This window comes from Paractinoplanes maris (assembly GCF_023544465.1).
Taxonomy (GTDB): domain Bacteria; phylum Actinomycetota; class Actinomycetes; order Mycobacteriales; family Micromonosporaceae; genus Actinoplanes; species Actinoplanes maris.
In genome coordinates, this window is the sequence record NZ_JALPVL010000002.1 from 740,621 (window position 1) to 796,643 (window position 56,023).

56 protein-coding genes and 1 riboswitch (2 of these 57 cut by a window edge) are annotated in these 56,023 nt (G+C 70.8%); of the genes, 21 read left to right on the forward strand and 35 right to left on the reverse strand.

Going from position 1 to position 56,023, the window contains the following annotated elements; genetic code table 11:
- The 3 genes in view from NAG42_RS08355 to NAG42_RS08365 are tightly spaced (at most 45 nt apart) and all read right to left on the reverse strand, a layout consistent with a single transcriptional unit that may run on beyond the window.
- Positions 1-70, reverse strand: the start of a protein-coding gene (locus NAG42_RS08355; RefSeq protein ID WP_250029228.1) for a menaquinone biosynthetic enzyme MqnA/MqnD family protein. It extends 782 nt beyond the left edge of the window; 70 of the gene's 852 nt are visible here — the first part of the coding sequence; it begins with the start codon at positions 68-70; its stop codon lies beyond the left edge, outside the window.
- Positions 67-1,287 carry an MFS transporter gene (locus NAG42_RS08360; RefSeq protein WP_250029229.1) on the reverse strand — a complete coding sequence of 407 codons (1,221 nt, stop codon included), beginning with the start codon at positions 1,285-1,287 and terminating at the stop codon, positions 67-69. The genes NAG42_RS08355 and NAG42_RS08360 overlap by 4 nt, the downstream gene beginning before the upstream one ends.
- Positions 1,288-1,332: 45 nt before the next feature.
- Positions 1,333-1,920: an ArsR/SmtB family transcription factor gene (locus NAG42_RS08365; protein ID WP_250029230.1), complete on the reverse strand. Its 588-nt coding sequence runs from the start codon at positions 1,918-1,920 to the stop codon at positions 1,333-1,335.
- A gap of 182 nt (positions 1,921-2,102) precedes the next feature.
- On the opposite strand from NAG42_RS08365, the gene NAG42_RS08370 reads away from it, so the two are divergent.
- The 6 genes from NAG42_RS08370 to NAG42_RS08395 all read left to right on the forward strand — a co-directional run bounded on the left by NAG42_RS08370 (position 2,103) and on the right by NAG42_RS08395 (position 7,562).
- A complete protein-coding gene (locus NAG42_RS08370; protein WP_250029231.1) occupies positions 2,103-4,097 on the forward strand; it encodes a HelD family protein in 1,995 nt (664 codons plus the stop codon).
- A 77-nt stretch (positions 4,098-4,174) separates the two neighbouring features.
- Positions 4,175-4,807 carry a transporter gene (locus NAG42_RS08375; RefSeq protein WP_250029232.1) on the forward strand — a complete coding sequence of 211 codons (633 nt, stop codon included), beginning with the start codon at positions 4,175-4,177 and terminating at the stop codon, positions 4,805-4,807.
- A complete protein-coding gene (locus tag NAG42_RS08380; RefSeq protein ID WP_250029233.1) occupies positions 4,804-5,130 on the forward strand; it encodes a winged helix-turn-helix domain-containing protein in 327 nt (108 codons plus the stop codon). The genes NAG42_RS08375 and NAG42_RS08380 overlap by 4 nt, the downstream gene beginning before the upstream one ends.
- The gene (locus tag NAG42_RS08385; protein WP_250029234.1) at positions 5,127-6,005 is read left to right on the forward strand and encodes an ABC transporter ATP-binding protein; all 879 of its coding nucleotides are present in this window, start codon (positions 5,127-5,129) and stop codon (positions 6,003-6,005) included. Before NAG42_RS08380 ends, NAG42_RS08385 begins: the two co-directional genes overlap by 4 nt.
- 16 nt (positions 6,006-6,021) lie before the next feature.
- The gene (locus NAG42_RS08390; RefSeq protein ID WP_250029235.1) at positions 6,022-6,762 is read left to right on the forward strand and encodes an ABC transporter permease; all 741 of its coding nucleotides are present in this window, start codon (positions 6,022-6,024) and stop codon (positions 6,760-6,762) included.
- A 50-nt stretch (positions 6,763-6,812) separates the two neighbouring features.
- Entirely contained in the window at positions 6,813-7,562 is a 750-nt protein-coding gene (locus NAG42_RS08395) for a VOC family protein (RefSeq protein WP_250029236.1), read from the forward strand.
- A gap of 7 nt (positions 7,563-7,569) precedes the next feature.
- On the opposite strand, the gene NAG42_RS08400 is transcribed toward NAG42_RS08395, so the two are convergent.
- The 6 genes from NAG42_RS08400 to NAG42_RS08425 form a co-directional block, all read right to left on the reverse strand.
- A complete protein-coding gene (locus NAG42_RS08400) occupies positions 7,570-8,346 on the reverse strand; it encodes an ABC transporter ATP-binding protein (protein ID WP_250029237.1) in 777 nt (258 codons plus the stop codon).
- Positions 8,343-9,407, reverse strand: a complete 1,065-nt coding sequence (locus NAG42_RS08405) for a FecCD family ABC transporter permease (RefSeq protein ID WP_250029238.1) — start codon at positions 9,405-9,407, stop codon at positions 8,343-8,345. Before NAG42_RS08405 ends, NAG42_RS08400 begins: the two co-directional genes overlap by 4 nt.
- The gene (locus NAG42_RS08410) at positions 9,404-10,339 is read right to left on the reverse strand and encodes an ABC transporter substrate-binding protein (protein WP_250029239.1); all 936 of its coding nucleotides are present in this window, start codon (positions 10,337-10,339) and stop codon (positions 9,404-9,406) included. Before NAG42_RS08410 ends, NAG42_RS08405 begins: the two co-directional genes overlap by 4 nt.
- 132 nt (positions 10,340-10,471) lie before the next feature.
- A riboswitch (cobalamin riboswitch) is annotated at positions 10,472-10,540 on the reverse strand.
- Positions 10,541-10,585: 45 nt separating this feature from the next.
- Complete coding sequence (locus NAG42_RS08415) at positions 10,586-10,885, reverse strand: DUF4229 domain-containing protein (RefSeq protein WP_250029240.1); 300 nt, start codon at positions 10,883-10,885, stop codon at positions 10,586-10,588.
- 12 nt (positions 10,886-10,897) lie between these two features.
- Positions 10,898-11,326 carry a hypothetical protein gene (locus NAG42_RS08420; protein WP_250029241.1) on the reverse strand — a complete coding sequence of 143 codons (429 nt, stop codon included), beginning with the start codon at positions 11,324-11,326 and terminating at the stop codon, positions 10,898-10,900.
- Between the two features lie 24 nt (positions 11,327-11,350).
- Entirely contained in the window at positions 11,351-12,001 is a 651-nt protein-coding gene (locus tag NAG42_RS08425; RefSeq protein WP_250029242.1) for a hypothetical protein, read from the reverse strand.
- A gap of 274 nt (positions 12,002-12,275) precedes the next feature.
- On the opposite strand from NAG42_RS08425, the gene NAG42_RS08430 reads away from it, so the two are divergent.
- From NAG42_RS08430 to NAG42_RS08445, 4 genes are all read left to right on the forward strand, one after another.
- Positions 12,276-14,033: a C40 family peptidase gene (locus NAG42_RS08430; RefSeq protein ID WP_250029243.1), complete on the forward strand. Its 1,758-nt coding sequence runs from the start codon at positions 12,276-12,278 to the stop codon at positions 14,031-14,033.
- A 208-nt stretch (positions 14,034-14,241) separates the two neighbouring features.
- Positions 14,242-15,969, forward strand: coding sequence for a hypothetical protein (locus NAG42_RS08435; protein ID WP_250029350.1), 1,728 nt, complete (start codon positions 14,242-14,244; stop codon positions 15,967-15,969).
- 322 nt (positions 15,970-16,291) lie between these two features.
- Positions 16,292-18,433 (forward strand): DEAD/DEAH box helicase, encoded by a 2,142-nt coding sequence (locus tag NAG42_RS08440; protein WP_250029244.1) that lies wholly within the window; start codon positions 16,292-16,294, stop codon positions 18,431-18,433.
- Positions 18,434-18,529: 96 nt separating this feature from the next.
- Positions 18,530-19,186, forward strand: coding sequence for a putative glycolipid-binding domain-containing protein (locus NAG42_RS08445; protein WP_250029245.1), 657 nt, complete (start codon positions 18,530-18,532; stop codon positions 19,184-19,186).
- Between the two features lie 37 nt (positions 19,187-19,223).
- Here the strand turns inward: NAG42_RS08445 and NAG42_RS08450 are convergent, their stop codons facing one another.
- Positions 19,224-19,673 carry an Lrp/AsnC family transcriptional regulator gene (locus tag NAG42_RS08450; protein WP_250029246.1) on the reverse strand — a complete coding sequence of 150 codons (450 nt, stop codon included), beginning with the start codon at positions 19,671-19,673 and terminating at the stop codon, positions 19,224-19,226.
- Between the two features lie 213 nt (positions 19,674-19,886).
- On the opposite strand from NAG42_RS08450, the gene NAG42_RS08455 reads away from it, so the two are divergent.
- Positions 19,887-20,162, forward strand: a complete 276-nt coding sequence (locus NAG42_RS08455; RefSeq protein ID WP_026206443.1) for a BldC family transcriptional regulator — start codon at positions 19,887-19,889, stop codon at positions 20,160-20,162.
- On the opposite strand, the gene NAG42_RS08460 is transcribed toward NAG42_RS08455, so the two are convergent.
- The 5 genes from NAG42_RS08460 to NAG42_RS08480 are packed head-to-tail and all read right to left on the reverse strand — an operon-like array spanning position 20,135 to position 24,864.
- Positions 20,135-20,773 (reverse strand): UbiX family flavin prenyltransferase, encoded by a 639-nt coding sequence (locus NAG42_RS08460; protein WP_250029247.1) that lies wholly within the window; start codon positions 20,771-20,773, stop codon positions 20,135-20,137. The two genes, NAG42_RS08455 and NAG42_RS08460, sit on opposite strands and share 28 nt — an antisense overlap.
- 16 nt (positions 20,774-20,789) lie before the next feature.
- Positions 20,790-21,968: a hypothetical protein gene (locus tag NAG42_RS08465; protein WP_250029248.1), complete on the reverse strand. Its 1,179-nt coding sequence runs from the start codon at positions 21,966-21,968 to the stop codon at positions 20,790-20,792.
- Positions 21,955-22,479, reverse strand: coding sequence for a SigE family RNA polymerase sigma factor (locus NAG42_RS08470; protein WP_250029249.1), 525 nt, complete (start codon positions 22,477-22,479; stop codon positions 21,955-21,957). The genes NAG42_RS08465 and NAG42_RS08470 overlap by 14 nt, the downstream gene beginning before the upstream one ends.
- A 31-nt stretch (positions 22,480-22,510) precedes the next feature.
- Positions 22,511-23,407: a menaquinone biosynthesis prenyltransferase MqnP gene (gene mqnP / locus NAG42_RS08475; protein ID WP_250029250.1), complete on the reverse strand. Its 897-nt coding sequence runs from the start codon at positions 23,405-23,407 to the stop codon at positions 22,511-22,513.
- On the reverse strand, positions 23,404-24,864 hold the full coding sequence (locus NAG42_RS08480) for a menaquinone biosynthesis decarboxylase (protein WP_250029251.1): 1,461 nt from the start codon (positions 24,862-24,864) through the stop codon (positions 23,404-23,406). Before NAG42_RS08480 ends, mqnP begins: the two co-directional genes overlap by 4 nt.
- 87 nt (positions 24,865-24,951) lie before the next feature.
- On the opposite strand from NAG42_RS08480, the gene NAG42_RS08485 reads away from it, so the two are divergent.
- Positions 24,952-25,884: a hypothetical protein gene (locus NAG42_RS08485; protein ID WP_250029252.1), complete on the forward strand. Its 933-nt coding sequence runs from the start codon at positions 24,952-24,954 to the stop codon at positions 25,882-25,884.
- Here the strand turns inward: NAG42_RS08485 and ccsB are convergent.
- The 6 genes from ccsB to hemL are packed head-to-tail and all read right to left on the reverse strand — an operon-like array spanning position 25,881 to position 31,851.
- Entirely contained in the window at positions 25,881-26,861 is a 981-nt protein-coding gene (gene ccsB, locus NAG42_RS08490; protein WP_250029253.1) for a c-type cytochrome biogenesis protein CcsB, read from the reverse strand. The genes NAG42_RS08485 and ccsB overlap by 4 nt on opposite strands.
- Positions 26,861-28,480 carry a cytochrome c biogenesis protein ResB gene (resB, locus tag NAG42_RS08495; protein ID WP_250029254.1) on the reverse strand — a complete coding sequence of 540 codons (1,620 nt, stop codon included), beginning with the start codon at positions 28,478-28,480 and terminating at the stop codon, positions 26,861-26,863. The genes ccsB and resB overlap by 1 nt, the downstream gene beginning before the upstream one ends.
- Complete coding sequence (locus NAG42_RS08500; protein WP_250029255.1) at positions 28,477-29,292, reverse strand: cytochrome c biogenesis CcdA family protein; 816 nt, start codon at positions 29,290-29,292, stop codon at positions 28,477-28,479. Before NAG42_RS08500 ends, resB begins: the two co-directional genes overlap by 4 nt.
- Positions 29,292-29,855 (reverse strand): TlpA disulfide reductase family protein, encoded by a 564-nt coding sequence (locus NAG42_RS08505; protein WP_438872382.1) that lies wholly within the window; start codon positions 29,853-29,855, stop codon positions 29,292-29,294. Before NAG42_RS08505 ends, NAG42_RS08500 begins: the two co-directional genes overlap by 1 nt.
- Positions 29,852-30,475, reverse strand: a complete 624-nt coding sequence (locus tag NAG42_RS08510) for a histidine phosphatase family protein (protein ID WP_250029347.1) — start codon at positions 30,473-30,475, stop codon at positions 29,852-29,854. Before NAG42_RS08510 ends, NAG42_RS08505 begins: the two co-directional genes overlap by 4 nt.
- A gap of 29 nt (positions 30,476-30,504) precedes the next feature.
- Positions 30,505-31,851 carry a glutamate-1-semialdehyde 2,1-aminomutase gene (gene hemL, locus NAG42_RS08515; RefSeq protein ID WP_250029257.1) on the reverse strand — a complete coding sequence of 449 codons (1,347 nt, stop codon included), beginning with the start codon at positions 31,849-31,851 and terminating at the stop codon, positions 30,505-30,507.
- Between the two features lie 146 nt (positions 31,852-31,997).
- Here hemL and NAG42_RS08520 point away from each other — a divergent pair, with 146 nt between their 5' ends.
- The 3 genes from NAG42_RS08520 (at position 31,998) to NAG42_RS08530 (ending at position 33,118) form a co-directional block, all read left to right on the forward strand.
- Positions 31,998-32,324, forward strand: a complete 327-nt coding sequence (locus tag NAG42_RS08520) for an STAS domain-containing protein (RefSeq protein WP_250029258.1) — start codon at positions 31,998-32,000, stop codon at positions 32,322-32,324.
- Positions 32,325-32,408: 84 nt separating this feature from the next.
- Positions 32,409-32,798, forward strand: coding sequence for a MerR family transcriptional regulator (locus NAG42_RS08525; RefSeq protein WP_250029259.1), 390 nt, complete (start codon positions 32,409-32,411; stop codon positions 32,796-32,798).
- On the forward strand, positions 32,771-33,118 hold the full coding sequence (locus NAG42_RS08530) for a thioredoxin family protein (protein WP_250029260.1): 348 nt from the start codon (positions 32,771-32,773) through the stop codon (positions 33,116-33,118). Before NAG42_RS08525 ends, NAG42_RS08530 begins: the two co-directional genes overlap by 28 nt.
- Here the strand turns inward: NAG42_RS08530 and NAG42_RS08535 are convergent.
- Entirely contained in the window at positions 33,115-33,663 is a 549-nt protein-coding gene (locus NAG42_RS08535) for a response regulator (protein WP_250029261.1), read from the reverse strand. The genes NAG42_RS08530 and NAG42_RS08535 overlap by 4 nt on opposite strands.
- Before the next feature lie 24 nt (positions 33,664-33,687).
- Positions 33,688-38,094, reverse strand: a complete 4,407-nt coding sequence (locus NAG42_RS08540; protein ID WP_250029262.1) for a HAMP domain-containing protein — start codon at positions 38,092-38,094, stop codon at positions 33,688-33,690.
- Positions 38,095-38,156: 62 nt separating this feature from the next.
- Between NAG42_RS08540 and NAG42_RS08545 the strand changes: the two genes are divergently transcribed.
- Positions 38,157-40,247, forward strand: coding sequence for a SpoIIE family protein phosphatase (locus NAG42_RS08545; protein WP_250029263.1), 2,091 nt, complete (start codon positions 38,157-38,159; stop codon positions 40,245-40,247).
- A gap of 49 nt (positions 40,248-40,296) precedes the next feature.
- Positions 40,297-40,902 (forward strand): dihydrofolate reductase family protein, encoded by a 606-nt coding sequence (locus NAG42_RS08550; protein ID WP_250029264.1) that lies wholly within the window; start codon positions 40,297-40,299, stop codon positions 40,900-40,902.
- A 172-nt stretch (positions 40,903-41,074) separates the two neighbouring features.
- Here NAG42_RS08550 and NAG42_RS08555 read toward each other — a convergent pair whose 3' ends face one another.
- Complete coding sequence (locus NAG42_RS08555) at positions 41,075-42,217, reverse strand: FAD-binding oxidoreductase (protein WP_250029265.1); 1,143 nt, start codon at positions 42,215-42,217, stop codon at positions 41,075-41,077.
- 128 nt (positions 42,218-42,345) lie between these two features.
- Between NAG42_RS08555 and NAG42_RS08560 the strand changes: the two genes are divergently transcribed.
- A complete protein-coding gene (locus NAG42_RS08560; RefSeq protein ID WP_250029266.1) occupies positions 42,346-44,442 on the forward strand; it encodes a S9 family peptidase in 2,097 nt (698 codons plus the stop codon).
- Between the two features lie 9 nt (positions 44,443-44,451).
- Here NAG42_RS08560 and NAG42_RS08565 read toward each other — a convergent pair whose 3' ends face one another.
- From NAG42_RS08565 to NAG42_RS08590, 6 genes are read right to left on the reverse strand one after another with little or no spacing between them, the layout of a single operon-like run.
- A complete protein-coding gene (locus NAG42_RS08565) occupies positions 44,452-45,981 on the reverse strand; it encodes a SpoIIE family protein phosphatase (protein ID WP_250029267.1) in 1,530 nt (509 codons plus the stop codon).
- Positions 45,978-47,327, reverse strand: a complete 1,350-nt coding sequence (locus NAG42_RS08570) for an ATP-binding protein (RefSeq protein WP_250029268.1) — start codon at positions 47,325-47,327, stop codon at positions 45,978-45,980. Before NAG42_RS08570 ends, NAG42_RS08565 begins: the two co-directional genes overlap by 4 nt.
- Positions 47,324-48,355, reverse strand: coding sequence for an ATP-binding protein (locus NAG42_RS08575; RefSeq protein ID WP_250029269.1), 1,032 nt, complete (start codon positions 48,353-48,355; stop codon positions 47,324-47,326). The genes NAG42_RS08570 and NAG42_RS08575 overlap by 4 nt, the downstream gene beginning before the upstream one ends.
- Complete coding sequence (locus NAG42_RS08580; protein ID WP_250029270.1) at positions 48,352-48,756, reverse strand: anti-sigma regulatory factor; 405 nt, start codon at positions 48,754-48,756, stop codon at positions 48,352-48,354. Before NAG42_RS08580 ends, NAG42_RS08575 begins: the two co-directional genes overlap by 4 nt.
- Positions 48,753-49,175 (reverse strand): STAS domain-containing protein, encoded by a 423-nt coding sequence (locus NAG42_RS08585; RefSeq protein WP_250029271.1) that lies wholly within the window; start codon positions 49,173-49,175, stop codon positions 48,753-48,755. Before NAG42_RS08585 ends, NAG42_RS08580 begins: the two co-directional genes overlap by 4 nt.
- Before the next feature lies 1 nt (position 49,176).
- Entirely contained in the window at positions 49,177-50,034 is an 858-nt protein-coding gene (locus NAG42_RS08590) for an STAS domain-containing protein (protein WP_250029272.1), read from the reverse strand.
- Positions 50,035-50,190: 156 nt separating this feature from the next.
- On the opposite strand from NAG42_RS08590, the gene NAG42_RS08595 reads away from it, so the two are divergent.
- The 3 genes from NAG42_RS08595 (at position 50,191) to NAG42_RS08605 (ending at position 51,390) form a co-directional block, all read left to right on the forward strand.
- Positions 50,191-50,544, forward strand: coding sequence for an STAS domain-containing protein (locus tag NAG42_RS08595; protein ID WP_203814771.1), 354 nt, complete (start codon positions 50,191-50,193; stop codon positions 50,542-50,544).
- A gap of 112 nt (positions 50,545-50,656) precedes the next feature.
- Positions 50,657-51,094, forward strand: a complete 438-nt coding sequence (gene mscL / locus NAG42_RS08600) for a large conductance mechanosensitive channel protein MscL (protein ID WP_250029348.1) — start codon at positions 50,657-50,659, stop codon at positions 51,092-51,094.
- A 62-nt stretch (positions 51,095-51,156) separates the two neighbouring features.
- Positions 51,157-51,390 (forward strand): hypothetical protein, encoded by a 234-nt coding sequence (locus NAG42_RS08605; protein WP_250029273.1) that lies wholly within the window; start codon positions 51,157-51,159, stop codon positions 51,388-51,390.
- Between the two features lie 578 nt (positions 51,391-51,968).
- On the opposite strand, the gene NAG42_RS08610 is transcribed toward NAG42_RS08605, so the two are convergent.
- The 5 genes from NAG42_RS08610 to NAG42_RS08630 form a co-directional block, all read right to left on the reverse strand.
- Positions 51,969-52,796 (reverse strand): zf-HC2 domain-containing protein, encoded by an 828-nt coding sequence (locus tag NAG42_RS08610; RefSeq protein WP_250029274.1) that lies wholly within the window; start codon positions 52,794-52,796, stop codon positions 51,969-51,971.
- A gap of 316 nt (positions 52,797-53,112) precedes the next feature.
- Complete coding sequence (locus NAG42_RS08615) at positions 53,113-53,751, reverse strand: CGNR zinc finger domain-containing protein (protein ID WP_250029275.1); 639 nt, start codon at positions 53,749-53,751, stop codon at positions 53,113-53,115.
- A gap of 176 nt (positions 53,752-53,927) precedes the next feature.
- A complete protein-coding gene (gene sthA, locus NAG42_RS08620; RefSeq protein WP_250029276.1) occupies positions 53,928-55,331 on the reverse strand; it encodes a Si-specific NAD(P)(+) transhydrogenase in 1,404 nt (467 codons plus the stop codon).
- 159 nt (positions 55,332-55,490) lie between these two features.
- Positions 55,491-55,730 carry a hypothetical protein gene (locus NAG42_RS08625; protein ID WP_250029277.1) on the reverse strand — a complete coding sequence of 80 codons (240 nt, stop codon included), beginning with the start codon at positions 55,728-55,730 and terminating at the stop codon, positions 55,491-55,493.
- Between the two features lie 63 nt (positions 55,731-55,793).
- A protein-coding gene (locus NAG42_RS08630) for a universal stress protein (protein ID WP_250029278.1) crosses the window boundary here: on the reverse strand, positions 55,794-56,023 show its 3' end. Its footprint extends 592 nt past the window's final position; only the last 230 of its 822 coding nucleotides appear in the window; its start codon lies off the right edge, out of view — the gene reads right to left on this strand; its stop codon occupies positions 55,794-55,796.

Below are 56,023 nucleotides of genomic sequence, written 5' to 3' on the forward strand. Positions count from 1 at the left end.
CCCAGTAGATCGGCAGACAGTTGAGGAACTGGATGTGCCCGACCCGGGGCCGACCGGCGCTGTCGCTCATGCACCGACGCTATCCCGCGCTGCCGCGGTAGTGCTCATGACCGGATCCGAAGGTGGCTCACGTCGCACCACGACCAGCGCTGCCAAGGTTGTGACCAGGCCAAATGTGCCCACCGCGGCGACCAGGAGCCGCGCGTCGAAGTGGTCGACGAGAGGACCGGCCACCAGCAGGCCGGCCATCCCGGCGCCCTGGACAGCGGCGTTCAGGGAGGCGAACGCACGACCGCGAGCGGCCCGCGGCGTCCGCCCGGCCACGATCACCATGATGAAGACGTTGATCCCCCCGTTGAACACGCCGCCGGCGATCCAGAGCGGGATCATCCAGAAGGGCCCGGGGACCGTCGCCGCCACCGGGACCGGCAGGCACGAGCCGGCCACCACCAGCAGCAGGGTGAGCACGGTGATCCGGTGCGCGGGCACCCGGCTGAAGACCACGTTGCCGAGCAGCATGCCGGCCGTCCACGACGCCGCCACCAGGCCGAAGACCGTGGTCGAGGCACCGAGCGTGTCCCGGATGAAGAACACCTCGACCACGCTGATCGCGCTGACGCCGGCCACCACCGTGGCCAGCACCCCGACCATCACGGTGAGCGTGCGGTCGTCGCGCAGCCGCCACGGGACGAGTCCCGCCTTCGCGCCCACCGACCCCCGGCGACGCGTACGCAGGACGAGTGCCGCCCCGACCAGGGCCAGATAGCTGGCCGCGTCGATCAGCAGCGGCAGCCGGGCCCCGCTCTGCCCCACCAGCACGCCGGCCAGGGCGGGCGCGACGAGCATGCCGATGTTCCCGGCGGTCTGGCTCAGGCCGCTCGCCCGGGGCAGATCCCGCGGGTGCACCATCTCGGGCAGCAGCGCGCCCAGCACCGGCTGGGTGAAGGCGAGCCCGCAGGCCAGCAGCGCGACCAGCCCGATGATCGCCACCGGATGCCCGGTGAAGGCGAGGGCCAGGCACACGATCGCCTGGAGCAGCGGCACGACGGTCAGGACGGCCCGGCTGTCGACCCGGTCGGCGACGCGGCCGGTGATCGGCGCCAGCAGGGCCAGCGGCAGGCTCGCGGCGAGCATCAGCCCCGAGACGGCGAGCCCGCCGTGCCCGCTCCGGGCCAGGACCAGCGCGAGCGTGGTTGCCGCGAGGAAGTCACCGCAGACCGAGACAGCACGCGACCCGGCCACGAGGTAGACGTCGGCCCAGCGCGACTCGCCAGATGTGAAGGACATACTTCGAAAGTAATCCTTCACATCTGGTCCGCGCCAGACCCCGGCTCAGCCTTTCTCGTCGTCCGGGAAAGCCATGAAGCCGACGTGGACCGGCCGGGCGCCCTCGGGTGCGCCGTCCTGCCGCTCCCGGAAGCGGTACGGCGCTGTGAGCTCGGTGATCTTGTCGCTCAGGACCCGGAGCTCCTCGGCCGTCATCAACAGCTTGTGGCTGGTCATCGTGCCGACGTCGCGCCACTGCTCGGGCTCGGCGGGCTGCCGCCGGATCCATCGCCGGGCGCGGTCCACGTCCCGCTCGAGAAAGATGTCGACCAGTGCCTCGGTGGCCGCGGCGGCTCCCGGCTGGTCCCGGTCGGCGTCGATGCGCAGGCCCGTGCTGGTGCTCTGCCAGACGCGCTCGCGCCCGTCACCCCGGCTGGCCGCCTGCTCCACCAGTCCATACTTGGCCAGCTCGCGCAGGTGGTAGCTGGTCGCGCTGGGCGACAGCCCCACCAGCTCGGCGGTCTCGGTCGCCGTCACCACGGCCCCGGTGTTGTTCAGATATTCGACGATGGCGATCCGGGCCGGATGAGCCAGTGCCCGCATGACCTGGGGATCGGTGATCCGCACCCCGCCGCGCCCAGCGTCGTCACTCATGCCGCCATTGTCCAACGGCGGTAATTCGGTGGAACAGGCAGAGCACGGGGCGTAACGTGGACCGCCGCTTGACGGCCGTGGTGAGCATGCACCGCAGCGGACGTCCCACCGCGCCGAGTGGCGACGGATACGCCCCTTCGGATACGCGAGCAGCCAGGAAACACCCGGCCTGAGGATGCACCGTGCCCGCCTTCGACCTGGACACCGAACTCACCTCCGAACGCACCCACCTCGCCGAGTCCCGGGCCGCCCTGGCCCGCATGCGGGGCCGCGCCGAGGCCCTCTTCTCCACCGGCGACAAGGTCGCCGGTGACGCCTACACGGCCGAGCAGCTGGGCCGGCACATGGCCCGCCGGGTCAAGGAGCTCGCCGACGACCCGGCCACTCCGCTGTTCTTCGGGCGGCTCGACATCGACGAGGCGGCCTACCACGTGGGCCGCCGGCACGTCACCGACGACGCCGGCGAGCCGATGGTGCTCGACTGGCGGGCCCCGCTCTCCCGCTCGTTCTATCGGGCCAGCGTGCGCGACCCGCAGGGCGTCGCGACCCGTCGCCGGTTCGGCTTCGTCAAGGGCGAGCTGACCAGTTTCGAGGACGAGCACCTGGATCGCGGCGAGGAGCTGGGCACCAGCAGCCGCATCCTGACCGCCGAGATCGAGCGCCCGCGCGTCGGCCCGATGCGCGACATCGTGGCGACCATCCAGCCCGAGCAGGACGAGCTGGTCCGGGCCGAGATCACCGACTCGATCTGCGTGCAGGGCGCCCCGGGCACCGGCAAGACCGCCGTCGGCCTGCACCGGGCGGCCTATCTGCTCTATCTGCACCGGGAGCGGTTGCGGCGCTCGGGGGTGCTCATCGTCGGGCCCAACACCGCCTTCCTGTCCTACATCTCGGCCGTTCTGCCCACGCTGGGCGAGGTCGAGGTGCAACAGGCCACAGTGGATGAGCTGGTCGGCCGGACGACCGTGCGGGCCACCGACACTCCGGAAGCGGCCCTGGTCAAGCACGACGTGCGGATGGCCGAGGTGCTGCGCCGGGCGCTCTGGGCCAAGCTGGGCAAGCCGACCGAGCCGATCATGGTGTCGGACGGCTCGTACCGCTGGCGCATCGACGCCGAACCACTGCGCCGGATCGTCGACGAGGCACGGCGCGACGGGCTGCCGTACGCGGTGGGCCGGGAGCGGGTGCGGGCGCGCGTGGTCGGCTTGTTGCAGCGCCAGTCGGAATACCGCACCGGCAACTCACCGACCGACGGCTGGCTGCGCCGGATGAGCAAGGTGGCCCCGGTGACCGGGTTCCTCGATGCGGCCTGGCCCGCGGTGACTCCCGAGGCGCTGGTGACCGAGGTGCTGACCGACCCGCCGGCCGGGGTGCTCGACGACCAGGAACGCGACGCGATCCGCTGGGCCAAGCCACCCCGTACGGTGAAGTCCGCGAAGTTCAGTGCGGCCGACCTGCTGCTGATCGACGAAGCGGCGGGGCTGCTGGAGCGGGCGGCGAGCTTCGGGCACGTGGTCGTCGACGAGGCGCAGGACCTCTCCCCCATGCAGGCCCGCGCGATCGCCCGGCGCAGCGAGCACGGCTCGATCACCGTGCTCGGCGACCTGGCCCAGGGCACGGCGCCGTGGGCCGCCGCCGAGTGGCGCGAGACGCTGGGCCATCTGGGCAAGCCCGAGGCCGCCGTCGTGCCGCTGACAATCGGCTTCCGGGTGCCCGCCTCAGTGCTGACCCTGGCCAACCGCCTGCTGCCGGCGCTCGGGGTGGACGTGCCCGAGGCGGTCTCGTTGCGCAGTGACGGCGACCTGGTGCTGGTGCCGGTGGCCGATCCGTCGGCCTTGGACGCCGAGACGCTGGCCGAGGTGACCGCGGCGCTGGTCCACGAGGGCTCGGTCGCGCTGATCGCGGCCGACGAGGCGGTGGACCGGCTGCGCGGGCATCTCGCCGCTGCGGGCATCCCGAACGCGACGCCCGACGACGTCGACGCCGAGGAGCGGGTCACCGTGGTGCCCGCCACGCTGGTCAAGGGCCTCGAGTACGACCATGTCGTCGTTCACGAGCCGGCCGACATCGTCGCCGCCGAACCCAAGGGCCTCAACCGCCTCTATGTCGTGCTGACCCGAGCGGTGTCGCGGCTGTCGGTGGTGCACGCCAAGCCGCTGCCCGGCCCGCTGGCCTGACCGCCGGCCTGACCGCTCTGTTCGGTGTCAACTTTGTGGCACAAAGTTCTTTGACTTTGTGCGGTAAAGTTCTTTGCATGACCCCGATCGATGACGACGCCCCTCCGCTCGACCCGGCCGAGTCGCTCGCCCTGATCGAGCGGGAGCGGGCCAAGCTCGGCCGCGACCTCTCGCCCGACCCCCGGCTGATGTTCTGGCCGTGGGGCATCGCCTGGCTCGTCGGCTTCGCCCTGTTCTTCCTGCGATTCGGCCCGGACGGGCGGGTCTTCGTCGACCTGCCGGCCTGGCTGCCGCTGGCCGCCCTGGCCCTGCTGATGATCGGGGCCGGCATCACCACCGGGGTGGTCGGCAGCCGGGTCAGCCGCCGGGTCACCGGCCCCAGCAACCGTCAGGGCGCGATGTATGGGATCAGCTGGTCGGTCGCCTTCACCGCCTTCTCCATCCTCTTCGCGCAGTTCAGCGATGTGCTGCCGGAGAGCCAGGCGGGTCTGTTGTGGGCCGGCGGCATGGTCGCCCTGACCGGTGCGCTCTACATGGCCGGCGCCGCCATCTGGAACGACCGCAACATGTTCCTCCTCGGCTCGTGGACCAGCCTGATCAACATCGTGGGCATCCTGGCCGGCCCCGGGTGGCACTCGCTGATCGTCGCGGTCGCCGGGGGCGGCGGCATGGTCGCCGCCGGCCTGATCGGCTGGCTCAGGCTGCGATGAGCGACCACAGCGAACCCCTGGTCACCGAGCTCGACCCGGTGATCCACGCTCAGGCCCGGCTGCGCGTCGTCTCGGCCCTCTCGGTGCTGCGCGACGACGACCGCATCGCCTTCCCCCAGCTCCAGCAGTCGCTCAACATGACCGCCGGCAACCTCTCGGTGCACCTGCGCAAGCTCGAGGACGCGAGCTATGTCGAGGTCACCAAGACCCACCACGGGCGTACGCCGGCCACGCTGGTCCGCCTCACCCGGCGGGGCCGGCTCGCCTTCGACGACTACACCGCGGCGCTGCGGGCGCTGCTCAACCCCAAGGAGGAGCCGTGACCCTGGCCCGAGCCATCGAGGTGACCCGTCGCTACGGCGACAAGCCGGCCCTCGACCGCGTCTCGCTCGGCGTCGAGGCGGGCGAGCTGGTCGGTCTGCTCGGCCCCAACGGCGCGGGCAAGAGCACCCTGGTCAACCTGCTCACCGGCATCCGGCGGCCCACGTCGGGCCGGGTCGAGCTCTTCGGCGGCGACCCCCGTTCGGCCGCCAGCCGGCGCGAGCTCGGCGTAACTCCACAGGAGACCGGGTTGCCGGCCTCGCTCCGCGTCGGTGAGGTCGTCGACTTCGTCTCCGCCCACTACGACAATCCGCTGCCCCGGGGCGAGCTGCTCGACCGCTTCGGACTGACCGATCTCGTACGGCGTCAGACCGGTGGCCTGTCCGGCGGTGAGAAGCGGCGGGTCGCCGTCGCGCTCGCGTTCGTCGGCCGCCCCCGCATGGTGTTCCTGGACGAGCCGACCACCGGCCTCGACGTGCAGGCCCGCCGGTTGCTCTGGGACGGCATCCGCTCCTACTCGGCCGACGGCGGCACGGTCGTGCTGACCAGCCACTACCTCGAGGAGATCGAGGCCCTGGCCCGGCGGGTGGTGGTGATCGGGGGTGGCCGGGTGCTGGCCGACGACACGGTCGACGCCGTCCGCGGCCTGGTCGCCGTCCGCCGGGTCAGCCTGACCGTCCGCGAGCCCCTGCCCGAGCTGGCCGGCGTCTCGGACGTCGAGCGCGACGGCGACCGGTTGCATCTGCTGACCGGCGACGCCGACCGGCTGGTGCGCGACCTGGTCGCGTACGGAATCGACTTCTCCGATCTGGAGGTGCGCCCGACCTCACTGGAGGAGGCGTTCCTCGCCCTCACCCGCGAACCCGCGGCCGCCTGACTCCCCGGGAGGATCCATGTCGTCCCTCGCCCTCACCCACGCCCGCTTCCAGCTCCTCGAGACCATCCGCATCCCGATCGCCGTCTTCGGCAGTGCGTTCTTCCCGTCGGCGGCCATGCTCGCCTTCGTCGTGCCGTTCGTCGGCGACAACGCGGAGTACGCCACGTACGCCACCGTTTCGATGATCACGTTCTCGGTGATGACGACCAATCTCTTCCAGCACGGCGTGGGTGTCTCCGAGGACCGCGCGCAACCCTGGGATCCGTACGTCCGCACCCTGCCCGCCGGCGCGGCACCTCGCTTCGCCGGGCGCATCCTGTCCGGCCTGTGCCTGATGGCGGTCTCGCTGCTGCCGGTCGTCCTGATCGCCGCCTTCCTCACCGAGGCCACCGTGACCGGGGCCGGCTTCCTGATCGCCGCCGGGACGACGTTCCTGATCGCGATCCCGTTCATCCTGATGGGACTGGCGATCGGCTATTCGATGCCGCAGAAGGCGGCGATCGTGGTGGCCCAGGTCTTGTTCTTCCCGCTGGCGTTCCTGGGCGGCCTGATGACCGGGCCCGGCCTGGCCCCCGGCATCGTGGAGGATCTGGCGCCCTATCTGCCCACTGGCGGCGCGGCTCGTCTGATGTGGTCGGCGGTGGGCGATTTCCGGTACGATTTCGGATCTATCGCCGCGCTCGTGGGCTGGACGGTCGTGCTCGGTGGGGGAGCCGTATGGGCCTATCGACGCGATGAGGGTCGGCGTTTCAGCTAGAACAACGACACTTAAGCCCGACCACAGGTACGCGATGCGACGATGCGGCCATGACCCCATCGACGCCCGGAGCTCCGGCCTGGGTCGATCTCGGCACCGCCGATCTGGCCGACGCACAGAGGTTCTACTGCGAGCTGTTCGGCTGGTCGGCCGAGATGTCCGGTGATTACGTCACCTTCTCGCTCAACGGCCTGCCGGTGGCCGGCGCCGGTCCGCTCTACGGCGCCGGGCAGCCGACCGCCTGGAGCACCTACATCGGCACCAGCGACGCCGACGGTGTCGCGGCCCGGGTGGCGTCGAACGGCGGCAAGGTGCTGGTGCCGCCGTTCGACGTGCAGGACCAGGGACGGATGGCAGCCTTCCTCGACCCCGGCGGCGCGCCGTTCAGCGTGTGGGAGCCGGGCACGATGCACGGCGCCGAGCTCTTCGACGTGCCCGGCGCGCTCACCTGGAACGAGCTGAACGCCCGCGACCTGGACGGGTCGATGGCGTTCTACCAGGCGGTGTTCGGCTGGCAGTTCCGCAACAGCTCGATGTCCGGCATCCCCTACATCGTGGCCAAGGTGCACGAGACACCGGTCTGCGGCCTCCTGCCGATGCTGCCGGAGGTCTGGCCGGACGACGTCAGTCCGCACTGGACGGTGTATTTCGCGGTGCACGACTGCGACCGCTCGACCGAGCACACGCTGGCGATCGGCGGTCGCGTCGTCCAGCCCCCGACCACCCTGCCGATCGGTCGCTACGCCGTCCTGGCCGACCCCCAGGGTGGCATCTTCGCCGTGCTGGCCGGCGCCCGCTGAGCCGGCGTCAGCCCCGCACCGGCACGACCAGGGGGCCGTGGTCGCCTTCGATCACCCGGACCCGTACGCGGTAGTGCTTGGCCAGATTCTCCTCGGTGAGCACCTCGCGCGCCGTTCCCGCCGCGACCACCACCCCCTCGGCCAGCAGCACCATGCGATCGGCGTACTCCCCCGCGGTGGTCAGGTCGTGCATCGTCGTCAGCACGGTCAGCGACCGCTCGGCCCGCAACCGGTCGATCAGCTCGAGCACCTCCTGCTGGTGTCCGATGTCGAGCGCGCTGGTCGGCTCGTCGAGCAGCAGGATGCCGGCGCCCTGGGCGAGCGCGCGAGCCAGGAAGACCCGCTGCCGCTCGCCGCCGGAGAGCGTCTCGAGCCGGCGGCCGGCGAAGCGCGCGACATCGAGCGACTCCAGGACCTCGTCGACGGCGGCCAGGTCGGCGGCCGACTCGCGGCCCAGGGGCGGGATGTACGGCGTACGCCCGAGCAACGCGTAGTCGAGCACCCGCATGCCCGGCGGAACGGTCGGTGACTGGCTCACCGTGGCGATCGTCTTGGCGCGTTCGCGGCGGGGCAACCGGTCGACCGGGGTGCCGTCGAGCTCCACCGTGCCGGTGAAGGGCAGCAGACCGCCGATCGCGCGCAGTGCCGTGGACTTGCCCGCGCCGTTGGGCCCGATGACCGTGACCCACTCGCCCCGGGCCACCTCCAGGGCCACGCCGCCGACGATCAGGTTCCCGTCCAGGCGTACGCGAAGGTCCCGCACCCGGATCGCCCGGTCGCTCACGACGCGCCCCGGCTGCGGCGCAGCACCACGATGAAGAACGGCGCGCCGAAGAACGCGGTGACCACGCCGATCGGGATCTCGGCCTGGCCCCCGGCCGTGCGGGCGAGCAGGTCGGCCAGGGCCAGGAAGGCGCCCCCGAAGAGCACCGAGAGCGGCAGGATCGACCGGTAGCTCGGCCCGGCCAGCAACCGCATGGTGTGCGGCACGATGATGCCGACGAAGCCGATCAGCCCCGACACCGAGACCGCCGCCGCCGTGCCCAGCGAGGCGGCCACGATCAGCAGGTAGCGGCTGCGCTGGGGGTGCAGCCCGAGACCGGTCGCCTCCTCGTCGCCGACGGTCAGCACGTCGAACTCGCGACGCTGGGCCAGCACGATGACGGCGGTGACGACGGCGTACGGGAGCACGATGAGCACGTCGTGCCAGCCCGCCGTGGCCAACCGGCCCAGCAGCCACGAATAGACCTCGCGCAGCGTCTCGACGTGCTGCTGCATGAGATAGGTCTGCCCGGCCGCCAGGAACGACGAGACCGCCACCCCGGCCAGGATCAGCGTCGCCGGGGACCGGTCCCGGCCGCCGGCCGCGCCGAGCAGCCAGGTCAGCGCGACCGCTCCGAGCGCACCGGCGAACGCGGCCACCGGCACACCGATCGGCAGGTTGGCGGTGGCGTCGCCGATGGCCCCGGTCCGCAGCGAGATCACCGCGGTCACGCCGAGGCCCGCTCCGGCCGCCACCCCGAGCAGGTGCGGGTCGGCCAGCGGGTTGCGGAAGACTCCCTGATAGGCCGCCCCGGCCAGCGCGAGGAGGCCGCCGACCAGCAGCCCGAGCACCACCCGGGGCAGCCGCAGCTCGGTGAGGATCGCCACCTCACGGTCGGTCAGGCCGCTGTGCAGGTGCACCCCGGGCAGCAGGTTGAGCAGTTCGGCGGCGACGCCGGCCGGCGGCAGTGAGACCGATCCGAAGGCCAGCCCCGCGATCAGCGCCACCAGCACCGCCACCACGCCACCGGCCAGCCAGCCGGCCCGCAGCCCGGCCGGCCGGGCCACGTCCGCTTTGGTCACGCCGGGATTTTGGCCACGGCGTCGGCCACCGCCCGCACCAGGTCGACGGTGCGCGGACCCCAGCGGGACGCGATGTCGTCGTCCAGCGCGTAGATCTGATTGCTCTTGACCGCGGTGACCGTGCTCCAGCCCTTGCGGGCGGCGACCGTCTGCGGCGACTGCTTGCAGCACTTGGTGTCGGCCAGGAAGACCGTGTCGGGATCGGCCTTGACCAGCGCCTCCGGGGAGAGCTGGGGATAGCCGCCCTTGGCCCCGTCGGGGTCCGCGGCGTCGGCCACGTTGGTCATGCCGAAGAGCGAGAAGATCGAGCCCACGAACGTCTTCGAGGTGACCGTGTAGAGGGTCGGGTCGAGCTCGTAGTAGTAGCTGAGCGGCGTGCTGCGAGCCGGCACGTCCTTGACGATCTTGTCGATGTCGGCCTTCATCCGGGTGGTCACCGCGTCGGCCTCCGCCCGGTGGCCGGTCAGGGTGCCGAGCTCGCCGATCTCCTCGTAGGTGCGGTCGAGGTCGGTCGCGGCTTCGACGAGGAGCACCGGGATCTTCAGCCGGTCGAGCTGCGCGACGATCTTGTCGATGTCGTTGGACAGGATGACCAGGTCGGGGTCCTTGGCCGCGATCGCCTCGGCGTTCGGCTTGAACCCGGAGAGGTCGGTCCTGGGGGCGTCGGCCGGGAAGCTCGACTGGTCGTCGACCGCGGTCACCTGCGGACCGGCCCCGATCGCGAACAGCATCTCGGTGGCCGTCGCGTTCAGCGAGACGATCTTTTCCGGGCGTTGGTCGAGGGTGAGATCGCCGACGGTCACCGGGTACGACGCGGTGCCGGCGCTCGACGCCGCGGTGCCCGAGGGCTCGGTGCTGTCGTCGTTGCCGCCGCAGGCTCCGGCGAGCAGCAACGTGGTGACCGCCAGCGCGGCGGTGAGAACGCGTTTCATGAGATCCTCCGGTCGGCCGGGTGCTTCGCCGACGGGCGTCGGCCGGGTGCTTCGCCGACAGGGCCTCGGGGGTGGTCTGTCCGCGAGGCGCCCCTCCCCGGGAGCGCTTCTTCGCGACCGGCGTCCAGGCGACCTGGCTCGGCCCCCTCGACTTCTCCAGGAGGTCACACAGTTGCGGGACAGCGCCGGATTCCCACCGGCTTCGCTGAACGCGGTCCCTCTGACGCTATCCCACCCACACCGTGATCAACGGGGCGGTTCGGAGGTCTTCCCGGTGGCCCGGTCACCCTCTCGGGCCGCCTCCTCGTCGCCGGCCAGCGCGGCCCGCAGCCGCTGCTTCTCGGCCGTGCGACGACTCGCGACGCCGACGAGCTGCTCGTTCATCTGGTTGCGCCACTTGGCGAGCAGGAAATACGAGGCGACGGCGGACACCACGATCGCGATCATCCCGGCGACCAGGAAGTTGAGCGGGAGGGGCGTGAGCAGCGCGAGAACCACCACGAACAGGCCGATGCGGCCGAGCGTGTACTTGATGGCGGGGCTCATGTCTCCCTCTCCTCAGCCCACGCGGTGGCTCAGCCACCGCAGGCCGTAGAACCAGATCAGGCAATAGACCACAGTGAAGCCCGCAGCCCCGGCCAGGCCACTGACCAGCGTCGGGAACTGGCTCGCGGCGAAACCGGCGATCGTCATCCCGACGGCCACGGCGAACCCGGTGCCCAGCAGTGCGACGACCACCCGCGAGGCACCGTAACCCTCGGCGCGGAACTCCTCGACGAACAGCCAGACCGGCAGGATGATCGCGAGCCAGCCGCTGGTGGCGCCGAACTCGGAGACCCGGGTCAGCGACAGGATCGCCTCGAGGATCAGGAGCAGCACGGCCCCGGTCACCAGCCCGGCCAGCGCGGTGCCGAGAAGGTCACCGATGGTCGCCAGGCGTCCACTGGGGTCACGGCGCGGCCGGCGCGCGCTTTTCGTGTCGGTCATGACAACCTGAGGGTACGCGCCCGCTCAGGCCCACACCTTCTGCGGCTGGCTGCGGCGCTCGGCCAGCGACGGCGCCCGATCGTAGGCACGGACGACGGCGTAATCCTCGTCACGCTCGACCGGCTGGAAGCCCGCGTCCCCGATGAGCTCGACCAGATCGTCCCGCTCGGGCCGGTCGCCCGAGCCGTCCAGGTCGTCGGCTCCGAAATTCATCGTGAGCTGGGCGATCGACAGGGTGTGGGTGTCCCACGAACACGTCACGTGGGCGATGTTGTCGAGCAGCAGGCGGGACACGGCGAACATCTTGAGCGACTCGACCGGCGCGACCTCGGTGGCGCGGTCGCCCGAGCCGGTCTCCCGGCGCAGCGGGCGGAACGCCAGGACATCGCCGGTCTCGTCCTGCCGCTCCCGCAGCCGCAGCAACTCGTCGACGCGGTCGCCGTAATCCTCGAGATGCCCGTAGACCATCGTGGCCACCCGGTCGCCGCCGGCGCCGGCCGGAGCCGCGCCGGTGAACGTGACCCGGTCGCCGTTGAGCTCGGTGCGCCGGTGGTGGGCCAGCCGGCCCAGCCAGGCGAGATCGTCGCAGCCGAACAGCGCCACACCGTCCGCACGGCTCAGCCGCTCACCGGCGTGGACCTTGGCCTCCAGCTCGCGCTTCAATCCGGCCTCCATGTGCTGCGCCTCCCTCTCCGAACTGCGTCGAGAGTACGTCTGTCCCCCGGCGACCCGGCGGCCGCCGGTGTCCGCTCGGCTCCCGAGAACTGCCGTTCGTCGGATTCCCAGCCTTCTTTCATCTCGGATCAATCGACAGGCATGCGAGCTGTGGGGTAAGTCTTTAGGGGGACGGCACGCGGCGCCGGGCGCCGCGACGAACGGGGAGCAGATGGCGACAGCACGAGTTGGGGTCCGGCGATCACGCAGAGCGCGCCCATGGTGGCGCCCTGTCGTGTTCTCGGCTGTGGCCGCCACCATCGCCGCCCTGTTCCAGCCCGTGCCCGCCCTGGCCGATCCGGCCGCCGCCCCGCAGGACACGTTCAACCTGGCCGTGCCCGACATCGGCTCCCGGCCGATGGCGCTCGGCACCCTGACCCTCCCCGGTCAAAAGGCCACCATCTCCCCGGTCGCCTCGCTGCCCGGCGCCGCCACCAACCCGGTGCTGCAGCAGATCGAAAAGGGTCGCAACGACATCTCGGCCCTGGGCGACAAGTTGATCCAGACCGAGCAGGATCGTGACCTGGCCCAGGCCCAGGCCGAGGCGGCCCGGCTGAAATACGAGGCGGCCTCGGCCGCTCTCCAGCAGGCCCAGGCGGCCGCGGCCGACGCCGCCGCCCAGGCCGTGATCGACGCCGCCGCCCTGCCGCCGGGCAGCCTGGCCGGTGTCAACAACCTCGACGACCTGGCCCGCCTGCAGCGCGGCCAGGGCACCGCACAGGCCATCGCCCGTCAGATCGAGCTGGCCCAGGTGACGACGCAGCTCGCACTGGACGACCAGTCGCTGAGCACCGAGCGCCACACGGAGTACGCCGCGACCTACCGGACCCTGCAGACCCAGCTGACCCGCAAGCAGGCCGCGCAGCAGACCCTCGAGCTGGCCCACCAGCCCGAGTTGGCCGCGGCCGAGGCCAGCCAGGCCGGCGTCGACAGCGCGCTCGCGCCCACCTATCTGGCCGGCCCCGAGGCCGGTCGCGGCGCCGACGCCAAGGCCATGGGGGCGCTCCGGTTCGCCCTGGCCCAGCGGGGCGACCCCTACGTCTGGTCCGAGGAGGGCCCCGACGAGTACGACTGCTCCGGTCTGATGTGGGCGGCCTACAAGTCGGTCGGCTTCCAGCTCAACCGGGTCTCGCGCGACCAGTACTGGCAGACCCGCAACAAGGTCGTGTCGCGATACTCGCTGCTCCCCGGCGACCTGCTCTTCTTCAGCCATTCGAACAGCTGGCGGGGCATCCACCACGTCGCGATGTACGCGGGCAACGGCATGATGGTCGAGGCCCCGCGCACCGGTCTCAACGTGCGCCTGACCCCGGTCCGGTGGTCGCGGCTGTTCCAGGCCACCCGCGTGTTCGGCTCGATCGAGGGCGTCGTGCCCGGCCCTGTGCTCGGCGAGCCCGATCCCGAGCCGCCGACCACGCCGGACAACCCGACGCCGACCACGCGCCCGACCTCGCCGCCCACGAGCACGAGGCCGCCGACGAGCCCGTCGACGCCGCCGAAGAGTCCGTCGACCCCGCCGACCACCCCGTCGACGCCGCCCACCACTCCGTCAACCCCGCCGACCACCCCGTCGACGCCGCCCACCACCCCGTCGACGCCGCCGACCACTCCGTCAACCCCGCCGACCACCCCGTCGACGCCGCCCACGACAACCAACCCGCCGGCGACGACGAATCCGCCGGCCACCACCAACCCGCCGGCGACGACCACGGCGCCGGCCAGCGGTGGCGGGTCCAGCTCCGGGGGTGGCTCCAGCTCGGGTGGCGGGTCCAGCTCGGGTGGCGGGTCCAGCTCGGGTGGCGGGTCCAGCTCCGGGGGCGGCTCCAGCTCCGGGGGCTCCAGCACTCCGTCGGGTGGTGGGTCGAACTCGGCCGGCGCCGGGTCCAGCTCGAGTTCGGCCTCGGCTGACTCGACGCCCAGCGGTGGCAGCAGTTCGGCCAAGGCCACCGAGTCGACCACCAAGCCGTCCTCGAAGTCCTCTTCGGGATCCTGAGGGCGGCCCGGCGCGTCGTGTCCGCTTCGGTCTACGGGTGCCGGGCGGGCTCCGCCACGAGGTGCTCGAATTTGGTCTTTCCGGTGGTCGATGCCCGGCCGGGGGCATGGTCCAGTTGATGCCGGGTGTGCTGACGCGCACGGATATGGCACGGTTATGTGAGCGCCCGACGACCGAATCCGTCGGCACGCGGCGGTCGGGAGGTTCCATGGACGAGCGGCAGGCGAAACCGGACAGCGACGGCAGGAAGCCGCCCGCTGCGGGGACGCCGGTGGTCGGCGATCAGGATGCGTATGCGCCTCCGCCACCGCCCGCACCAGGAGCTTTGTGGGGAGCCATGCAGCCGGGCGAGAGCTCCGGCAGCGGCTCGGTGAGGGCGACCGCGCAGGTCTCGGCCGCTCCGGCCACGGACGACTCCGGTGCTTCCTCGGCTTCCGGCATCCCTTCGGCTGCTCCGGCTTCCGACAACGGTGCCGCGCCTTCCGACCGCACGCCCGAGCGGGTCGACGGCTCCAGCCGGCGACTGCCGACGACCCTCGGGTCGGGCGCCGCCCGCGCCACCGTGCCCGGCTCGATCAGCCCCGCGCCGGCCGGCGCGACCGGCTGGGGCACGGGCGAGGCCAAGGTCTACGGCAGCACCAACTCGGCCGAGGCAGCCGGAGCCAAGGTCGTCACCCCGACCGTGTCCGCTTCCGCCCCGGTCTCGGCAGCTCCTTCGGCGCCCATCGTGGCTTCCGCTCCCCCCGCCTCCGGCCAGGTGAGCCGGTCAGCGACGGCTTCCGCTCCGCCCGCTCCCGGCCAGGAAAGCCGGTCGGTGGTGGCGCGCGCCAAGGTCGGCGCGCCCAAGGCGCCCGACCGCGCGCCGGTCCAGTCCGACCCGCAGCCCGGGCCGAGCGACCCGGAACCCGCGCGTCCCGCCCCGGTGCCCACGCCGCCCCCATCGCGCCCGCAACCCGAGCCGAGCGACCCGGAACCCGCGCGTCCCGCCCCGGTGCCCACGCCGCCCCCGTCGCGGCCGCAGCCCGGAGAGCCTTCGCCCGGCCGCCCCGAGCCGATCGAGCCCCAGCCGTTCCCGGCCCCCACGCCGCCCGGCCCCTTCCCGGCGCCGACGCCTTCGCCCAGCCCGACTCCTCCTGGGCCGGTTCCGCCCGGCCCCGGCCCGTCGCCGGTGCCGCCCGGTCCGGGTCCTTCGCCCATGCCGCCCGGTCCCGGGCCGAACCCCGTGCCGCCAGGTCCCGGGCCGAACCCCGTGCCGCCCGGTCCCGGGCCGAACCCCGTGCCGCCAGGTCCCGGGCCGAACCCGGTTCCGCCGGGTCCGGGGCCGAGTCCTGTGCCGCCGTCGCCCGGCCCGAGCCCCGTGCCCGGCCCGCCACAGCCGATCGTCCCGCCCCCGCCGCTGATCTCCTCGGTCAACAGCGGTCTGCCGGCCTACACGGTGCCGCCGGCCACCTCGGGACGGCCCGCCACCCCGTTCGGGGTCGGTGAGCCGCACGGAAACCGGCCACCGTTCGGAGCGAATCCGCCTCGGCCGTTCGGCGCCCCCGGCGCTCAGGCGGAGCCGACCCAGGTCGTGCCGACCGAAACAAGGTCGCGGGCGGGCGACGTCCCGGCCTATCCGCCGGGCTTCGACCCCGAGCCGACGATGGCCGTCCCGCAGCAGCGCCCTGATCCCGGCACCCTCTATGGCACCGGCGGATACGAGACGATCGACACAACGATGCCCGTTTCGACCAACCCGGTGGAGAATTCCGGGTCGTTGACCGGGCACATCCTGGCCCAGGGCTGGCGCGACGAGGTCATCGACCGGCGGCGCGGCAACATGAAGGTCGCGGTGGCCATGCTGGTGGTGTTGGGCCTGCTCGTGACGGTGAGCATCGTCTTCCTGCTGACCGCCGGCAGCTCCTTCAGCGACTGGCTCGGGGGCGTCTTCTCCTGACCTCTCACAGCCGGCGGAAGTGCCCGCGGCGGCCGGGCCGACCGGTAGGCGATTTGGCGTAACGCCGGGCGTGACCCTAAGCTTGCTTGGTTTGTGTGCTGGGTCTGCTGCGCGTATTGCGTTCCGGGCCGACGGGTGAGCCTGCCCACTACCAGCGCGGAATGCGGTCGGCGTGCCAAACGTTGAGCCGTACACTTATGACAGTTATTGAGCGGCGTGCCCCCCTGGCGCGCCACGGGCGTTCTTGCGGGCATTTCAGCGGTCGGCTCACAGCAGCCACGGCGGGCCATTCGCGAGCATGCGCCCCCGTAGAGAGGTTCTCTTGACCACTTTCGCTGATCCCAGCACGTTCCCGTCCGTCTTCGAGACCCGTTCCACCGAGTCCGGCGCCACCGAGTCCACCGAGACCGCGTCGGCCGAGACCCCGGCCGCTGCCACCGAGCAGCCCACCCCCGAGACCACCGAGACCGTGGTCGTCGTGGCACCCGCCGACGAGACCCCCGTCGTCGCGTCCACCGACGAGACCACCGTCGTCGCCTCCACCGACGAGACCTCTGCTGTCGCGTCCGCCGACGAGACCCCCGTGGTCGCGTCCGTTGACGAGACTGCGGTCGCGGCTCCGATCGCTGAGACCACCGAGATCGCTGTGACGGCGGAGAGCACCGACGAGCCGGCTGAACCCGCCGAGCCCGCGGTCGTCCTGCCGACCTTCGCCGAGCTGGGCATTCCCGCCGAGCTGGTGCGCGTCCTCAGCCGTGAGGGCATCACCACCCCGTTCGAGATCCAGGCCGCGACGATGCCCGACGCGCTGGCCGGCCGGGACGTGCTCGGCCGCGGCCAGACCGGCTCCGGCAAGACCCTGGCGTTCGGCCTGCCGCTGCTGGCCCGCGTCGCCCAGGGTGGCCGGGCCCGCCCGCACTACCCCAAGGCCCTGATCCTGGTGCCGACGCGCGAGCTGGCGATGCAGGTCGCCGACGCGCTGACGCCGCTGGGCCGCTCGGTCGGCGTCTTCCTCAAGACCGCCGTCGGCGGGGTGCCCTACGACCGTCAGATGGACGCGCTGCGCCGCGGCGTCGAGGTCATCGTGGCCACTCCGGGCCGCCTCGGCGACCTGATCGAGCGGGGCGCCTGCCGCCTGGACGACATCGAGATCACCGTTCTCGACGAGGCCGACCAGATGGCCGACATGGGCTTCCTGCCCGAGGTCACCGAGCTGCTGTCCAAGACCCCTGAGAAGGCGCAGCGGCTGCTGTTCTCGGCCACTCTCGACGGTGACGTCGACGCGCTGGTCAAGCGGTTCATGCACGACCCGGTCACGCACTCCACGGACCCGTCCGAGGCCAGCGTGTCCACCATGGATCACCACCTGCTGCTGATCCCGCCGCACGACAAGTTCCCGATCGCCGCGTCGATCGCCAACCGGGCCGGCAAGACGATCGTCTTCGCCCGCACCCAGATGGGCGTCGACCGGCTCCAGGAGCAGCTGCGGCAGGTCGGCGTCCGGGCCGGCGCGCTGCACGGCGGCAAGACCCAGCGGGTCCGCACCCGTACGCTCGCCGAGTTCAAGGAGGGCCGCACCAACGTCCTCGTGGCGACGGACGTGGCCGCCCGCGGCATCCACGTCGACGGCATCTCGCTGGTCATGCACGTGGACCCGCCCAAGGACCCGAAGGACTACCTGCACCGCGCGGGTCGCACCGCCCGGGCCGGCGAGTCGGGTGCCGTGGTGACGCTGGTGCTGCCCAAGCAGCGCCGCACCACCCAGGCCATGATGTCCAAGGCCGGTGTCGCGCCGACCGAGACGCGGGTGCGTCTGGGCGACGAGAAGCTGGCCGAGATCACCGGGGCCAGCGAGCCCAGCGGTGTGCCGGTCATCGAGGAGCCGGAGCCCCGTCGCGAGCGTGGCGACCGTCCGCGTGGCCGCTTCGGCGACCGCCCGCGCGGCTCGTACGGCGACCGCCCCCGCGGTGACCGTCCGCAGCGTTCGTACGGTGACCGTCCGCAGCGTTCGTTCGACGACCGGCCCGCCGGTGACCGTCCGCAACGGTCTTACGGCGACCGGCCGGCCGGCGAGCGGGGCTCGTTCGGCGACCGTCCCCGCGGTGACCGTCCGCAACGTTCGTACGGCGACCGCCCCGAGCGCGGCGGCTTCGGCGGCGACCGCTCCGGCTCCACCGGCGGCGACCGCGGCAGCTCCACAGGCGACCGCGGCGGCTACGCCGGCGGCGCGGACCGCGGCGGCTACGCCGGTGGCGGCGACCGGGGTGGCTACTCCGGTGGCGGCGACCGGGGCGGCTTCGCCGGCGGTGGCGACCGTCCGCGCGGCGAGCGCGGCTTCGGCCGCCCCACCGAGCGCAACGGTGAGCGCGCCGGCGGTTTCCGCCGCGACACCAACCAGCGCAACGACCGCCGGGAGGGCCCCACGGGCCGTTTCGGCACGCCGCGCCCGGCTCGTAGCTACTGAGCCTGAACCACTCGAACGCTGAATCCGTGACGCCCGGCACCCGACGTGCCGGGCGTCCGGCTTTTCCCGGGCGGCCCGGCCGGGTACACAGAGGGCATGTCGCTGCTGCCCGCTTCCCTGTTCTGGCAACGCAAGGACCTGGCCGGATCCGAGCACACCCTGCTCGACACGTCCGACGGCCTCTATGCCCGCGGCACGGCGCTCGCGGTCGATCCCGTCCCCTACAGCTGTCGTTACGAGCTGCGCACTGATCCGGGCTGGGTCACGGCGCACTTCGATGTCGCCACCGAGGGCGCCGGCTGGGCCCGGACGCTGCGCCTCGAACTGGCCGCCGGCACCTGGCGGGCCACCACCGCCGAGCAGGGCAACCTCGACGCGGTGCTGTCGGCCACCGGGCACGCCGGCGCGGGACTGCCGGGCATCGAGGATCCCGATCTGCTGTACGGCGCGTTCGACGTCGACCTGACCGGCTCGCCGCTCACCAACACGCTGCCCATCCGCCGCCTGGGCCTGCACCGGCCGGCCGCCGACGCCGTCGGTGTCGCGCACCGGCTCAGCGTGGCCTGGGTGCTGCTGCCCAGCCTCGAGGTGGTGCAGGCCGACCAGATCTACACCGCGCTGGGCGAGGGCCGGGTGCGGTTCGCGACCGAGACCTTCAGCGCCGATCTGGCCATCGACGAGGACGGCTTCGCCGTCGACTATCCCGGCCTGGCCGGGCGGGCCGGTGACCCGTACCCCAAGCAGGTCTCCTGACGCCGCAGGCGGCTCCTCAGCGGCCGCGGCGGGGCGATCAGCCGAGGTGAGGCTGCGGCCGGTTCTCCCATTTGGTCGAGAGAGCTATCGCCGTCCGGGTCGAAGCCACCCCGGGCGTGCGGTTGACCCGCACGATGAGCTGTTCGAGCTCGGCGATCGTGCCGACCCGGACGGTCAGCTGATACGACTCCACCCCGGCCATGAAATAGCAACTCTCCACCTCGGGCATCGCGCGCAACGCGGTCAGCACGTCATCCGTGTCGGCGCCGGAGTCCTCGATGATGCCGATCAGGGCGGTCACGCCGAGACCGAGCGCCTCGTAGTCGACCTCGGCCCGGTAACCGCGGATCGTGCCGGCCGCCTCGAGCTTGCCGACCCGCTCGTGCACGGCCGGCGCGGAGAGCCCCACCTGGCGCGCGAGCTCGGCGTACGACGAGCGGGCGTTCTCCCGTAGCAGCTCGATCAGGCGGAGGTCGATGGAGTCCATGGTGAAGACCCTAATCGGGTGGCAGTTGGTCACTCACGCCCGGTAGCAGCGCAAACGTCGGCAGGATAACGATCACTGTCGCAATTAGGGCTTTTTCCGCATTCCAGGGACTCGGTTCCGGGGCAATGCTCTAATGGCTTTACGTCCCGATCGAGCACGCCGACACTCACCGTGATCACGGCCGCTCCAAAAGACCGACGCGAGGAGGGGGCTGTGGACACTGGAGATCGCTTGCTCACACCAGGCGAGGTGGCCGCGCTGTTTCGCGTCGACCCGAAAACGGTGACCCGTTGGGCCGCCGCTGGGCGCATCGGCAGCATTCGTACTCCCGGCGGCCACCGCCGATTCCGTGAATCCGAGGTCCGCGCATTGCTCGAGGGCGATGGCGTGGTCGAGGAAATGCGCGAGGACGATGCCGCCAACCGGCCCCGGAACGCAGGCCCGAGCAATCCGGGCATGGGTTACGGGCCGCCCAACGGGTTGCGCTGAGAGTTCAGTTCACCCTTCCAACGGGTCAGGAGCGTGTGGGGTACGCCCAGAGCGTCCAGCGCTTTGCCCGCAACGAAGTCGACGAGTTGTTGTGCAGTGGCCTGCGCCCCGGCGCCGTAGAAGCCCGGGCTCGCAGGGAGGACGACCGCACCGGCGTCATGAAGCGCGATCAGGTGCTCGAGGTGACTGCGCGTCACCGGCGTCTCGCGAGGGACGATGACTGTGCGTCGTCGTTCCTTGAGGTTCACCTCGGCCGCCCGCTGCAGCAGATCCTTGGACAGGCCGATCGCGATGCCCGCGCACGCGGCCGTGCTGGCCGGCACCACGATCATGCCCTTGGCCGGGTACGACCCACTGCTGGGCCCGGCGGCCAGGTCGCCCGCGGGCCAGTAGGACAGGTCGCCCAGATCCCGCCCCAGCCACGCGCCGACGTCGTCCTTCCAATGCGCGTCGCGCACAGTGGACCCGGTCTCGTCGAGGATCGTCAGCCGCGCGGCCCGCGAGACGACCAGATCGATCGCCTCGCCCGCATCGAGCAGGGCCGAGAGAACAGCCCGGGCGTAGGGCGTCCCGGAAGCCCCGGAGACCCCCACGACCCATGGTTCACGCATACCTCAAGTGTGCCCGCTAGTCCCGCTGCACCCAGGCCGAAGTGGGAAACGACTCCCGGGTGGTCTCCCAGGTGCCGGGTTTGCTGTCGGCGCCGGTGATGCGACCCGACCCGGCCATCCGCTTGAGCTGAGCCAGAGGCAGGGCCGGACTGCCCCGAGCGACCAGGAAGCCGTCGCCCTCGGGAGCGGCCTCGCACTCTGTTCCGTACTTCTCCTGGCCGGGAACGACCAGTTCGCACTTCGGAGTCGGACGGGAACCGGCCATCCGAGCCAGATAGATGCCGACCACGGCGCCACCGGGCGGGATCGGGGTGTAGCCCGGGTTTGCCACGGCCATGGGATAGCCGTAGTCGACCACGTTTCCCGCGGAGTCCCGGAGGGGCACACTCCAGGAACCGGTCGTGACTGTGGCCTGGTCCACGCGAGGATCGATGGTGAAATCAGCGCTTTTCGCCCGAGGAACGAATACCGACGTCGGCATGCCCCTCCGGCCCGCTTCCACGGCAACCAGGCGCAGGCCGGGTGGCACCCAGGAGAGGGCGTAGGCCTGCAAGGCCGGTCGCGGCTTGGTCAACTTGAACGCTGTGGCCAGCCGCACCATCTCGGGCCGGCTGAGGCCGCCGTAAGAGGTCACGACGGCCAGCGCACCCTTGGCGTACTCCCAGACGAGCATGCTGTCGGCCCGGTTGTCCGTCCGGGTGTCGTCCGGGGTCGCCGGCCGGGCGAAGAAGGCCTTGCCGCCGCCGATCTGCTCCGTGGGCGTGATGCCGCCGGTCTGCCAAAGCCGTTTCGGCTTGAAGCCGGGGCGATAAAGGGCGAGCTTGCCGGCCGACCGGTAGGCGGGGGCTCTGACGCCGATCACCTTTCGCCCGATGTACGTGGTCTGGTTGTTGACGCTCACCCAGTCCGGATCACCCACGCGCAGGTCGCCGCTCAGGTAACCGGAGAAGATCAGATCGAAGGGCTTCGTCCCGCGGGGGAAAGCCGGCAGCTCGACGTCGGCCGGGGTCCTGGAGTATCGAGCGACGACTTGCGGCACACCGACCGCGACGAACAATGCCAGCACCGCCATCACGACCCAACCGGACGTTCGTCTCCGCTTCCGCCGGCGCCCCGCGGCGACGATGTCGTCGACCGTGAAGTGCGCCGCCGGTGGCTCGGCGCGAGCCGCTTCGAGCAGCTCAGACAGCTTCATGATGGGCCTCCACGCGCTCCTCGGTGCGGATCTCGACGCCCAGGATGGCGCGGAGCGCCTCCAGACCACGGGAAGTGAATGCCTTCACCGTGCCCTCGGGGCACCGCAGCGCGGCTGCCGTCTGCGGCACGCTCAAGCCTTCGAGAAAGCGCAGCACCAACACCGCTCGATGCTTGACCGGGACCTGTAACAAGGCCCGGCGTAAATGCACCCGATCGTCGACCGAGGTGATCGCGTCAGGTGCCGGGCGGTCCGGTAGGGCGTCGCCGTGGGACTGCTCGCGACGCCACCAGGGTCTTCGTGTCTCGTCGATCGCCGCCCGCACCACGGCGGTCCGGGCGTACGCCTCCGGGTTGTCGACCCGCCCCCACTTTCCGTAGAGGCGGGCCAGAGCCGCGAGGACAGCGTCTTCCGCCACCTGCCAGTCGCCGCACGTCAGGTAGGCGAGCCCCCGCAGCGCCTCCATCTGCGTGCCGACGAACTCGCGGAACTCGGCCTCGGTGTCGCTCACGGGGGTTAGACGGACGTCGACGACCGAACGGTTACAGCAGGAGCAGGTCGAGGAGGGCGAAGACGAACAGGGCGATGCCGACGAATCCGTTGGCCGTGAAGAAGGCCCGGTTGACCTTCGACAGGTCGGTCGGCGTCACGACGATGTGCTGGTAGACGAAGGCGACCGCGGTCAGGGCCAGGCCGATCCACCACAGCCAGCCGAGGCCGGCCACCTGGCCGAACCACACGAACAGCGCGAACGTCACGACGTGGGTCACGGTGGAGATGTGCAGCGCCATGCGGACCCCGAAGCGGGCCGGGGTGGAATGCACACCGATCCGGCGGTCGACCTCGACGTCCTGGCAGGCGTAGATGATGTCGAAGCCGCCGATCCACAGGCCCACCGCCAGGCCCAGCAGCCAGGCCGGACCGGAGCCGTCGAACGTGCCGGTGATCCCCAGCCAGGCGCCGACGGGTGCGACGGCCTGGGCCAGCGCCAGCACGTAGTGCGGGAAGTCGGTGAACCGCTTGGCGTACGGATAGACGACCAGCGGGATGACGGCCAGCGGGAACAGCACCAGGCAGAGCCAGTTGAGCAGCCCGGCGGCGACGGCCATCACGACCAGGGAGACGGCGGCGCCGGTCCAGGCCGTCCGCGGCGAGACCGCGCCGGTGACCAGCTCCCGGTTCCGCGTCCGCGGGTTGAGCGCGTCGATCTTGCGGTCGAGGATGCGGTTGGCCGCCATCGCGAAGGTGCGCCCGGACACCATGGCGATGGTGATCAGCAGCAGATCGACCCAGTGGACACCCGAATCGAGCCGGTCGAGCGCGACCGCGGCGGAAAGATAGGCGAACGGCAGCGCGAAGACCGAGTGCTCGATGGCGACCAGGCGCAGGAACGCCTTGACCTTGCCCGGTTTCTCTCCAACCGCCGCGACCGCCGTCATAAGCCGTACTCCTTCCAGCGCTTCTCCACCAGGCTGATCACCTCGGGGGACATCGCCATCTCCTCGGGCCAGCCTCGTGAGTAGCCCTCGCCAGGCAGCTTACGGGTGGCGTCGATGCCCGCCTTACCGCCCCAGAACTGCTGGTAGGACGCGTGGTCGAGGTGGTCGACGGGGCCCTCGGTGAGCAGCAGGTCGCGGCCGTAGTCGACGTTGCCGAGCGCGCGGAAGGCCACCTCGTTGTAGTCGTGGACGTTGCAGTCCTCGTCGACGATCACGATCAGCTTGGTGAAGGCCATCGAGTGGGCGCCCCAGATCGCGTTCATGACCTTCTGCGCGTGCTTGGGGTACCGCTTGCGGATCGAGACGATCGCGCAGTTGTGGAAGACGCCGGCCGACGGCAGGTCGTAGTCGACGATGTCGGGGATCATCATCTTGAGCAGCGGCCGGAAGATGCGCTCGGTGGCCTTGCCGAGGCCGTGGTCCTCCTGCGGCGGCTGCGACGTGATGATCGAGTGGTAGATCGGCTTCTTACGCATGGTCATGCACTCGATGTGCAGCACCGGGAAGGGCTCGACCGGGGTGTAGAAGCCGGTGTGGTCGCCGAACGGCCCCTCGGGCAGGCGCTCGCCGGGCTCGAGATAACCCTCGAGGATGATCTGGGCCTCGGCCGGCACCTGGAGCGGGACGGTCAGGCAGTCGACCATCTCGACCCGCTCGCCGCGCAGGAAGCCCGCGAACAGGTATTCGTCGATGTCGGACGGCAGCGGGGCGCTCGCGGAATAGCTGACCACCGGGTCGCAGCCGATCGCGATGGCCACCGGCAGGCGCTGACCGAGCCGCTCGGCCACCGCGTGGTGGGCCGTCGAGTCCTTGTGGATCTGCCAGTGCATGCCCAGCGTGTTCTTCGAGTGCTGCTGCAGGCGGTAGAGGCCGAGGTTGCGCTTGCCCGTCTCGGGGTGCTTGGTGTGGGTGAGCCCGAAGTTGTGGTAGATGCCGCCGTCGCCGGGCCAGATCTGCAGACCGGGCAGCAGGCCGAGATCGACCTCGTCACCTTTGAGCACGACCTCCTGGCAGGGTGCGCTCTTGACCTTGCGGGGCGGCAGCGACTTGAGCTGGAGCACCTTGCCGATGCCCTCGCGGATGCCGGACCAGCCGACCGGGAGCTCCGGCTTGATCATCCCCCCGATGCGGTCGCCCACCTCGTCGAGATTTTCGACCCCGAGGGCCATGGCCATCCGCTTCTCGGTGCCGAAGAGGTTGATCGCCAGGGGCATCGAGCCGCGGGTGGGCCGCTCGAACAGCAGGGCCGGGCCGCCGGCCCGCACGGTGCGGGTCACCACCTCGCTGACCTCCAGCGTCGGGTCGACCGGGACGGTCACCCGCCGCAGTTCACCGGCCGTCTCGAGGGCGGCGAGAAAGCTCTGGAGATCTTGATAGGGAAATCCACGAGGCGCCATGCCATCCAGTCTCGCTCACCCCCCTGACAGTTCCGCGCGCGGGCGATCACCGTCACTCGTGCTGTCCGTTTCGCGTTGAGTGGTCGATTGTTCGCAACTTTCGGCGAGGTGCAGGTGAAGGTCCGCAAAGTGGCGCTGTGGTGCGCGATGGCCGGACTGGCTGCCGCCCTCCTCGGCCCGAGTCCGGCCGTTTCCGCAGGTCAAGATCGATATCCGCAGGCGACCGAAGCCGGACGGCTGCCGGTCTGCCCGCCCGCCCGGGCCTCGCAGCGGGCGCCCACCGCCCCCGCCGGCCCGGCCGCTCCGGGCGCATGTCGTGCCGCAGGTCACATTCTCGAGTCGGGGGCCCGTCTGGCCCGCCGCGGCGAGCGCGGTTTCACCCCGAGCGGCTACCACCACCTGGGCGCCAACACGGGCGGTGAGTGGGCCGGGGTGTCCGGCCGCATGTCGGTGGTGGACGGCTCGGTGCGGCCCCGCTCGTACGACTTCGTGGCCGGCCGCTTCATGGTCAAGCGCAACCTGGGCCGCGGCAGCATCGCCTGGCTGGAGGCCGGCTGGGCCGAGACGGGCTGGGCCGGGCCCGGCCGGCAGCAGATCTACACCTTCAACACCAACACCAAGACCTGGCAGTTCTACAGCCAGTACACGCTGCGGCCGGGCGACAAGCTCTGGCTCGACGTGCACTCCGACCCGAGCGGTGTGTGGAGCGCCTGGCTGTGGTGGGGCGACCGGTGGAATCTGCTCACTGCCCAGCTGCTGCCGCTCGGACCGGTCGCGACCGTCGAGCAGTACGTCGAGGTGCACGTCGACGCCGGGAAGCCGGGCCTCATCGACGTGCCCCCGGTGCTGGTCGACAACGTGCGGCTGCGCCCCGGAGACGGCGGGCAGTCGCGTCAGTGGCGCGAGGACGTGCCCACGCTGACCGGCACCGATCCGGCCCAGCGCCGGCTCAACGGCGGGTTCTGCCTGGACTGGCTGACCCGTTACGACACCTGGACGGCCGGCGACTGCAAGGGCTAACCGGCGTTGGCGTACGAGTGCAGGCCCTCGAAGAACAGGTTGACGCCGAACAGGTTCATCAGCATGGTCACGAAGCCGAGCAGCGCGATCCAGGTCGCCACCGTGCGCTTCACGCTGGGCGTGGCCCGGGCGTGCAGATAACCGGCGTAGACGACCCAGGAGATGAACGCCCAGACCTCCTTGGGGTCCCAGCCCCAATAACGGCCCCAGGAGGCCTCGGCCCAGATCGGGCCGGCGATCAGCGCGCCGAAGGTGAACAGCGGGAAGGCGAAGGCGTGCAGGCGGAACGTCAGCCGCTCGAGCGCCACGGCGGCCGGAACGTGCTTGCCCAGCGTGTAGGGGAACGAGCGCTTGCCCTCTTCGTACCCGTTACGGATCAGGTACATCACGGCCGGCACGGCACCGATCAGGAAGATGCCGGAGCCGATGATGATCGTCGACACGTGGATGACGAACCAGTACGAGTTGAGCGCCGGCACCAGTGGGCCGACCGGGGTGTACGCGATCATCGTGGCCGCGCCGAGCATGACGACCAGCGCCAGCGAGGCGAACAGCCCCAGGTGCCGCACGGCCGGGCGGGCCAGCACGACGCCGATCCAGACGGCCGACGCGATGAACGTGGTCGACAGGATGTACTCGTACATGTTGCCCCACGGCATCCGGTCGGCCGCGACCCCGCGCGTGACCAGACCACCGAGGTGCAACAGGACGGCCAGCACGTTGATGCCGACCGCGATCATCCCGACCAGCTCACCGCGGCCCCGCTTGACCGGCTCCTCCACCACGACGTCGTCGGGCACGACGTCATCGGGGACGGGACCGCCGGCGCCCACGAGCTGCTTGGCCTGGGCGGGTCGCAGGGCGGCGCGACCGACTCGGCTGCGCTTGCCGAACGCGTACTCCCCCGCGTAACAGACCATCGCGATCAGGTAGGCCAGGACGGCCGCCGCCATCAACTGGTTCGACAACTCCGCCATCAGGGTGTCCCTTCCTCGGCGGCCTTCACCACGGTTGTGAACTCGTCTGTGAAGCCGGGATAGTCGGTGCGCGGCAGGCCACCGGCCGTCACCAACGTACCGCCGGACGCATCCGGCGAACCGGCCAGGTCGCTGTTTGCCCGCACCCGGAACCACACCCGGCGCCGATGCCCGCTCAGCGACAGCATCAGCCCGATCAGTCCGAGCACCGCGCCCACGAGCAGCAGGCCCTGGGTGGGGTCGTACCGGACGGAGAGGGTGGCGAACGGCCGAGTGCCGACGAACTCGAGCTTGGTGCCGTCGTCCAGCTTCCAGGTGTCGCCGAGCTTCAGCGCGTGCGGCCGGGTGCCGCTGACGTTCTCGAGGTCACCCGATGCGAGCTGCTCCTGGTCGAGCGAGTAGACCGAGCCGGGCGTGCCGACATCGAGGCCCAGGTCGCCGCGGTAGGCCGTCAGATACAGCATCGGGTTGTTCTCGGCCGGGTAGGCCGAGGTGGCGCGGCCGTCGGTGGGCGCGGTGGGCAGGTATCGGCCCTCGAAGCCCATCTGCAGGGCCGGGTCTCGTTTGTCGGTCTTGGGGTCGATGTTGACATCCGGGAACTGGGCGACACCCTCGCTGGTCTGCATGGCGTCGATCGGCAGGAACGGGACGACCTTGGTCTGCGAGACACCGAAGCGGTCGGTGTATTTGAGGACCGGGGCGTATCCGTGGCCGATCAGGTAGACGTTGGCGTCGCCGAGCCGCAGCGGGTCGTTCACCGTGAACTCGCGGGTCCGAGCCGGGCCGTTGTCCCGGGTCACCTGCACCGTGGCCAGGAAGGTCTTGGGCTGGCCGGTGCTCTGGAAGGTGGCGTCGAAGTCGGTCAGCTTGAGGCAGAAGTTGGGCAGGTCGGCCGGCTGCACGCGGGGGCCGAGCGTGGAGTCGTCGTACTGCGTGAGCGTGTTGCAGAAGCCCTGGTCGGTGCCGCCGACCAGCAGCCGGTTGGCGTGCCAGCCGTACCAGTGCCCGAACCCCACGCCGATGAGCACCGACAGCAGGGCGAAGTGGAAGAGCAGGTTGCCGGTCTCCTTGAGGTAGCCCTTCTCGGCCGCGACCGTCCAGTTGCCGTCCTCGCCCTCGCGCACCTTGGTGCGGAACCGGCGGCGGCGCAGGTCCCGGGCCACGCTTGCGGCGACCTCGGCCGGCTCACCCGCGCGGACGAGCTCGGCGTGCTCGGGCAGCCGCTCCAGACGTTTCGGGGCTTCGGGCGGAGCCATCCGCAGAGCGCGCACGTGGTCGATCAGCCGGGGCACGACACAGCCGATCAGCGACGTGAAGAGCAGCAGGTAGATCGACGCGAACCAGGGCGAGGCATACACCTCGAAGCCACCGAGGCGCTCCAGCCACGGCGCCAGGTCGGGGTGCGCCTGGTAATACTGCGTCACCCGCTCGGCGTTGACCCCGCGTTGCGGGAAGACCGAGCCCGGGATGGCCGCGATGGCCAGCAGGAAGAGCAGGACCAGAGCCGTACGCATGCTGGTGAGCTGCCGCCACGAGTTGCGCAGCAGGGCCCAGAGCCGGTTGGTGGGCCGCGGCGGCGGGGCGGCGGGCGGAGCCGGGCGCTCCTCGATGACAGTCACAGCAGGGTCCCGCCGAAATCAAAGGTGACCTTTAGCCACACCAGGAAGTGGTCCCAGCCGCCGGTGACCAGCGTCAGCCCGACCAGGATGAGCAGCACACCGCCGACCCGGGTGACCCAGCGACTGTTGCGGCGGACCGCGCGGAAGACCCCGAGCAGCTTGCGGAAGAACAGTCCGAACAGCACGAACGGAATTCCCAGACCCAAGCTGTACGCCACCGCGAGGATCACCGCCCGGCTGGTCTGCCCGGTGGTCGAGGCGAGCAGCATGACCGCGCCCAGCGTCGGGCCCACGCACGGGATCCAGGAGAACGCGAAGAGTGCCCCGAAGACCGGCGCCCCGAGCAGCCCGGCCGCCGGAAGCCTGGTGAAGCGGGCCTCGCGCTGCAGCCCCGGGATCCAGCCCAGGTAGGCCACGCCGAGCACGATGATCAGGAGGCCGAGGACGATGTTGAGCACGTCCTGATGGCGTACGAGGAAGGTCAGGTTGGCGACGGCCGTCGTGATCAGCGTGAAGACGACCGTGAAGCCGAGCACGAACAGGCTGGTGCCGGCGAGCACCCGGCCCTTCCCGGCCACCTGCGGCTTGGTGAGGGTCTGGACGGTCCCGGACGAGGCGGCCGTCCCGGACCCCGGCGGCGACGAGGACGAGTCGAGGTCGGAGCCGGCCAGGCCGGTCACGTAGGAGAGGTAACCCGGCAGCAGCGGCAGGACGCACGGCGACAGGATGCTGACCAGGCCGGCCAGCGCGGCGACGCCGATCGCCAGCAGCAGCGGGCCGGTGCCGGCGATCCCGGCGAAGCTGTCACCCATCAGCCGTTCCCCTCCGCGGCCACCCTCTCCACGAGTGGCTTGAGCTGCGTCTCGGTCGTGGCCTGCCGCAGAGCGACAGCGATCCGGCCCTGCCGGTCGATGATCAGCGTGGCCGGCGTGCTCATCTGGGTCACGTCGAACTGCAGACCGACTTTGCCGTCGAAGTCGTAGAGGCTCGGGTAGGTGACCCGGCCGCGCTCGAACTCGCGGGCCGCGTCCTTGTCGTCCCGCGAGTTGACCCCGAGGAACGTGACGCCCTTGTCCTTCGTCGCCTGGAACGTGTTCTCCAGGTCGTCGGCCTCAGCCCGGCAGGGCGCGCACCAGGAGCCCCAGAAGTTGACCACCACGACCTTGCCCTTGTCCTGGCTCAGGTCGTAGGCACCGCCGTCGAGCAGCTCGCCGCTGACCGGCTTGACCGGTGTGCGCTGGTCGGGGGCGCACTCCACGACGCCGTTGGCGGTGGAGCACTTCTTGGCCCAGTTGTCCTCGCCGCCGCACCCGGCCAGGACACCGGCCGTGATCACGGCGGTGGCCAGAACGGCGGCGAGGCGGTGCATGGTCAGGCTCCCTTGGCGGTCTTGGCTGTCGCGGAAAGGGCCACCAGGTGGGCGGCGGGCTCGGCGTAGTCGATGCCGACGACCTTGGAGTCCTCGAACCGGAACGACGTGATGCTGGCCAGTGCGCACTCGCGGCGGCGCGGGTCGTGCCACAGACGCTTCTTCTCTATATAGCGCCGCAGCGTCCAGATCGGAAGCTGGTGGGACACGCACACGGCCTCGTGGCCCTCGGCGGCCACCCGGGCGGCCTGCACCGCGGCGAACATGCGCTGCGCGATGATCAGGTAGGCCTCGCCCCAGGACGGGGTGATCGGGTCGCGCAGCACCCACCAGTGCCGCGGGTTGGTGAGCGCGCCGTCGCCGACCGAGACCTTCTTGCCCTCGAAGTAGTTCGAGCTCTCGATCAGCCGGGTGTCGCTGGCGATCTCGAGGTCGAACTCGGCGGCGATCGGGACGGCGGTCTCCTGCGCACGGTCGAGCGGGCTGGCCACCACGTACGTGACGTCGCGCTTGGCCAGCGACTCGGCCGCGGCCACGGCCATCTGCTTACCGAGCTCCGACAGATGGAAGTCGGGCAACCGGCCGTACAGGACCTTGTTGGGGTTGAAGACCTCGCCGTGCCGCATCACGTGCACGGTGGTCCTGGTCGGCTCCGTCACTGAACTCCCCCCGCAGCCGCTGCCCGTGCCGCATGAGGCACGGCAGCGGCGATCTGTTCCAGCGCTTCCTCGTCGATCGCGGTCGAGACGAACCAGGACTCGAAGGCGCTCGGCGGCAGGTAGACGCCGCGCGCCAGCATCGCGTGGAAGAACGCCTTGAACGCGCCCACGTCCTGCGTCCGGGCCGACTCGTAGTCGACCACCTCGCCGGCCGTGAAGAAGATCGAGAACATGTTTCCGGCGAACGACAGCCGGTGCGGGACCCCCGCGGTGGTGAGCGCGTCGGCCGCCAGCGCGCCGACGGTCGCCGACAGCTCGTCGAGCCGCTTGTAGGCCGCCTCGTCGGCCAGCCGCAGCGAGGCGAGCCCGGCCGCGCAGGCCAGCGGGTTACCCGAGAGGGTGCCGGCCTGATAGACCGGGCCGGCCGGGGCGAGCCGCGACATGATCTCGCGACGGCCGCCGAACGCCGCCGCGGGCAGGCCACCGCCCATCACCTTGCCGAACGTGAACAGGTCGGCGTCGACCGGGTCGAGCCCGGCCCAGCCGCCGGCCGAGACCCGGAAACCGGTCATCACCTCGTCGACGATCAGGAGGGCGCCGGCCGCGTGGGCGATCTCGGCCAGCCGCTGGTTGAAGCCGTCGCGCGGGGCGACGACGCCCATGTTGCCGGCCGCGGCCTCGGTGATGATCGCGGCGATCTCGGCGCCCTCGGCGCGGAACGCCTCCTCGACGGCGGCGACGTCGTTGTAGGGCAGCACGATCGTCTCGCTCGCGGCGGCCCCGGTGACGCCGGGTGAGTCGGGCAGGCCGAGCGTGGCGACGCCCGAGCCGGCCGCGGCCAGCAGCGCGTCGACGTGTCCGTGATAGCAGCCGGCGAACTTCACGATCTTGGAGCGACCGGTGAACCCGCGCGCCAGGCGGATCGCCGACATGGTGGCCTCGGTGCCCGAGTTGACCAACCGGACCTCGTCGACCGGGGTCCGGCGGACGATCTCCTCGGCCAGGTCGACCTCGCCCGCCGTCGGGGTGCCGAAGCTGGTGCCGCGGGCCGCGGCCGACTGGATCGCCGCGATGACCTCGGGGTGCGCGTGACCGTGGATCAGCGGACCCCACGAGCAGACCAGGTCGACATAGCGGCGGCCGTCGGCGTCGGTCAGCCACGGACCGGAGCCGTGGGCCATGAAACGGGGCGTGCCACCGACCGCTCGGAACGCACGCACGGGTGAATTGACCCCGCCGGGCACAACAGCCTGGGCGCGGTCGAAAAGGGCCTGGGATGCCGGGGCGTCCTCCGGGTAGGGGAGGCCCTCCGGGCGGTATGAGGTGGTCACAGCGGCTCCCATTGTGTCAGCGCGGTCCGACAAGAATCTCAAGAGGGTTCCTCACATCACCCGAGGATGACCGATGACGCGATGCTTCGATGTCGGGAACGCCCCGGTCTGGTCGCGCCCGACGGGCCGAACAAGCGCACAGGCGATAGGCTGACCCGGTGGAACGACCCGAGCTGTCGATCACGGTTGAGCACGCACCCGACGAGGTCATCTTCCACCTCGCCGGGGAGATCGACGTGCTCACGGTCGCGAACCTGTCGACGCTGGTCAACGAGACGCTGACCGAGCCGCCGGCCCGCATGGTGCTCGACATGGCCGGCGTCACCTTCTGCGATTCGCAGGGTCTCGGCACCCTCGTCGTGCTCAGCCGCAAGGCCCAACATGCCCGTTCTGTCCTGTCGCTGACCAACGTCGGCGACTTCCTGCTGCGAGTGCTCGATATCACCGGGCTGCGCAGCGCCTTGATGATCAGCAGCACTGCCTGAGGCGTTCGCGGGGTTGCCTTGACGCCGGTGTCAAGGCCTAGCGTCGGGTGACGACGAGGGGCTGGACCACCGAAGGACAGCGAGATGTTGATCGGGGAGCTGGCGACGCGAGCCGGGACGAGCACGCGGACGCTGCGGTACTACGAGGAGCAGGGTCTCGTGCGGGCCGGCCGGGATGCCAACGGCTACCGCCAGTACGACGACGCCGAGCTGCGCGTGGTGCGCGAGATCCGGTCGCTGCTCGCGGCCGGTTTCGGCATCGAGGACATCCGGCCCTTCGTCGCGTGTCTGCGAGCCGGGAACGAATCGGGTCACGTCTGTCCCGACTCGGTGCTGGTGCTGCGCCGCAAGCTGGCCGAAGTGGACGGCTATCTCGGGCAGCTCACCGACATCCGGCACCAGCTGCGCGCCCAGTTGGACGAGGCCGTCGCACTCCGGGAGTCGCCATGCCGCACACAGATCTGCCCGCCCTGACCGATACCACCATCGCCGCCTTCATCAGCGAGGCCGGGATCCCGGTCGCCGTCGACGTCTGGGCCGAGTGGTGCCCGCCGTGCGGGCCGATGGCGCGCACGCTGGCCGAGATCCAGCCCGAATTCGCCGGCCGGTTGATCATCGCCACGCTCGACGCCGACGCGAACCCCGGGACCGCCCGCGCGCACCGGATCATGTCGCTGCCCACCCTGCTGATCTTCCAGGGCGGCGTGGTGACGCAACGACTCGTCGGCGCGCGCCCGAAGCCGGTGCTCCGGCAATACCTGTCGGAGGCCCTCACCCCGTACGCGAACGTCTAATTGCCCCAGCGGGCCTTTTCCAAGAGGGCGAGCGCTTCGGCGGCGGCGTCATCGCCGCCGCCGCGGAGCACCCGGGCCGCCTCGTCGACCGTCTCGGTCAGGCGCTGCCACTGCGACTCGCGCTCGCGGGACGCCTCGGCCTGAGCCTTGAGCTGCTGGGTCTTGGTCCACAGCTCGACAAAGATCGAGACCTTGGCCCGCAGCACCCACGGGTCGAACGGCTTGGTCAGATAGTCCACCGCGCCGACCGCGTAGCCCCGCAGTGCCAGCTGGGCGTCGCGGTCGGCGGCGGTGAGGAACAGGATGGGCACGTGCCGGGTGCGCTCGCGCCGCTTGATGTGGCCGGCCGTCTCGAAGCCGTCCATGTTGGGCATCTGCGCGTCGAGCAGGATCACCGCGAAATCGTCGGTGAGCAGCTGCTTGAGGGCGGCCTCGCCACTCTCGACGGCCACCGGGATCACCGGCAGGCCCTGCAGGATCGCCTCCAGCGCCAGCAGGTTGTCCTTGCGGTCGTCGACCAGCAGGGCCTTCGCGCGCTCAGCCACACCCCATCCTCTCCGTGAGCCTCGTCAGTCGAGGTCCGGCTCGATCGCCTTGTCGGCGTTCACCCAGCGGGCCATCAGCTCGATCAGCTCGTCGAGGTCGACGGGCTTGGTGATGTAGTCGCTGGCCCCGGCGGCCAGCGCGGACTCCCGGTCGCCGGGCATCGCCTTGGCCGTCAGAAACACTACCGGCAGATCCTGGAAGCGCTGGTTGCGCCGGATACCCCGGGTGGTCTCGTAACCGTCCTGGTCGGGCATCATCGCGTCCATCAGCACGATGTCGACCTCGGGGTGCTCGGCCAGCAGGCGGACGCCGTCGACCCCGTTGTCGGAGTAGAGCACGTTGAGCCCGTGCATCTCGAGCGCGCTGGTCAGTGCGAAGACGTTGCGCACGTCGTCGTCGACGATCAGCACGGTCGCGCCGTCGAGCTGGCGGCTGGCCGGGCTGACCACGTGACCCTCCAGCTCGGCCCGCTGGTGCATGACCGGCAGCTCCATGAGCGGGATGTCGATCGGCGCCGGCGCGGGCTGCACCACCACCGTGGCCGACGGCAGCGTGGGCAGGCTCAGCGGCGGGATCGCCTCGGCGCTCAGCGCGTCCGGCATGTAGAGCGTGAACGTCGAACCCTCACCGGGCCGGGACGAGACCACGATCGTGCCGCCGAGCAGGGCGGCCAGGTCGCGGCTGATCGACAGGCCCAGGCCGGTGCCGCCGTATTTCCGGGTGGTCGTGCCGTCGGCCTGCTGGAACGGCTCGAAGATGATGGCCAGCTTCTCGTCGTTGATGCCGATGCCGGTGTCGGTCACCGCGAAGGCGATCACCTGCCGGGCCGCGACCAGCGCGGGCACGTCGAAGTCGGTCTCGGGCGGGGCGCCGAAGATGCTCAGCGTCACCGAGCCGTTGTCGGTGAACTTGACCGCGTTGGACAGCATGTTGCGCAGGATCTGGTGGAGCCGCTGGGTGTCGGTGAGGATCGACTCGGGCAGACCCGGCTGGAGCCAGACCCGGAACTCCAGGCCCTTCTCGTTGGCCTGCGGCGCGAAGGCCTGCTCGACATAGCTGCGGACGCCTTCGAAGTCGACCTCGTCGGGCTCGACATCCATCCGGCCGGCCTCGATCTTGGCCAGGTCGAGGATGTCGTCGATCAGCGAGAGCAGGTCGGTGCCGGCGCTGAAGATGGTGCGCGCGAACTCGATCTGCTTGTCGGTCAGGTTGGTCTCGGGATTGTCGGCGAGCAGCCGGGCCAGCAGCAGCAGCGAGTTGAGCGGGGTGCGCAGCTCGTGGCTCATGTTGGCGAGGAACTCCGACTTGTAGGCACTGGCCCGGCTGAGCTGCTGCGCCTTCTCCTCCAGGCCGCGCCGGGCCTGCTCGATCTCGCGGTTCTTGGTCTCGATGTTGGCCTTCTGCTCGCTGAGCAGCTGGGCCTTGTCCTCCAGCTCGGCGTTGGTCCGCTGCAGCTCGGCCGACTGGTCCTGCATCTCGCGGGCCAGCCGCTGCGACTGGGAGAGCAACTCCTCCGTACGCCGGTTGGCCTGAATGGTGTTGAGGGCGACGCCGATGGTGGACACGAGCCGCTCGAGGAACGTCAGGTGCAGCCCCGAGAAGGTGGCCACCGAGGCGAACTCGATCACGCCGAGCATCTCGCCCTCGAACAGCACCGGCAGCACGACCAGGTCGTTGGGCGGCATCGACATGAGGCCGGAGCGCATGGTCAGGATGCCGTCGTGGGTGGCCCGCACCCGGATCGTGCGGCGCGAGACGGCGGCCTGACCGACCAGGCCCTCGCCGGGGCCGAAGGTGACCTCGTGGTTGCGGGCGACATAGCCGTACGAGGCGGCCAGGCGCAGCCGCATGACCGCCTGCTCGTTGTCGACCAGGAAGAACGCGCCCAGCTGGGCGTCGACCAGCGGGGTCACCTCGGTCATGATCATGCGGCAGACCTCGCCGAGATCCCGCTGGCCCTGCAGCAGACCGCCGATCCGGGCCAGGTTGGAGTCGAGCCAGCCCTGCTCGGCGTTGGCCTTGGTCGTCTCGCGGAGCGTGACGATCATCTGGTTGATGTTGTCCTTGAGCTCGGCGACCTCGCCCTGCGCCTCGACCGCGATGCTCTGGGTCAGGTCGCCGCGGGTCACGGCCGTGGACACCTCGGCAATCGCGCGCAGCTGGATCGTCAGCGTCGACGCCAGCTGGTTGACGTTGTCGGTCAGGTCCTGCCACGTACCGGAAACGCCCTTGACCTGGGCCTGACCACCCAGCTTGCCCTCGACGCCGACCTCGCGGCCGACCCGGGTGACCTCGGTGGCGAAGCTGGAGAGCTGGTCGACCATCGTATTGACGGTGTCCTTGAGCTCCAGGATCTCGCCGCGCGCGTCGACCGTGATTTTCTGCGACAGGTCGCCCTTGGCCACGGCCGTGGTCACCGAGGCGATGTTGCGGACCTGGGCCGTCAGGTTGGAGGCCATGTAGTTGACGTTGTCGGTGAGGTCGCGCCAGGTGCCGGCCACGCCGCGGACCTGGGCCTGACCGCCGAGCTTGCCCTCCGAGCCCACCTCGCGGGCCACCCGGGTCACCTCGTCGGCGAACGACGACAACTGGTCGACCATCGTGTTCACGGTGTTCTTGAGCTCGAGGATCTCGCCCTGGGCGTCGACCGTGATCTTCTGCGACAGGTCACCCTTGGCCACCGCCGTCGAGACCTGGGCGATGTTGCGGACCTGACCGGTCAGGTTCGACGCCATCGAGTTCACGTTGTCGGTGAGGTCGCGCCACGTGCCGGCCACACCGCGGACCTGCGCCTGACCGCCGAGCTTGCCCTCCGAGCCCACCTCGCGGGCCACCCGGGTCACCTCGTCGGCGAACGACGACAACTGGTCGACCATCGTGTTGACCGTCGATTTCAGCTCCAGGATCTCGCCCCGGGCGTCGACCGTGATCTTTTGCGACAGGTCACCCTTGGCCACCGCCGTGGTCACCGACGAGATGTTGCGCACCTGGCTCGTCAGGTTGGAGGCCATGTAGTTCACGTTGTCGGTCAGGTCGCGCCAGGTGCCCGAGACACCCTTGACCTGCGCCTGACCGCCGAGCTTGCCCTCCGAGCCCACCTCGCGGGCCACCCGGGTCACCTCGTCGGCGAACGACGACAACTGGTCGACCATCGTGTTCACGGTCGATTTCAGCTCCAGGATCTCGCCCTGGGCGTCGACCGTGATCTTCTGCGACAGGTCACCCTTGGCCACCGCCGTCGAGACCTGGGCGATGTTGCGCACCTGAGCGGTGAGGTTGGCGGCCAGCTGGTTCACGTTCTCGGTCAGGTCGCGCCAGGTGCCGGAGACGCCACGGACCTGGGCCTGACCGCCCAGCTGGCCCTCGGTGCCCACCTCGCGGGCCACCCGGGTCACCTCGTCGGCGAACGACGACAGCTGGTCGACCATCGTGTTGACCGTGTCCTTGAGCTCCAGGATCTCGCCCTGCGCGGCCACCGTGATCTTCTGCGACAGGTCACCCTTGGCCACCGCCGTCGAGACCTGGGCGATGTTGCGCACCTGGCTGGTCAGGTTGGAGGCCATCGAGTTGACCGAGTCGGTGAGATCCTTCCAGGTGCCGGCGACGTTGGGCACCTCGGCCTGGCCGCCCAGCTTGCCCTCGGTGCCCACCTCGCGGGCCACCCGGGTCACCTGCTCGGCGAACAGGCGCAGCGTGTCGGTCAGGCCGTTCATCGTGTCGGACAGCTCGGCGACCTCGCCGCGGGCGGACACCGTGATCTTCTGCGACAGGTCACCCCGGGCCATCGCGGTGGCGACCTGCGAGATCGACCGCACCTGGTGGGTCAGGTTCGACGCCATCGTGTTGACCGAGTCGGTCAGGTCCTTCCAGGTGCCGGCCACTCCGCGTACGTCGGCCTGGCCGCCCAGCTCGCCCTCGGTGCCCACCTCGCGGGCCACCCGGGTCACCTCGTCGGCGAACGACGACAACTGGTCGACCATCGTGTTGACCGTGCGGCCGATCCGCAGGAATTCACCCCGCAGGGGTCGCCCGTCCATCTCGAGCGCCATGTGCTGGGAGAGGTCACCCTCGGCGACGGCCACGATGACGCGGGAGATCTCCGTCGTGGGGCGGCCGAGATCGTCGATGAGCGCGTTGACCGATCGCACGCTGTCGGCCCAGGCCCCGTCGAGACCCTCGTCGTCGAGTCGCTCGGTCAGCCGGCCGTCGCGGCCGACGATCCGGCTGATCCGCCTCAGGTCGAGATTTTGCCGCTCCTGCAGCGACACCACCTCGTTGAACGCATCGGCGACCTCGCCGGGCAACCCGCTGCGGCGGGGAAGCCGCACCTTCAGGTCGCCACGGCGGACGCGCCGCAGGGCCTCGGCGAGTTCACCGAGCACTGCGGTGTCGTCGGGCATGCCGACGCTGGCTTCTTTGGCCGCGGTCATGCTGTCCTCACTCGCTGTCCATCCTTGGTGGGCCCCCTATCCTCTCTCGCCCGACCGGGTCAATGCGAGACACGACTTTGTGCAGAGGCCGGTCGGCAGGAGAGGATGCATGCGTGTCAGTGGAGGCCGATGCGATCTCGGACACCCCGCCGGGTGGGCTGCTCCGGCGAGTCCGGCTGCCCAACGACCGGCGCACACCCGCGGCGGCCCGCGCTCTGGTGCGCTCCGTCCTCGAGGAGGCCGGGCTCGACACCCTGCTCAACGAGGCGTTGCTGCTGACGACGGAGCTGTCGACCAACGCGGTCGTGCACGCCAACACCGAGCTCGACATCGAGGTGCAGGCCAACACGACCGGGCTCACCGTGACGGTCACCGACTTCGCGCCGGGCCCGGTCGAGCAGCTCGCGGTCGGCCCGCGCAACGAGAGCGTCGACATCGGCGAGGTTGCCGAGCGCGGGCGGGGCCTGCTGCTGGTCGACCACTTCGCGAGCCGCTGGGGCACGGTCCACGAGGGCACCGGCAAGGGCGTCTGGTTCCGGCTCGAGCGCGGGCCCGGCACCGAGGTCTCGGCCGTCGTGCCGGCCACGGTCAACGCCCCCGAGACGGGGACCCCGAGCGTCGGCGCGCTCTCCACGCTGTTGCAGGTCACGCCCGAGCGGACGTCCGAGGAGGGGGTGGCCGAGTTCGCCGCCGACCTGCTCGCCCAGCTGGCCCGGCTGACCGGCGCGGCCGGCGGGGTGATCCGCCTCGACCGCGGCGACGGCGGCGGCCGCCAGCTGCTGGCCCGCTACGGCCGGGCGCCGCGCGACGACGCCGACACGATCCGGGTCCCGCTGTCGGTGCAGCGGCCCTATTCGGGCGAGCTCGAGCTGGACGCCTCACCCACCGGGTACGCTCAGCCGCTGGCCACGCTGGTCGCCGAGCGCTTCTCGCTGCATCTGGAGAACGACCGCCTGCGCCGCACCGACCTGCGCCGGCAGACCTGGCTGACCTTCCTGGCCGAGGCCAGCGAGCTGCTCGCCCAGTCGCTCGACGTCAACCTCACGATGGCGCTGATCCCGCAACTGGTGGTGCCGAGGCTGGGCCAGTGGTGCGCGGTCCACACCACCGACGCCTGGGGCCGGCTGCAGCTCGCGGCGGCCACCCACGCCGACGAGTCGATGCTGCCGCAACTGCACGAGACGCTGGCCGAGACCGGGCCCGACTCGATCTGCGCCCGGCTCGAGGAGGCCTCCCGCCTCGGCACCCAGGTGATGCTGGGCGCGCCGAGCGAGGGCTTCGCGGTGCCGCTGGTCGCCCGGGGCACCCGCCTGGGCACCCTCGCCGTGGGTCGCCACCACCGCATCCGGCACGACGCCGACGAGGTGGCCGTGCTGGAGGATGTCGCCCGCCGGGCCGCCCTGGCCATCGACAACGCCCGGATCCACGACGAGCGGCACAAGGTCGCCCGGACGCTGCAGGCCTCGCTCCTGCCCCCGGCGCTGCCCAAGGTCGAGGGCATCGGCTTCGCCGCGGAGTACGTGCCGACCGGCTCCGAGGTGGGCGGCGACTTCTACGACGTCGTGCCCTCGGCGCCGGACACCTGGGTGGTCGTCGTGGGCGACGTGTCGGGCAAGGGCGTGCAGGCGGCCACGGTGACCGGCCTGGTCCGCGATGTCATCCGGATCCTGGTCGACGACGGCAAGCCGATGACCGAGATCCTCTGCCGGGTCAACAAGACGCTGGTCCAGCGCGGCGGCGGGCGTTACTGCACGCTCGCCATGGCCTCGGTGACCCGTGCGGCCGACAACGTGCTGACCGTCTGCCTGCATCTGGCCGGCCACGATCGCGCGGTGCTGGTCAACGCGGACGGCAAGACGTCCTTCGTCGGTGAGGGTGGCACCGCGCTCGGCCTGCTCGAGTCGATCACCTCACCCGATGTCGAGGTGCGGCTGCAGCCCGGCGACTCGCTGATCTTCTATACCGACGGGGTGACCGAGCGCCGCCGCGGGCGCGAGCTGTTCGGCACCGGCCGGCTGAAGGACGCGGCCGGGCCGCTGGCCGGATACCCGGCCGAGGTGATGGCCGCCCGTCTGCGCTCCACCACGATCAACTTCTCGGTCGAGGAGCCTCGGGACGACATCGCGATCCTGGTCCTGCGCAACGACGCTTGACCGCCGAATCGCCCCATTCGCCCGACTATTTCGTGGCATGGTGTTTGTCATGGCGAAAACTCAGTACTACACGGCGACGAGCATCGACGGCTATATCGCCGACGAGAACAACTCGCTGGAGTGGCTCTTCGACGTCGACGGGGGCAACGAGAACCCGTTCGGCGGCTTCTTCGCGGGCGTCGGCGCGTTCGCCATGGGCGCGACCACGTACGAGTGGGTGCTCGAGAACGACAACGTGATGGCCGAGCCGCAGAACTGGCACGACCTGTACGGCGACGTCCCGTGCTGGGTCTTCGGCAACCGCGAGCTGCCGCTGGTTCCCGACGCCAACATCTTCATGGTCAGCGGTGACGTGAAGCGCGTGCACGAGGCGATGCTGGTGGCCGCCAAGGGCAAGAACGTCTGGCTGGTCGGCGGAGGCGACCTGGTCGGCCAGTTCGTCGACCAGGGCCTGCTCGACGAGATCATCCTCGGCATCGCGCCGGTCGTGCTGGGCGGCGGCGCTCCCCTGCTGCCCCGGCACCTGACCGCGCGGCACCTGGCCCTCACCGGCACCGCGCAGATCGGCCGTTTCGCCTACCTGACCTTCGCCGTCGGCAACGAGCCCCTGCCCGAGCGCCACCCGGCCGACCGCCGCTACGCCGTCCTGCGCTGACCCCGGGGGCCCCACAGCCCCACAGCCCCGCAGCCGCACCGCCACGCAGGCACCGCGGCACCGCCACGCAAGCCGCGGCACCGCCACACAGGCACCGCCGCCGGCACGCAGACACGCTGCCGCACCGCCACGCAGGCACGCCGGCGGGCGCTGGGCTCTGGTTGTCGGGCGGTCAGAAGAACTCGAATCGGCCCGCCATCTCGACCTCACGGGCCAGCTCGGGTGGCGCTGACACGACGGCGGCGCGGCCGCCCCGGGCCAGCAGCACGTGCTGCATGCTGTCGATGATCGTGGTCACCCGCTCGGGCGCCACCCGGCCGGGCAGCACGGCATGGACGCTGCCGAGCCCGGCCGACCCGCGCACCGGCACCGCTCCGCCGACCGCGTCGCCCAGCGCGTAGAGCGCCGCGGGCAGATCGGCGGCGGAGACCGAGAGCCGCAGCGCCACATCGTCGCGGCGGAACGGATAGACACCCCACCACGGTGGGGCGATCGGCGTGACCACGGCCCCGGCGCCCCACGCCGCGGCCAGCCGCTCAGCCTGATCGACCGCCGCCGCCTCGCCACCCTCGAACAGCACGGCCAGGGTGCCGCCCCGGCCACCGGCCGGCAGGTCGGTCTCGATGGCGCTGGGCTCGAACTCACCGGCCGCGGCGACCAGCCTGCTCAGCTGCGACGGAGTGGGCACCGCGATGCCGGCCCAGCGGCGGGCCGGAGGCAACGGCTCCAGGCGGAGCGCGGCCGCGGTGATCACGCCGTCGATCTCGGCCAGCCCGGGTCGGCCGTCCTCGCCGTCGGACTCGGCGGCCACGCCGGCCCGGTCCACGTAGGTCACGCTGGTCACCTGGTCGGCCGGGGTGCCGAACCGGTAGCGCAGGGGGCCCGACTCGTTGACCGCGAGCATGCCGCCGACAGTGGCCGTGCGCGACGGCGGGTCGACCGGCAGCCGCTGGCCCTGCAACGCGAGCGCGGCCTGCAACGCGCGCACCGGGGTGCCGGTGGCCACCTCGACCGTGGCGCCGGCGACGTCGTGATCCCACAAACCGTTGAGCCGGCCGCTGTCGATCAGCACGTCCACGCGGTCGCGCGGCCGGCCCCAATCGATCTTGGAACCGCTGCCCCGGGCCAGGACGCCGAGCTCGCGGGCGGCGGCCAGGCGCAGAACGTCGGCGACGGCGGCGGTCGTGGCGGGCACCGCGACATAGCCCGCGCGGCGGCCGTTGACCGTGTCGATCGATCGGGCGACGCGCGCATAGTCGGGCCCGCAGATGTCCACAAGCGCGCTCAGCACCTGATCGATCACCTGATCACTCACGTCCCGAATCCCCACGTCGGCTGAAGATCGTCCACTCTGGCATATCGTACACGTGTTCGAATGACCGCGGTCCGGCCCGCAAGAAGTAAAGAAGTCGGGGAAACCGGACCGCCCGGTAACGTGGGACCGTGACGAATCCGCATGCCGACAGCCCGCCGCCGCCCACCGCTCACCAGGGCACCCATGAGCGCACCTTCCACGGCGACACCGTCACCGACGAGTATCAATGGCTGATCGACAAGGACAACCCGCAGACCGTCTCCTACCTCGAGGCCGAGAACGCTTTCACCGACCGGGCGACGGCGCACCTGAGCGAGCTGCGCGACACGATCTTCAACGAGATCAAGCGCCGGACGCGCGAGACCGACCTGTCCGTGCCCAGCCGCAAGGGTGAGTACTGGTATTACACGCGTACGGAAGAGGGCCGGCAGTACGGCATCTCCTGCCGCGTGCCGGTCAGGCCCGGCGAGACCGACCCGCCGTCGATCGAGGACGCCGGCGACCGGGCCGACGAGCAGGTGCTGCTCGACGGCAACGCGCTCGCCGAGGGCAAGGACTTCTTCGCGCTGGGCACCTTCGACGTGAGCGTCGACGGCAACTGGCTCGCCTACTCCACCGACTTCTCCGGCGACGAGCGGTTCACCCTGCGCGTCAAGGATCTGCGCACCGGTGAGGTGCTCGCCGACGAGGTGCCCGACACGTCGTACGGCAGCGCCTGGTCGGCCGACGGCAGCGCGCTGTTCTACACCACGGTCGACGAGGCCTGGCGTCCGCACCGCGTCTGGCGCCACACAGTCGGCCGCCCGGCGACCGACGACGTGAAGGTCTTCGAGGAGCCGGACGAGCGGTTCTGGGTCGGCGTGGGCCTCACCCGCAGCGAGAAATTCCTGGTCATCGAGGCCTCGAGCAAGATCACCTCCGAGGTCCGCGTGCTGCCGGCCGAGACGCCCGAGGCGGAGTGGATCGTGATCGCCCCGCGCGAGCACGGCGTCGAGTACTCCATCGAGCACCACGGCCACCGCTTCCTCGTGCTGCACAACCGTGACGCCGAGGACTTCGCGCTGGCCTACACGTCGGCCGACGCCCCCGGCGACTGGGTCGACCTGATCCCGCACGAGCCGGGCACCCGCCTCGAGTCGGTGGACGCCTTCGCCCGCCACATCGTGATCTCGCAGCGGCGCGACGGCCTGACCGGGCTGCGCGTAATAGGCGACGGCAGCACCGACTCGTACGAGATGGAGTTCCCCGAGCCGATCTACAACGTCGGGCTGGCCGGCAACCCGGAGTACGACACCACGACCGTCCGCCTCAGCTACGCCTCGATGGTCACGCCCGACTCGGTCTACGACGTCGACCTGGTGACCCGCTCGATGGTGCTGCGCAAGCAGCGGCCGGTGCTCGGCGGCTACGAGCCCGACGACTACGAGCAGTTCCGCGAGTGGGCGACGGCACCGGACGGCACGAGGGTGCCGATCTCGATCGTCGCGCGTAAGGACACCCCCCGCAACGGCTCGGCCCCGGCGCTGCTCTACGGCTACGGCTCGTACGAGACCAGCATCGACCCGTACTTCTCGATCGCCCGCCTGTCGCTGCTCGACCGTGGCGTCGTCTATGCCATCGCGCACGTGCGCGGCGGCGGCGAGATGGGCCGCCGGTGGTATGAGGAGGGCAAGCTGCTGGCCAAGATGAACACGTTCACCGACTTCGTGGCGTGTGCCCAGGCCCTCGTACGCGAAGGGTGGACCTCACCTCAGCGGCTGGTCGCCCGGGGCGGTTCGGCCGGTGGCCTGCTGATGGGCGCGATCGCCAATCTCGCCCCCGAGGAGTTCGCCGGCATCGTCGCCGAGGTGCCGTTCGCCGACCCGCTCAACACCATCCTCGACCCGTCGCTGCCGCTCACGGTCACCGAGTGGGAGGAGTGGGGCAACCCGATCGAATCGGCCGACGTGTACGCGTACATGAAGTCCTACAGCCCGTACGAGAACGTCGCGAAGCTCCAGTACCCTCGGATCCTCGCCATGACCAGCCTGAACGACACCCGGGTCGGCTTCCACGAGCCGGCCAAGTGGATCGCCCGGCTGCGCGCCGTGGCCCCCGACGGCGACTACCTGCTCAAGACCGAGATGGGCGCCGGTCACGCGGGCCCCAGCGGCCGGTACGACGCCTGGAAGGAAGAGGCTTTCGTCCTCTCCTGGACCCTCGACGTGCTCGGCCTCGCGGACTGACCGCCGGGGTCACTGGCGGCGCAGGGCGACGACCGCGATGTCGTCGGCCTGTTGCCCGGCGCCGCCGAGCTCGGTCATCAAGCGGCGGCTGAAGGCGTCCAGGTTGGACTCGACCGTCGTGGCCGCCCGGGCCAGAGCGGCCAGTCCCACGTCGATGTCGGCGTCGCGCCGCTCGACCAGGCCATCGGTGTAGAGCACGAGCGTCCCGCCCGGCGGCAGCACGAATTCGAAGTCGTCGGGGCGGGGCGCGTTGATGCCCAGAAGCGGGCCGTGCGGCTCGACGAACCGGGTGCCCTCGGCCGTGTGCAGCAGCGGCGGCAGATGCCCGGCGCTGGCCATCCGCACCCGGCCGGTGCCCGGTTCGAGCGTGAGCAGGCAGATGGTGGCCGAGTCGGCCGGCAGCACCGTGCGCATGAAGCGGTTGACCAGCTTGAGCACGGTGCCCGGCGGGTGACCCTCGACCGCGTAGGCCCGGACGGCGTGCCGCACCTCGGCCATCACCGTGGCGGCGTGCAGGGAGTGGCCGGCAACGTCGCCGATGGCCACCAGCAGCTTGCCGTCGAGCATCGTGAGCTCGTAGAAGTCGCCGCCGACCTCGGTCTGCGCGCCCGCCGGCTCGTAACGCATGGCCAGCTCGACGCCGGGCACCTCGGGCAGCCGCGACTGCAGCAGGCTGCGCTGCAGGGTGACCGCGATGCGGTGCTCCTCGTCGTAGGAGCGCTGCGCCTCGACGGCCGCGGCGACCGTCTGCGAGAGCTGACGCAACACCGGGAAGCCCGGGTTCTGGCTGCTGGTGGGCACGGCAACATAGATCGGCGGCCGATCGGGGCGCAGCCGGGCGGCCGCCACCGTCACCGACTCGCCCTCGGGCCAGGTGACGACACCCCAGTCGGCGGCGTCGTCGGTACGCACCAGCGACCCGACCCCCACGTCCTCCTGGGGAAGAGGCCACGGGCGTACGGCCGGGGGTGAGCCCACCACAGCGGTGCCCTCGCCGTCGGCCGACTCGGTGAGCACCACGACCGGACCGCCGAAGATCTCGTGCGCACCGGCCGCGGCCGCCTGGAGCAGGCCGGTCAGCGTGGTCGACGTGTTGATCGCGAGCGTGGCCTCGGCCAGCCGCACCATGCGCTCGGCCAGCGACTCGGCGCGCCGCCGGGCCGAGTAGTAGCGCAGCACGGCCTGGGCGGTGGCGATCAGCTCGTCCGGCTCGATCGGCTCCACCAGGTAGGCGTCGGCGCCCCGGTTGAGACCCTGGGTGCGGTCGACAACGTCGACGGCGTGGGCCGACACGTGGATGACCGGCATGGCGCCGTACCGGGTATCGGTTTTGATCGTCTCGCAGACGTCGAAGCCGCTCATGTCGGGCAGCTTGACGTCGAGGACGACCAGCTCGATGTCGGAGCCCGGCAGCATGCTCAGGGCCTCTCCCCCGGTCTCCGCCTGACGCACGGTGAAGCCGGCCCGGGTCAGCCAGCTGACCAGCAGGTAACGCTTGGTCGCACTGTCGTCGACGACGAGGACGGTGGCCGGTTTCATGACGCCGGCAACCGTAAGGTGAAGGTGCTCCCCTCGCCGGGAGTGGAGTGAACCCGCAGGGCGCCACCGAGGATGGTGGCCAGCCGCCGCGCATAGGGCAGACCGAGGCCGGTGCCCTTGCCGCTGAGCGCCTTGCTGCCCGGCACCTGATAGAACTCCTCGAAGACGCGATCCTGCAGCTCAGCCGGAATGCCGGTCCCGGTGTCGGAGACGATGAACTCGAGGTCGGAGCCGACCTCCCGCACGGCGAGCCGCACCTCGCCCTCGGCGGTGAACTTGAGCGCGTTGGTCAGCAGATTGCGCAGCACCCTGGTGATCAGCACCTCGTCGGAGTGGATCGACGGCACGGCCGGCTCGTCGATGCGGAAGTCGACCTCGGGCCGGGTGGCCAGCGGCCGCAGCGTGCCCCGGAGCTGACCGAAGACGGCTTTCAGGTCGACCGGCGCCCAGTTGGGCTCGATCCGGCCGGCCTCCGCCTTGGCCAGGTCGAGCAGGTCGTTGACCAGGGTGAGCAGGTCGCTGGCGGACGTGCGGATCAGCCCGACCTGGCGTTCCTGCTCGGAGGTGAGCGGGTCGGATCCACCGTCGGCCAGCAGCCGGCTGAGCCCGATGACCGCGGTGACCGGGGCGCGCAGCTCATGGCTGACATTGGCCAGGAACCGGCTTTTCGCCTCGCTGGCCGCGGCCAGCTGCACGGACTTGTCGTCGAGCTCGGCATAGAGCGCCACCACGCCGCGGTTGGTCTCCTCCAGCTCCTCGGAGAGCTGGTGATAGAGCGCCATGACGCCGCGGTTGGTCTCCTCGAGCTCGGCGTTGAGCCGGGCCAGCTCGTCGCGTTGCGAGCGCACCTCGTCGAGAGCGGCGATGAGCTGCTGATTCTGCACATGCAACTCGTCGACGGGGCTGTTGGGGACGTGCCGGGACAGCCCGGCACGGATCTGGTCCATCCGGTCCGGGGTCAGTTGCGGCGCTCCGGCCGGCAAACGTCGGGCCATCCACACGACCGTACCGGTCTCACCGTCCTCGACCTCCATCTTGTCCACCAACCGGCCAACATGTGCGAGCTCTGTCCGCAGACGCCCGGCTTCCCGGCGCTTCGATCCCTCGACGGCCACCCGCAGCGCGATGCGTACCCCGTCCACCCGCACTGTGAACGTCACATCCGCATCGGAATCGCCGGTCAGCACCACCCGGCTCACCTCGCTCAGCGCGGTGGCCAGCCTGGTCTGGTCCTGTTGCTCGAGACCGACCTCGCGAGCCACCTCGCGGCCGAGCTGGCGGATCAGGAAGATGTCCTGCTCCACGCGCAACCGCAGGCGCATCAGTGGCTCGGGGTGGCCGGTCATGGCAGCCGGGCCACGAGCACGCCGGCGTCGTCGCGGCGCACTCCGGCATCGCGCAGCACCGTCGCGGCGATCACCAGCGGCGAGTGCGCGAGCAGCCCCGGATAATCGGCCGGGGTCCATCGGTCGACCACGCCGTCGGAGTGCATGAGCACGATCGCATCGGGGGTGATCGGGTAGTCGTACTCGCGGATCTGGCGGCGCTGATGACCGGCGATGCCGGGCAGCGAGACCATGCCGCGCCGCGAGCCCACCGGCGGGATCACGGTGCCGGTGATGTTGCCGAGACCGGCATACCGGACAAGACCGGCGTCCGCATCAAGTTCGGCGACAGCCACCGCGGCACCGCGGGTGTGGTTCATCCGGCGGTGCATCAGCTCGAGCACAGCGGCCGGCGGGCCGGCCGGCGCGTCTTGGAACGCGCGGATCGCCTCGTGGGCGGCTGCCGCGGCGAGCCCGCCGTGGCCCAGCCCGTCGCACATCATCACCTGACGGCGGCCGTCGGCCTCGCGGACCGAGTACGCGTCACCGCTGACCGACTCCCCGGTCAGCGGACGGGTCACCCCGGCCGCCCACGCGGCCGGTGGTGGGTCGGCCGGCCAGACCTGCGTGGCCAGGACGGTGCCTTTACCGAAGACCGAGTGCACGTCGCACCAGGACGACTGGCGCACGATGGCGCCCAGGCCGATGCCGAGCGTGCCCGCGGTGGAGTGGCCGTCGGCCGCCGACACGGCCAGGTCGGCCATGCCCGGACCGCGATCGACCGCGATGAGCTCGACGCCGGCCTGCTCGGCCGTGCGGACCGTACGCAGCAGCACGAGGCCCTCGTCGGCGTGCTTGACCAGATTTCCCGCGACCTCGGCCGCCACGATCGAGAGGTCGGCGATGCGACGCTCGGGCAGGCCGAGCTCGACCGCGAGCCGCTCAGCGGTCCGGCGGACGGCGGAGGCAGTCGCGGCCGCCTCGACCCGGAACCAGACTCCCCCGTCGAGAAGCCCCTCGGGTAGCGACGCCACCGCGCCTCCGCTCATCGGCACCACTTGGTCACGGTGATGGTCGTGCCTTCGCCGACCGCGGTGACGATGTCGAATTCATCGACGAGCCGCCGCGCGCCGCTCAACCCGAGCCCGAGCCCTCCGCCGCTGGTGTAACCGTCGGTGAAAGCCAGGTCGAGGTCGGCGATACCCGGCCCCTGATCGCTGAAGACTATCCGGATGCCCTTACGCCGGCCGTTGTCGACCGGAGCCACCTCGACCGAGCCGCCCCCGCCGTAGACCAGCGTGTTGCGGGCCAGCTCACTGGCGGCGGTCACGAGCTTGGTCTGATCGACGAGCGACAGCTTGACCGCGACGGCGAGCGTGCGCACGAGCTGGCGGACCCGGACGACGTCCTGGTCGGTGGCGACCTCGATCCGCTGGCCCTGCTCGCTCACGAGTCCGATGCCGCGGGCGTCCCGGTGGCGCCCGCGTCCTCCTCGTCGTCGTCGTCGAAGTGATCGACTCGTACGCGGGCCAGCAGCTCCATGCCGAGCTCGACATTGAGTGCCGTCCGGATGCCGGGCAGCGACAGACCCAGCTCCACGAGCGTGATCGCGACCGCGGGCCGCATGCCGACCACGACGGTCTCGGCGTCGAGCACCTTGGAGATCGCGGCGATCGTGGCCAGGGTGCGGCCGACGAAGGAGTCGACGATGTCCAGGGCGCTGATGTCGATGATCACACCATGGCAGCCGGTGGCGACGATCCGGTCGGCCAGGTCCTCCTGCAGCTGGAGGGCGACCTGGTCCTCCATGTCGATCTGGATGGAGACGAGGAGGATGTCGCCGATCTTGAGGACCGGAACGCGTTCCACGTCAGAGCTCCCGGCGCTTCTGCTTGGTCTGACCCGCCTTGGCGAGAACGTAGCGCAGCGCGTCGGCCAGCGAGGCCTTGGTGGCGATGTCACCGAACTCGATGCCGAGCGCGACGATCGTCTGCGCGATCTGCGGGCGGATGCCGGAGATGATGCAGTCCGCGCCCATCAGCCGGGCCGCCACCACCGTCTTGAGCACGTGCTGGGCGACCTGGGTGTCGACGGCCGGCACGCCGGTGATGTCGATGATCGCGTACGGCGATCCGGTGTCGACCAGGGTCTGCAGCAACCGCTCCATCACCACCTGGGCGCGCGCCGAGTCGAGTGTGCCCACCAGCGGGACGGCGACCACGCCCTCCCACAGCTTGACGACCGGGGTGGAGAGCTCGAGCAGCTGCTCGGCCTGGTCGGCGATCAGTTCCTCGCGAACCCGCACATAGCTGTCGAAAGTGAAGAGTGCCGCCTCGTCCACGAACGACGAGAAAGCCACGTAGTCGCGCAGCGCGATGGCGTCGCCACCACTCGCCGCGTCGATGGTGGTGAGCACCGCGTCCTTGAACGAGAAGATGCTGACGGCCGTCTCGGTGGCCGTGAAGCCCTGCCGGGCGCGCGTCGCGGAGAGCTCGGCGAGCTGGGCGCGCAGTTCCGCCGCGGGCTCGCCGGCGAGGTCCTGGGCCGAGCCGGCCAGGGCCTGCCGGAAGCCGCGCCGCAGCTCACTGTTCTGCCTTTGCAGCTCCGCGTGGCTCAACCGGCCGCGCAGCGTGGAGGCCACGTGCTCGGTCCAGGTCGTCACCAGGCTTTCCTGGTGCTCCTCCAGCAGAGCGGCGAAGCGAGCCGCCTCATCCGCACTCAGCGTCACCGCTGCCTCCCGACTCACGTCCCTGCCTGCAACGGGCGGGACTTTACCATCGTCAAGTCCGTTGCTTGCTGTGAGCCAAATATCTCCGCGCCGCGCCCCGTTCTGCGAGCGACCGGTGCTTTGGAGTACCGTTCAACAGATAACTGGAGGTCCTGAATGTCTCTGACGGTACAAACGGAACAGCGCGCCGACATGGTCGTGGTGTCGGTCGCGGGCGAGCTGGACATGGCGACCGCGCCCCAGCTTCAGGACCAGATCAGCGACCTGCTGGAAAAGGGGCGCACCCGTCTGGTCTTCGACCTCGCCGAGGTGTCGTTCTGTGACTCCACCGGGCTCTCGGTGTTCGTCCGGGCCAAGAACAGCACCGACGACGCCGGCGGCACGGTCCGGCTGGCCGCTCCGCAGCGTGGGGTGCTGCGCATCCTTGAGGTGAGCGGCCTGGTCGAGGTTCTGCGCACCTACCCCACAGTCGACGAGGCGGTCACCGCCGAGGAAGCAACCCTCGACTGATCACACCCACTTCCCGAGTCGTCCCGGTCGGCGATAGTTTGTCGCCGACCGGTCGTGGGCACCTGCGGCCAGACTGATACTTCGGCGTGCGCGGGAGAGCTTCGTGAGCAAGATGCTTCAAGGCTTCAAAGACTTCATCATGCGGGGCAACGTCGTCGACCTGGCGGTCGGCGTCGTCATCGGCGCCGCGTTCACCGGAGTCGTCACCGGCTTCACGAACGGCTTCATCAAGCCGCTGATCCAGCTCATGGGCGGCGGCAAGGGCCTCGACGCGGGCAAATTCAAGGTCAACGGCGTCGAGTTCGACTACGCCACGTTCCTCAACTCGCTGATCACCTTCGTGCTGACCGCGGCGGTGCTGTACTTCTTCGTCGTGCTGCCGCTCAACATCCTGGCCGAGCGCCGTCGCCGCGGCGAGGAGCCGCCGCCGAAGGCTCCGGCCGAGGACATCGTGCTGCTGACCCAGATCCGCGACGCGCTCGTATCGTCGTCACAGACGCGCGGTTACAACGACGCTCCGGGCCGTCACCAGCAGGAACCGCCTCGCTGACTTCCCCAAAAAGATCATCCCCGCTCGGCGCGTCTCGAACAGATGTTCGATACGCTGCCGGGATGGAGCAGCGCAAGCACTGGTGGAACGGCAGGTGGGGCCGCGTCGCCCGCAAGGACATCTACTTGCGGGTGAGCGGCGACCAGTGGTATGTGGAGCAGCGCGCGGGCGGCGCCGACGGCGTTTCCCACTTCTTCGAGTACGACTCCGAGGACGCCGCCCTCGACACGGTGCGCGCCCTGCTGGCCGCCCCCGGCGATTGGCGCGAGCTCTCAGTCCGCCCGCCCACCCGCTGACCACTCAGCTCCGCGCTCACTCCACAGCACCGCTCCAGAACCGCCCGCTACGCCGGCCCCCACTGCTCGAACCCGCGCCGCCGGGCAGGCAGCTCGCTGCGCGCAGCGCGCAGCCGCCGCCGCCGCCGCCAAGCAAGCATCGCGGCTCGGCGCCGCAAATACGCGGCTCAGCGCCATCCCGGACAAAGCAGTAGCGCCCGCTCGGCGCCGCCAAGAGCACAGCTCCGCGCCATTCCCGACAAAACGGGTAGCGACGCTCGGACCCATAATGCAGTTTGGCGCCACCCAGCGAGGCGAATAGCCCGGCCTGGCGCCGTCAACCGCACAGCTCGGCGCCATTCCGGACAAAACGCGTAGCAAGGCACCGCCCGTGCTACCAGCCGGCAGGGCGAGTGGCTCAGCTCGGCACCGCCCCGTGCTACCAGCCGGCAGGGCGAGTGGGTCAGCTCGGCACCGCCCGGTGCTGCCGAGCGGCGGGGCGAGTGGGTCAGCTCGGCACCGCCCGGTGCTGCCGAGCGGCAGGGCGAGTGGGTCAGCTCGGCACCGCCCGGTGCTGCCGAGCGGCCGGGGCGAGTGGGTCAGGCGGCTCGGCGCTCGTCGTGCTGAGCGGTCATCGGGCCCGGCGGCACCAGGCGCAGGCCGGGCCGGAACGGCTCGATCACCGGCTCGCCCTCGTCACCGTCGCCGAAGCGGGCCCGCCAAGTGCCCCCGTCCGCGGCCCGCGAGCCCGGCGGTGTCGAGACGAAGCCGCCTGGAATGCGGGACAGGGCCACGATCAGCAGGTATCCCAGGATCACGAAGCCGTGGCTGATCAGGCGGGCCAGATCGACCCGGGCCGCCGTCAGGTCGTTGACCGAGAGCAGAAGCAGCATCCCGACGAAGGCTGTGAGCATCGGGATCAGCCCCGACGGCCGGGTACGCCGCAGCGCGATGAAGAGGTAGCCCGCCCCGACGGCCACATTCCAGGCCGCCGACTCGTGCCAGAGGTGTCCCGGCGTCGCGTCGAGACCGGTGTGCACGTGGCCGCCGACCACCCCGCCGCCGATCTGGTCGAGACCGAGGATCAGCTGCACCGCCCCCACCGCGGCCAGCGCCACGATCAGCACCGCGACGAGCGGAAAACCCCCCGGCAGCGGCATCCGCGCGCGCCACCCCGGCCCGGCGGCCGGCTCGGCGGCCACCAGATCACCTCGCCGTGACGGCCGGGCGGCCAGGATCGCCGCGCTCAGGTCGGGCGGCGTGGCCATGCTCGTGCTGGTCAGACGATTGACCGCCGCGGCCCGGTCGAGCCACTCCCGGCACCCGGCGCATCCGGCCAGGTGCGCGTCGACCGCACCTCGGTCGGCCGGATCGTCCTCGCCGTCCAGCTGCGCCGAAAGCATCTCGCGCCACCGCTCACAAGCCATACCCCAATAGTCGCCTGAGCCGGCCGCAAAGTTCCCCGGGGGCTCTGCACGGTCGGGCGGGGCGGCCAGATCAAAGCTGGGCGGCCCCTGCACAGTCGGACCGGGCGGCCAGATCAGGCTCGGCGAACCCTGCACGGCCGGGCCGGGCGGCCAGATCACACTGGGCGGCCCCTGCACGGCCGGGCCGGGCGTCAAATCAGGCTCGGCGGCCCCTGCACGGCCGGGCCGGGCGTCAAATCAGGCTCGGCGGCCCCTGCACGGCCGGGCTGGGCGGTCAGATCAGGCTCGGCGGCCCCTGCACGGTCGGGCTGGGCGGTCAGATCAGGCTGGGCGGGCCCTGCACGGTCGGGCGTGGAGGCAGCGCTCCGCTGCCGCCCATCAGCCGGCGACGCTCGCGGAAAGCTCGCAAATTGGCCGTATTACCGCAGGTGCTGACATCGTGCCAGACGCCGCTGTTGTTGCGGGAGGTGTCGAAGAACGCGGCCCGGCACTCCATGTTGTTGCAGAGTTTCAGTCGCGGCCACAGGCCGGCCTGCTGGGCCAGCAACGCCTCGGCCCACAGGGCGGACGCCAGCCACCGCGTGCCGCGCCCGGTGGGGACGATGCGTACCCAGCCGTCGGCGTCGGGGACCAGGCTGACCGGCACGTCGGCCGGCGGGAGCGAGCCGTCGAGCCCGCCCGCGCCGCCCGCGAGGATCACGTTTTCGAAGGTGCTGCGCAGGCGGCGCAGCGAGCGCAGGTCGGACGACGAGATGAGCAGCGTCGGGGCCGGCAGGCCGGAGACCCGGGACCAGGTGCCGAGCGCCTCGGTCAGCCAACGCTGGGCGTCATCGACCTCCATCAGCAGGTCGGTGCCGTATGACATGGGCGGACGAGTGTTGAGCAACTCCTGCACGAGCGCCAGACCGCCGGGCGCTTCCCGCACGCCGTGCCGCGCACTGGCCATCCATGACATAGCCGAAGCGTACTTGATTCTGTTTCATGGCAGCCTCTACCACGGCTTTGGTTCCCCTTAAGGAATCAGTTTTTCACCGGCGGGGGATGGCCAACTTGTCCGGCTTCGCCACACTGCGGACCGCCATCCGCCGCCGGTAACAGAAACTTGCCCGTCAGCAGAGTCTCAAAAGAGGCTTAACCATCGATCCGCGTGATGTTGCGAATCTTGTTCGAGGCGTCCAGCGCGGCCACCTTGTAGGCCTCCGACAGCGTCGGGTAGTTGAAGACCGCGTCGACCAGGTAGTCGACCGTGCCGCCGCAGCCCATCACGGCCTGGCCGATGTGGACGATGTCGGTGGCGCCGGTGCCGAAGACGTGCACGCCGAGCAGCTTGCCGTCGTCCGGGGCGACCAGCAGCTTGAGCATGCCGTAGGAGTCGCCGACGATCTGGCCGCGGGCCAGCTCGCGATAGCGCGCGATGCCCACCTCGAACGGCGTGTTGGCGTCGGTCAGCTCGTCCTCGGTCTTCCCGACGAAACTGATCTCGGGGATCGTGTAGATGCCGATCGGCTGGAGCTGGTGCATCTCGCGGGCCGGCTCGCCGCAGGCGTGGTGCGCGGCCAGGCGGCCCTGCTCCATCGAGGTCGAGGCAAGCGCGGGAAAGCCGATCACGTCGCCCACGGCATAGATGTTGTCGACCGCCGTACGGTAATTGAGGTCGACGTCGATGCGGCCGCGTTTGTCGGCCTCGAGCCCGGCCGCCTCGAGCGCCAGGTCCTCGGTCTGGCCCTGGCGACCGGCCGAATACATGACCGTGTCGGCGACAATTTTCTTGCCGCTTTTGAGGATGCAGAGTGCGGCGGTCTGGTGCCGCTCGACCGCGGCCACCTCCTCGCCGAAGCGGAATGTCACGCTGAGGTCGCGCAGATGGTATTTCAGCGACTCGATGATTTCGTCGTCGCAGAAGTCGAGCATCTTTTCCCGGCGCTCGACCACGGTGACCTTGGTGCCGAGCGCGGCGAACATCGACGCGTACTCCATGCCGATGACCCCGGCGCCGACCACGACCATGCTGCGCGGCACCGCCTGCAGGTTGATCACGCCGTCGGAGTCGACGATCGTACGGTCGTCGAAGTCGACGCTGTCGGGGCGGGCGGGACGGGTGCCCGCCGCGATGATGATCTTGTCGGCGCTGACCTTGCTCTCGCGGCCGCTGCCGGCGTCGACCCAGATCGAGTGCGCGTCGGCGAACCGCCCGGTGCCGGTGACCATGGTGATCTTGTTACGCGCGAGCTGGTTGCGGATGACGTCGGTCTGCCGGGCGATGACGTGCTGCGTGCGGGCGGCCAGGTCACTCACGGTGATCTCGTCCTTGACCCGGTAGTTGCTGCCGTAGAGATCACGCTGGCTCAGCCCGGTCAGGTAGAGGACGGCCTCCCGCAGCGTCTTCGACGGCACGGTGCCTGTATTGATGCAGACTCCGCCGATCATGTCCCGCCGGTCGACGATGCCGACCCGGCGTCCGAGCTTGGAGGCGGCGATGGCGGCCTTCTGACCACTGGGCCCGGAGCCCAGCACCAACACGTCGTAGTCATACACAGTGCTTAGCGTCGCAGTGACCGGCCCCTCGGTCCACCAAGTCGGTCAGATTCTTCCCGGTCCATTTGCCGGTCGTTGAGCAAACCTCGGGCGTACGCCGGGAAGACAGGACCGTGGCCACCGGAGCGGACGCCGGTGGCCGCGCGTTCCCGTGGAGGCTCAGGCCGCCAGAGGGACGACCTCGGGAGCGTGGCGGCGGGTGGAGTCCGCGCTCTCGTCGTCCGGCTGCTCCGGGGCGGCCAGCTCGGCGGCCACCCGGGACTCGTAGGCGGGCAGCTCGCGCGCGGCGTCCGCCGGCGTCCGGCCGAGCGGGCCGGCCAGCAGCGTGACCGCGTCCCGGGCGGCGGTGACACCGCGGTCCGGGGTCTCGATGGAGATCCGGGTGTGGCGGGTCAGCACGTCCTCCAGGCCGGCGGCCGGCCCTGGACGAGGAACGGCGCGCCGTCGAGTGCGCGGTGCTGTTCAGCTCTTGACCACCGCCACCGGGCACTCGGCGTGGCGCAGCAACGCCTGGCTGGTCGATCCGAGCAGCAGCCCGGCCAGCCGCCCGCGCCCGCGGGACCCGACGACCACCAGCCCGGCGCCGCCCGTCTCCTGGGTCACCACCGTCTCGGCCGGACCCTCGATCAGCCGCTCATGCATCGCGACCTCGGGAAACGCGGCACGCCAGGGCGTGACGACCCCGGTCAGCG

Excerpts from the sequence above, each read along its gene's own strand:
- NAG42_RS08450 (WP_250029246.1), bottom strand. The coding sequence starts at position 19,673 with ATGGACTCCATCGACCTCCGCCTGATCGAGCTGCTACGGGAGAACGCC.
- NAG42_RS08540 (WP_250029262.1), bottom strand. The coding sequence starts at position 38,094 with ATGACCGCGGCCAAAGAAGCCAGCGTCGGCATGCCCGACGACACCGCA.
- NAG42_RS08550 (WP_250029264.1), top strand. The coding sequence starts at position 40,297 with ATGGCGAAAACTCAGTACTACACGGCGACGAGCATCGACGGCTATATC.
- NAG42_RS08545 (WP_250029263.1), top strand. The coding sequence starts at position 38,157 with ATGCGAGACACGACTTTGTGCAGAGGCCGGTCGGCAGGAGAGGATGCA.
- NAG42_RS08410 (WP_250029239.1), bottom strand. The coding sequence starts at position 10,339 with ATGAAACGCGTTCTCACCGCCGCGCTGGCGGTCACCACGTTGCTGCTC.
- NAG42_RS08465 (WP_250029248.1), bottom strand. The coding sequence starts at position 21,968 with ATGAAGCTGTCTGAGCTGCTCGAAGCGGCTCGCGCCGAGCCACCGGCG.
- NAG42_RS08615 (WP_250029275.1), bottom strand. The coding sequence starts at position 53,751 with ATGTCATGGATGGCCAGTGCGCGGCACGGCGTGCGGGAAGCGCCCGGC.
- NAG42_RS08530 (WP_250029260.1), top strand. The coding sequence starts at position 32,771 with ATGCCGCACACAGATCTGCCCGCCCTGACCGATACCACCATCGCCGCC.
- NAG42_RS08360 (WP_250029229.1), bottom strand. The coding sequence starts at position 1,287 with ATGTCCTTCACATCTGGCGAGTCGCGCTGGGCCGACGTCTACCTCGTG.
- NAG42_RS08480 (WP_250029251.1), bottom strand. The coding sequence starts at position 24,864 with ATGGCGCCTCGTGGATTTCCCTATCAAGATCTCCAGAGCTTTCTCGCC.
- NAG42_RS08395 (WP_250029236.1), top strand. The coding sequence starts at position 6,813 with ATGACCCCATCGACGCCCGGAGCTCCGGCCTGGGTCGATCTCGGCACC.
- NAG42_RS08435 (WP_250029350.1), top strand. The coding sequence starts at position 14,242 with ATGGACGAGCGGCAGGCGAAACCGGACAGCGACGGCAGGAAGCCGCCC.
- NAG42_RS08375 (WP_250029232.1), top strand. The coding sequence starts at position 4,175 with ATGACCCCGATCGATGACGACGCCCCTCCGCTCGACCCGGCCGAGTCG.
- NAG42_RS08380 (WP_250029233.1), top strand. The coding sequence starts at position 4,804 with ATGAGCGACCACAGCGAACCCCTGGTCACCGAGCTCGACCCGGTGATC.
- mqnP (WP_250029250.1), bottom strand. The coding sequence starts at position 23,407 with ATGACGGCGGTCGCGGCGGTTGGAGAGAAACCGGGCAAGGTCAAGGCG.
- mscL (WP_250029348.1), top strand. The coding sequence starts at position 50,657 with ATGCTTCAAGGCTTCAAAGACTTCATCATGCGGGGCAACGTCGTCGAC.
- NAG42_RS08425 (WP_250029242.1), bottom strand. The coding sequence starts at position 12,001 with ATGGAGGCCGGATTGAAGCGCGAGCTGGAGGCCAAGGTCCACGCCGGT.
- hemL (WP_250029257.1), bottom strand. The coding sequence starts at position 31,851 with ATGGGAGCCGCTGTGACCACCTCATACCGCCCGGAGGGCCTCCCCTAC.
- NAG42_RS08525 (WP_250029259.1), top strand. The coding sequence starts at position 32,409 with ATGTTGATCGGGGAGCTGGCGACGCGAGCCGGGACGAGCACGCGGACG.
- ccsB (WP_250029253.1), bottom strand. The coding sequence starts at position 26,861 with ATGGCGGAGTTGTCGAACCAGTTGATGGCGGCGGCCGTCCTGGCCTAC.
- NAG42_RS08415 (WP_250029240.1), bottom strand. The coding sequence starts at position 10,885 with ATGAGCCCCGCCATCAAGTACACGCTCGGCCGCATCGGCCTGTTCGTG.
- NAG42_RS08420 (WP_250029241.1), bottom strand. The coding sequence starts at position 11,326 with ATGACCGACACGAAAAGCGCGCGCCGGCCGCGCCGTGACCCCAGTGGA.
- NAG42_RS08390 (WP_250029235.1), top strand. The coding sequence starts at position 6,022 with ATGTCGTCCCTCGCCCTCACCCACGCCCGCTTCCAGCTCCTCGAGACC.
- NAG42_RS08445 (WP_250029245.1), top strand. The coding sequence starts at position 18,530 with ATGTCGCTGCTGCCCGCTTCCCTGTTCTGGCAACGCAAGGACCTGGCC.
- NAG42_RS08570 (WP_250029268.1), bottom strand. The coding sequence starts at position 47,327 with ATGACCGGCCACCCCGAGCCACTGATGCGCCTGCGGTTGCGCGTGGAG.
- NAG42_RS08565 (WP_250029267.1), bottom strand. The coding sequence starts at position 45,981 with ATGAAACCGGCCACCGTCCTCGTCGTCGACGACAGTGCGACCAAGCGT.
- NAG42_RS08460 (WP_250029247.1), bottom strand. The coding sequence starts at position 20,773 with ATGCGTGAACCATGGGTCGTGGGGGTCTCCGGGGCTTCCGGGACGCCC.
- NAG42_RS08605 (WP_250029273.1), top strand. The coding sequence starts at position 51,157 with ATGGAGCAGCGCAAGCACTGGTGGAACGGCAGGTGGGGCCGCGTCGCC.
- NAG42_RS08510 (WP_250029347.1), bottom strand. The coding sequence starts at position 30,475 with ATGCGGCACGGCGAGGTCTTCAACCCCAACAAGGTCCTGTACGGCCGG.
- NAG42_RS08365 (WP_250029230.1), bottom strand. The coding sequence starts at position 1,920 with ATGAGTGACGACGCTGGGCGCGGCGGGGTGCGGATCACCGATCCCCAG.
- NAG42_RS08610 (WP_250029274.1), bottom strand. The coding sequence starts at position 52,796 with ATGGCTTGTGAGCGGTGGCGCGAGATGCTTTCGGCGCAGCTGGACGGC.
- NAG42_RS08595 (WP_203814771.1), top strand. The coding sequence starts at position 50,191 with ATGTCTCTGACGGTACAAACGGAACAGCGCGCCGACATGGTCGTGGTG.
- NAG42_RS08500 (WP_250029255.1), bottom strand. The coding sequence starts at position 29,292 with ATGGGTGACAGCTTCGCCGGGATCGCCGGCACCGGCCCGCTGCTGCTG.
- NAG42_RS08575 (WP_250029269.1), bottom strand. The coding sequence starts at position 48,355 with ATGAGCGGAGGCGCGGTGGCGTCGCTACCCGAGGGGCTTCTCGACGGG.